This is a genomic window from Cysteiniphilum marinum, from assembly GCF_014857925.1.
Lineage (GTDB): Bacteria > Pseudomonadota > Gammaproteobacteria > Francisellales > Francisellaceae > Caedibacter > Caedibacter marinus.
Genome location: NZ_JACYVZ010000018.1, coordinates 1 through 55,685 on the forward strand (window position 1 = coordinate 1; position 55,685 = coordinate 55,685).

Genomic DNA, 55,685 nt, shown 5'->3' on the forward strand with positions numbered 1-55,685 from the left:
ATGTTTGCCTGACATAATTTTTGTTATCTTGTGAATGATATTTAACTATGCTGGTTACCATATTTCATTTACTCAAAACCGGCAAAGATAAATGTCGCCGACCGGCAAAGATAATTGTCGTTCAATAATAGATGGTATATTTGCTAGGGATATCTGCATTAACATAAATAAGCACACCACTGCGATTATCTGAGCCACTAATACCCCAGTTGGTCATTGGTGTGTAAGCAAGTGAGCTTGATGTTTGAATGTTGTAGCTAATGACAGATTTATCATGCTTTGATTGTGCCAAATTAAGCTGTTGTAATGAATTAAAATAACGATTGCTAGTACTTGCATATTGTGAATAGTATTGGGTATTACGATTCATCTCGCTACTAATGCCTAAATCATTGTGATAATCATTGCCTGTAAACTCTTTGCCAATATTGAGTTTAATGTTTTCCTCTCTTTGTACTTCTTTTTCACTTTGTTGACTTACTTGTCCTTCAAGACCTGCTGCCATATACCAGCCACTTTGCGTACCAAAGCTCCATGTTAATTGTAAGAAGGCGCTTTTGTTGCTTGCTGAATGATCTAAAGATAATGAAAGCGTTAAGTTATTGTTGTCTCCAAAGCTCAGCGTTTTAGCAATATCAAAACCAATATCATGTTGGAAGTTATTATCGACATAGGCATAGCTTAATGAAGTTGTGAAATTAATATCATGCCAATTAAAGGATAATGATGTGCCAATATTTGTGTTACTTGTTTGAGTGTCTTCAAAATACTGATTAATGTAGCTGCTACTATTTTCTTTAACCCAGATTTGTCGAAAGAAAGTATTTAATGTTACACCTGATACGTTACCTGCAACAGAGAAAGCAAGACCCAAATCACCAAAATTACTTACAGCAAATGAGTTATAAAAGCTTAAATGTGATAGCTCCATCATCAGCATAAATTCGCCAATGGCTTCTTGCTGGTTAAATACTGTTACGTGTTCACCAATACCAAAAGACTTGCTTAAGCGCTGTTTGGCTTCAAAAGTCAACACACTAAGATCGGTTAATGTAGGGAAAATAGTCCCAGAAACAAGCTCAGCCAAACGTCCATAGCTAATATAGTAATTTGGTAAAGTCAAAAGTGGCAGGGCATTGGTCTTAATAAAATAAACTTGTTTATTAGAGGTTTGATTGGTCAATGTGCGTGTCTCAAGGCGCAGCATATAAGCGCCTGATGGAAAGCTGCGTGTATCAAGAAAGTGATTTCCCGGTGGAAAGTATTGGGTATCGATTAAGGTATTACCACGATAAACATCAACATAACTAGGCACAATGATATTAACTTCAACCGGTGTGGCAATTTGCTCATTTAAGTTAGTCAGAAGCTCAAGATTAGTTTGCAAGCTGGCTCCGGCAATTTGCAAGCTTGGGATAATCATTGTGCCGACAGTGTCTTGTAAGCCAAGCGATAGGTGGTATTGCTTATGGCGCCAATTTAGATCAAAATCACGAAATTGAAACTGCTTAATTGGTGGCTGTCCTGGGGTGACGGAATAGGTGAAGTTATCCTTGTAGTCTAAATGCCAATTACCATAACCTAAGTAACCGTTGTGATTTAATGCCATTGAGTGATTTTGATCATTATTGCCTGAAACACCAAGTTGAAATAGATTAAGTGTGCCAAAGCCTGCCGTTGAATCTTGTAGAAATTTAGCAGGAACAGCATCTTGTGCTAGAAGGTACTTGGGATTAATAAAAAGTTGCGCGCGATAATTATTGCGATCAAAAATAACGCCCAATGTTTGTGGGCGAATAAAGCCGCAATTGGGACCATTGCTACAATTACGTTCGGCATTGGTTTTTTGTGGTGATGATATTTCCTCTAGTAGCAAATGTTGGGCAGTTTTCGCAATATACGGTTTAAGTTTTTGTAAAATAAGATCGGGCTCATCAAAGGTGATTTCATCATCGTTAAACGTTGCCGTGGTTTCTACTAATTTTTCCTTACCAAAGACAATGGTCACAAGACTCGTTTCATCATCTTCAATAAAGTCTTCAAAGCCAGGCGGTAAATCAGATGCAACAGCTATTTTGGGTGTCATGCCTATAACTAGACAATGGCTTAATAGCAGAGCTAGGTATATGGAAAAGCGTTTAATTTTCTTCTTTCTACAATAGGTCTGACAAGTAGCCATAATTTATCTGCTTTGCAGAATCAATGACAGCTGATAACGACCAGCTTTGGCATTTTGAATCCTATATTTAGAGAACTTAATGGCGATGCTTTCATAAAGTTGGCATTCATCAAAACTACGGTTATTTGTTTGAATACCTTGAATTTGATTATAGGGCATCACTACTTTATTAATTAGAATTTGATAGGAGAGATTACCTTGGTTATTTAATCCCTTAGCAATGAAGCCGCCTTCATTTGTGGTAATGCGCAAAGGAAATTGTTTATTACCTTTGTGATAAGCGCAGAAAGTGCCTAAAGGAATAACTTGATCCCGACCCTTAGTGATCATATCTGCACTGATAACAATTTTTTCATTAAGTGCGAGATTGCCAACCACAAAACGAGGTGTTTCTCGCTCTTTTTTAGCTGGACGCTCATAGTGTTTAGAGTTGTTTTTAAACTGATAGGCCGTTAGTGTTACAGGGATAAAAGCGAAGATAAGTAAAACAAAAGCAAGGTATCTGCTTACAGTTGTCATCTAACCTCCCGTAATTATTCTTGATTATTAGCTAATTGCAATGTTGGCAATATAATGGATGGAGCCTTGAACATCAATACCTGCTGCATCATCGGCAACTTCAGTTTTATCATCAGCTGATTTTTTATATTCGCTAATGACTAATTGTAGTTTCATTGGTTCAGTGATCTTACCTTTTGCGCGCACGGAAATACGCTTATTATTACCAGCGCCTAAATTACGAATTAATATCGGGCTAATAATAACAGGAAGTTTTTTTAGTTCACTGTTGCTGTAAGTAATAATGTGTTTAGGATCTGTCACGTTTTTGACTTGTACAATAAAAGTACCGCTTTCATTGCCGATATTGGTTAGTGGAATATAATCACGTTTTACTTTTTGGTTGATAACAATATCGGATTTAACAACATCAAGTACAGCACCCGCAAAGAGTGAAGATGTACTCATGATCAATAATAAAAGACTTGCGATTATGCGCGTTAATTTCATGACTTATTCCTTTTTACTAAGTTTATTGCAAGCGGTATATAAATAACAAAAGGGATACTCAAAAAGATATCCCTTATGCTTTTATTTATGTACTGAAAAATTTAATTGAATATGTGTTGTTAGGCAACACTTAAATTCAAAGAGGCATTATATGTCCCAGCCTTTGCATTGCGAATATCATCACCTTTAAATGTCATAGAAACAGCTTCTTTGGTTTTGCAGCCTGATGGTAAATCATTAGCATCAACAACTAATTCATTCTTACCATAATTTACCGCAGTCTTGTTAATAACAAGTGTGTAAGGTAGCTCGCCTTCACCTTTAGTGCCGACAACCGCAAATTTCTTCTCATTATTTGAAACATCAACGGTTACTTTGCCATCTTTATCATTGGTGTATGTGCAAAACTCTGCCAAGTCAAAAGTTTTGTCTTTGCCCGCAGCAACGTCAGCAGCTGAAATAACAATCTTCTGATTCATACTTAGATCACCAAGAACGCTTTTTGCTTCAACAACGACTTCAGATTTACCTGCCTCAGCAGCAAAAGCTGAAGTAGATAACAATGCGCCTACTGTAAATGCTGCAACTAAAACTTTCTTCATAAATTATGCTCCTTTATTTATTGATTACTTTCCTTTAAGGTTTTGGCTAAAAACCTAACTAGTTGCATCGAATTAATGATCACTCGTTGGTAGCAACGCGCTCATTATTACTTAGGTTTATTACTTTTGTAAAGTAATAACAAACAAAAAAACATCGATACTACGTTTGACAGTGCACGAAGCGCTGTGAAAAGCACGAGTAATCAGTTACACTGCTGTTGCTTTAGAAATTAAGTTAACAACAGGAAATATTGACAGTTATGTCAAACAAGATAAAAAGATCACTTTATCAGGAAAAAGATTATTATCGTGGTGTGTATGAGTCACATCCAAAAGCGCATTTTTCTGCCTTTCGTCGCGATTATGCACGTGTCATTCACTCAGCATCTTTTAGACGCTTACAAGGGAAAACACAGATTTTTCCTTGTTCTGAGAGTGAGTTTTTTAGAAATCGTTTAACGCATTCGCTGGAAGTGGCGCAAGTTGCCAAATCCATTGCAACAGGACTAAACTCACGCTTTAATTTGGATTTAGATACCGACTTAGTTGAAACAGCAGCCTTGTGTCATGATATTGGGCATCCACCTTTTGGGCATAATGGAGAGAAAGCATTACATGCTAAAATGCGCGAGTTTGGTGGTTTTGAGGGAAATGCGCAAACATTAAGGTTATTAGCAAAAACAGAGAAAAAAGTGTTTAAAGGCGAAGGTCCCATTCATTCAGGTAAAGATAATCGTTTTGGCTTGAATTTAACGCATCGCACCTTAGCAGCAACCCTTAAATATGACAAGGAGATTCCAAGTTATATTATCAGCTCAAGTGAGCGACCGATAAAAGGGTATTACGCTAGTGAAAAGGCGATGGTTGAGAAGATTAAACAACATGTGCTTTTTGGTTACCCTCCAGATGCCTTGCATGGGCGCAAGTTTAAAACGATAGAATGCTCAATTATGGACTTGGCAGATGATATTGCCTATTCGACCTATGATATTGAGGATGCGTTCAAAGGTGGTTTTTTAGATCCATTATCAATGGTTAATGCGGAAGAAAAAGTACTGATACAAGTACAGCAGCAAGCTGAGCTTGATGGACTTCATTTATCAATCGCAGAGATTAAAGCGATTTTAAAATCAATATTTGAGGGAATTATTGATTTTGATGCTAAGTTTGATGATGTTTATCAGCAGGCAAAGAAGCTAGCTAACTCAAGCTATTTACGTACAAAATTTACCTCTAATCTTGTACATTACTGTATTTCACACGTATCACTTAATTATGATGAAGTTTGTCCGGTATTATCTTCGGTTTCTCTGGAGTCAGACGTTTATAAACAAGTGGAGGTGTTGAAGCTTTTTGTCTATTTTACGGTGATTAGCTCACCTAAGATGAATGTTGTGCGTTATCAAGGGCGTGAAATTATCTCTTCATTATTTGATATCTTAATTAATTCACAGAGAGAGACATCCCTTTTACCTGAAGATGTCGGTGAGATTTTTTATGCTTTTGATTCGGATGATCAGGTGAATCGCGCGCGGGTGATCAGTGATTTTATTGCAAGTATGACCGATCGCTATGCAATTGAGCTACATAATCGCTTAACATCGTCATCTGTGCAAAGCATTTTTAAACCGGTTTAAGCTTTTCTCGTTTATGTATATCAGCGCACTTAATATCTTTCAGTTTCGTAATTTAGCCAATGCCTCATTAGCACTGCATCCGCGTGTAAATATGATTTGTGGGCAAAATGGTAGTGGCAAAACCTCTATTTTGGAGGCGATTTATTTTTTATCAATGGGACGCTCTTTTAGAAGCTCACAATTGGCTCGAATTATTGAGCATGAAAAAGATAATTTCCAACTGTTTGCTAAGTTCTATAGTGGATATGAATTAAGTGACTCAAAAGAAAAGACGCTTGCGAGCATGCGTGATAAACACAGTAAAAGTATCGTGAAATTAAATGGTGAGGACGCGCAATCACAAGCACAGTTAACGCGTGCACTTCCTGTGCAATTGTTTAACCCTGAGAGCTTTAGCTTAATCAATAGTGGCGCACAACAACGCTCAAAATTACTAGATTGGGGTGCTTTTTATCACAAACCTGAATTCTTAACGTTATGGCAGCAATCAAAGCGTTTGATTAAGCAACGTAATGCGGCACTAAAGCAAGGTTATCCATTGAGTTATATCGAGATTTTAGATCAAGAGCTTGTTGCTAAATCAGAAAGTTTAGATCAAGCACGGCTTGAATACTTTGAGATTTTAATGCCTAAAGTGATGACAATTCTTAAAGAGTTTAACAGTGATCTTGCTATTGATATGACATATTATCGTGGTTGGTCACAAGACAAAAGTTTGGCAGAGGTATTGACATCAAGTTATGTCAGTGATTCAAAAACAGGGGTCACAAGTCATGGTGTACATCGTGCGGATTTGCGCTTTAAAGTTAAAGGGCATCCAGCGCAAGATATTCTCTCACGTGGACAGCAGAAGATTTTAATATCAGCGTTGAAGTTAGCGCAAGGTGAGATTTTTTCAAAAGAACATCAAACCGGTTGTATTTATCTTGTAGATGATCTTCATTCAGAGCTAGATCAAGTGCATTTACAAAAAGTGCTAAATAAGCTGATGCATATTAATGCACAAATCATCATGACAGCAATTAAGCTTGAGCATTTACAAAGCTTATTAAACGGTATTGAGTTTGCGCATTTTCAGTTAAAAGATAATGTTTGTGAGAAAATGGATTAGCAAATAAATGCCAGTCTTTTGTTACTTATCTTCTATGCTATGGCATATAATTATTGCCAATAGAATATGCGACAAGATGTTAAAGAGGTCAAAGTGAATTACAAACGTTATCAACGTCATTTTCCAGTTATGGGGATTGAAGGGCAGCAAAAATTACAAAATGCGCGAGTTTGTATTATCGGTTGTGGTGGTATTGGTTCGCCAGTGTCGATGTATTTGGCTGCAGCTGGTGTAGGTACGCTTGGGCTTGTTGACTTTGATGTGGTTGAGTTATCTAATTTACAAAGACAAATATTATTTACCGAAAATGATTTAGGCGTTGCAAAATCAACAACGGCAGTAAAGCATTTATCTCAAATTAATAGCGATGTTGAGTTAATTGAATATAACGAGCGCTTAGATTTCAGGCGTGCTTGCGAGATTTTTGCCTCATATGATTTGATTATCGATGGCAGTGATAATTTTCAAACGCGTTATGCGGTAAATGATGCATGTTGTAAACTTGGCAAACCTTTTATTAGTGCCAGTGTGCTTAAATCACAAGCACAGTTAAGTTTCTTTGATCCTATAGAGTCTTGTTATCGTTGTTTATACCCATCACCTCCTCCGGCTCACTTAGTTCCAAATTGCTCAGAAGCAGGTGTGCTAGGTGCCAGTGTCGGTGTGGTTGGCACGATGGCAGCAAATATGGCAGTGAATTTCTTTTTAGGCAAAGAGATTAAGCAACATTTAATGATATTTGATAGTGATGCATTAACTTGGCAAAGTTATGGATTTAAACGCAATCCAAATTGTAAAGGCTGTGTTACCCATGATTTTGGTCTTGAGCAAAACAATAATACAGTAATCGAGGTGCAAAAGGCATATCAGCTTGATCCAGAAGCGCTGATTATCGATGTGCGCGAAGGGTGGGAGCTTGATATTGCTTCTTTAGATGTTAAAGTAGAGCACTTACCATTAGCACAAGTGATGCAAGACTCTGTATTAGAGAATGTGAATAAAGCGCAAAAGATCATTGTAATTTGCAAATTAGGCGTTAGAAGCCAAAAGGCCGCACAAAAGCTCATTGAGCTTGGCTTTGAAAACGTCTATAACTATGAAGGTGGCATTGCTCGTTACTTTGAAGAGCAGCAAAAAGAAATATGTTATTAGAGAGTAAACAGAATAATAATCACATAAAAGGAAGTTGATCTATGGAAAAAGATTACTATCAGCTGTTAGGGGTGGCAAAAACAGCCTCAGATGCAGAGATTAAAAAAGCCTATCGACGTTTAGCTAAGAAGTATCATCCTGATGTGAGTACAGAGGCGAATGCTGAAGAAAAATTCAAAGAAGTGCAAGATGCTTATGAAGTATTGAAAGACAATGAAAAACGTAAACTATATGATCAATATGGTGCCAATTGGCAGCATGCCAAAGCCGGTGGCTTTCATCAAGGCGGCAATACACATCAAGGACATAGCAATCGTCAACAGCATTTTTATCAAGATAGTGATTTCGGTGGCTATGAGGATATTTTTGGTGAGTTTTTCCGTCAGCAACATAGCGAGCGCCAAGGCCGTAAGCAAGGTTTTGCGATGAACGGTCAGGATTTACATACTAAGGTTGAAATTAGTGTAAATGATGCCTTAACTGGTACAGAACGAGAGTTGCATTTTGCCTATCAAACGGTTAATGAAGAAGGTCGTATTGTTGAAAAAACAAAACGTCTCAAAGTCAAAATCCCTAAAGCCGTCGGCAATCACCAGCAAATTCGCCTAAAAGGTCAAGGAGAAGCAGGTGTTGGCGGTGGTTTAAATGGTAATTTATATCTTGAGATCATCGTCCAATCTGATAAACAGTACAAAGTGGTGGGCAATGATATTTATAGTCATATTCCCATAGCACCTTGGGAGGCAGCTTTGGGTGCTGAGATTAATATACCAACACCGCATGGTCAGATGAAGCTCAAGGTGCCAGAGCATACTCAAAGTGGCAAAAAAATGCGTTTAAAAGGCAAAGGCTTGGCAGAGGGCGATTTTTATGTGGTTTTAGATGTTATCCTACCACCTGCGGTATCAGAAGCACAAAAGGCTTTTTATCAAAATATGGCCGCTGAAATGGCGTTTGATCCGCGCAAAGATTTACTAGGAGCATAAAATGACAGAGATGATTATAAAAAGTGACTATATTAGCATTGTTGAGTTATCTGAAATGTTATGTGTGCCACAAACCATTATTATCGAATGGATTGAGCATGATGTAGTGAATGCCAAAGTGCAAGCGGATAGTTATTACATTGCAGCATATGACATTGTGCGAGCTAAATCAGCGATGCGTTTGATGCGTGATTTAGGCGTTAATCCATCAGGCATTTCCATTATTTTAAGCTTAAGAGAAAAGATAAAAGAACTAGAGGCGGTCGTTTCTGTAAATATATACCGCTCGTAAATCATTTTGCGGTGTTAGATGTAGAAGAAGTTTTTGATGTTTTTGGGTGATGGAACTGCAGGCAATAGCTGAGACTATTGGCAAAATTGCATCACCCAAAAGGGCATAAAATTCAATGACAGAAATGCTGTAAAATGGTTTATGGGCGGTATAAGCTAATCTCAGGCTTGTTTAGCTAAAAAATACGTACTAAAATGTCGCCGAACAACAGGGGTGCATTTTGCTGAGAAGGTTTTACCTAACCCTTTGTACCTGAACTAGTTAATCCTAGCGTAGGAAGTTGATAAAGTGTACAGTGTACATCTGCATATGCTTTTTTGTCTTCCTATGCGTATAAAAGAAAGCCAAGGGGGAGATCAAAGCGTGATCGGTCATATTAGCATTAACATATCATTTGTTATTTATTGCATTTATTTTTTGCCGCAGATTATTCATAACCAATTCAAACGTCAAGCAGGACATATCAGTCATGGTACGCATTTGTTGATGGTCGTTGCTAATGTTTTGGATCTGATTTATGGCTTTGGCTTTGATTTGCAGTGGCAATATCGCGCAGTCACAATGTTGACTTTGGCGTGTTTGTTATTTCAACAATGGCAAATATATCGCGATAGTAAAAGTATCGATCAGCAAAAGAGCAGACATGCTCAAAGCTATAATTTTCACATTTTATGCCTACTTATTATTGCTGTAGGTATTGCTTTGGTAAGTTTGCATAACTTAAACAATACAATGTTAGAAAACATCGGCTTTATCAGTATGTTTTGCTATGCAGTATATTGGTTACCGCAAATTATTAAAAATATGAAAGACAAAAATGCCACAGCATTTAGCGTAATTTTTCTGGTACTAAATGTGCTCGCACTTGTCTGTGATGAAATATCAGCATTAAGCTTTGGTTGGCCATTGCCGAGTATTATCAGCCCTATTGTGATTTTGAGCTTACTATTTATTATGGTTGGGCAATACTATTATTATCAACGCCTGAGAATGATTATTGATTAGTACGAAATTAGTGCTATATCAATTATTTTGATATACAAATCAAGAAACTTCAGTATGCTAGGCACTATTAATGGATCTAGTATAAGATAGTTTAAATATGGCTGTTTCTGAAGTAGAGCGCTATCAAGCAAGTAAAAAAGTCACCATTGTTGGGATGTTTGTTAATACCATTCTGGCGTTATTAAAAATGTTAATTGGTCTAGTGGGGGGATCGCCTGCATTATTCGCCGATGGCGTACATTCATTTTCGGATTTATTAAGTGATATTATGGTGCTTTTCGCAGCCAAACACGCCAATAAAGGTGCTGATAGCAATCACCCGTATGGACATGAACGCATTGAGACTTTGGCAACGGTTATTCTGTCAATCATTTTAATTCTAGTGGCATTACTCATTACTTATCATGCTTTAGCGAATTGGTTTTCGGGCGAGTTAATGATTCCTGATCAGTGGACAATTTATGCGGCTATTTTTTCAATTTTGGCCAATGAAGGGCTTTTTCGCTATACGATGGTCACGGCTAATCGCATTGATTCTGATCTTTTGCGTGCTAATGCTTGGCATAGTCGATCTGATATGTGGTCATCTGTTGTCGTACTTGTAGGCTTAATCGGTAGTATGCTAGGCTTGATGTGGATGGATGCATTGGCAGCAATTGTCGTATCTATTATGATTGGCAAGATGGGCGTTAAATGGTGTTATAAAGCATTGTCTGAGTTGGTGGATACCGGTGTTGATAATGAATTATTGCATCAAATTGAAGAAATCATTAGAAATGTTGATGGTGTTAAACATCATCACTGCTTACGCACACGTCAAATGGCAGGACAAGTGGTGCTTGATGTGCATATTTTGGTTGATTCACACATCACCGCATCAGAAGGGCATTATATTGCAGAACATGTTCGCGGTGCGCTCACCTTAGCAATTGATAATATTAAAGATATTACAGTGCATGTTGATGTTGCTGAACATCCTGAGGAGATTGTTAATCCTGAAGATATGCCACCAGCACGTAAAGAGATCTTGCAACAATTAGCAAACTATATTAACAAAAAGCATCAAAACGTCGATTTATGTCAAATTGAGATGTTTGTTTATTACTATCCTAAACGGATTGAGCTATACTTACTGGCGCCGGCTAAGGAGCTGGAAATATTGCGGTTAATTGATGTGGAGCGTTTTCAGATCGATGGTGTTAGATCAACTAATGTGAAGCTGTTTGGTAATAATCAATAATAAAGATGCGTGTATGCACTAAAGTGTGTGAATAATTGCTTTAGGTCAATCGCTATTTTTTGTTTATCAGGCATCTTTATATAACGAGTAAAAAATAAGGATGATGTAGATATGCATAGCTTGGTATTTGTGTTCTTTTTAGTGTTTTTTGGCGCGTCAGTCTTTGCGACGTTAGCACTCTATACACGACAAGCTATTATTGTTGCTTATATTGCTTTAGGTGTCATTGTTGGTCCACATTGCTTAGGATTTATTGCGGATACCACGACGGTGCATGAGATATCAGACATCGGTATTATGTTTTTGTTGTTCTTATTGGGGCTTAACTTAGAAATCAAAAGCATGATCAAAATGCTTGGTAAGGCGATGTTTGTTTGTATCACAAGTAGTGTGGTATTTATTGCAGCTACTGTGTTGATTTGTCATTTTTTTGGTATTGGCGCACAAGGTTTTATTATTGGAGCGGCATTAATCTTCTCAAGTACAATCATTTGTTTAAAGTTGCTACCAACAACGGCATTACATCATAAACGCATTGGAGAGTTGGTGATTGCCATTTTACTTATTCAGGATTTAATCGCGATTCTGATGCTTACCTTTATCAGTTTATGGTCATCACAAACCGACAGTTTCCATTTATTTTCATTAATTAAATTACTATTGGCATTACCGGTTTTAGGTGGTGTGGGCTTTTTGGCACAACGTTATTTTTTATTTAAACTCTTCAGAAAATTTAGCCGCTTTCAAGAGTATATATTTCTATTATCTATTGGCTGGTGTCTTGGTATGGCACAATTAGCCATTGTCTTTGGCTTATCCAATGAGATTGGTGCATTTATCGCCGGTGTTACTGTCGCAAGCTCACCGATTGCCAAATATATTTATGAGAACTTAAAGCCACTACGTGATTTCTTTTTGATATTGTTTTTCTTTTCAGTTGGTGCAGGCTTCCAAATTGCGCTATTGCCTTCGGTATGGGGCGTGGTGTTAGCATTAACTGTTTTAATCTTGGTACTTAAGCCTATTGTTCATTTTGTCACACTATGGCTTGTGCGTGAGACACCAAAAGAGTCTTTTGAGATTGGTATGCGCTTGGGGCAAGGCAGTGAGTTCTCTTTGATGTTGATTGCATTGGCGAATACTGCAGGTATTGCTACCGTAAGCTCTGAGATTATTGTTGAAGCGGTGGCAATTCTAAGCTTTATTGTATCGTCGTATATTGTGGTGTTGAGTTATCCAAGCCCAATTGCGGTCTCAGATCGTTTAAGAAGAGATTGATTAAAAGTATTACTCCTCACCCGCGCAGCGAAAGCTGCACGAGCAATCCCACAAGGGGAGAGGTTATTTCACGTTGGCTGAGCGTCAGTCGAAGTCATATATTTAGTGGCAACCTGATTCTTTACTGTTAACTGTTACTGCACAGCCTTTGCTACATCCTTTGTTTAACTCAAGTTCAAATCGAAATTTCTGTGAGAAATATTTCATCGCAAGTACCAGTAGAATCATATAGATAATAACACCAATAATCCAACTCAGTGCATGAAGTGGCGTACTTGCTAGTTGTGCTAATTGATAGACAATAACCGCAGCAACATAGGCAATTGAAGTACTCCAAAGTACTGACATCCATGCCCAGCCACGCGTTGCCTCACGTGCCATCGCACCAATGACTGAGGCACACGGAACATATAAAAGAACAAACAACATATAGGCAAATGCCGCAGCTAATGAACCAAAGGCAACAACCATTGAGCCCATTGCGGTTTTATCCATATTGGCATCTGCTTCATTTGCGGCAAATGGATTGATAAATGCGCTTAAACTCATGTTTTTGAAGCTGTCAACAGTATCGTGCCAAGAAGTGGCAATGCCACCCCAAAAATCAAACTTCTCACTCGCAGCATCGGCTAAACTTTGTGGTTTTTCTTGTGTATAAAGTGTATTTAAAGTCCCTACAACAACCTCTTTAGCTAAAGTGCCGGTCAAAAGACCAACCGTTGCCTGCCAGTTGTCTTCAGTAACCCCCATAGGTTTTAATACGGGTGTAATCGTGCGTCCAGTTTGCGCAAGGATTGAATCAGGTGAACCACCGGCAACCACAACACCATTGGTTTGAATACTATTTAAAGTACCAACTAAAACACAAATCGGGACAATAACCTTACCTGCTCTAAAGATAAAACGCTTTAAACGGCTCCAACTATTTAAGCCGATCGTTTTAAAGTTAGGTAAATGATATACGGGTAGCTCCATAACAAACGGCGCGCTTTTACCGGTTAGTAACGCAAATTTCACGACATATCCAGTAATAATGGCGCCTAAAATACCTACAATATATAAACTAAATACGATCAAGGCACTGTTTTGCGGGAAAAAAGCTGCAGAAAATACAGCAAAGATTGCTAAACGTGCACCGCAAGACATAAATGGTGCCATCATGATGGTCATTAAGCGATCGCGTCGAGTTTCTAATGTTCTTGTTGCCATAACGGATGGCACATTACAACCAAAGCCAACAATCAGTGGCACAAAGGCTTTGCCTGGTAGTCCAATCGCTTGCATAAAACGATCCATAACATATGCCGCACGTGCCATATAGCCGGAGTCTTCCAAAAACGATAAGAATAAAAACATGCAGCCAATTTGAGGGATAAAGGTCAAAACGGTATTAATGCCTAAACCAACACCTTGGGCAATCACAGCAACAAGCCACAGTGGCAAGCCAAGGTAAACACCTAAATGTGTCATGCCTTCAACAAATATGACACTTGATGTATTATCAAATAATGGTTGCAGCGCACCACCAATGGTAATCGAGAATTCAAACATTAAATACATGACAAACAAAAATACCGGAATACCTAAGTATTTATTCATGCATAACTTATCGATCATTTCAGTTGCTTTATGCTGTGAAACCTGTTGTGTTTTAGTGCTTTTATTAACGATATCAGCGATAGCTTGGTAGCGTGCACTTGATAGAGTAATATCAGCTGTGTGGTCAAGTTTGAGTGTGAGTTTTAATGCTTGTAAGCGATTAAAGTCAGTTTCCAGCAGCAAATGTTTAAGTAGATAGTTATCTTCAGCAATTGAAGTGCTTAACCATAAGCTTGGATAACTATAATTCGCTTCGGTAATTTGGCTAGTCAGTTTATTAATTGCTTCAGGGTAGTAATGAGTTAGATCATAACTAGAGGCATTTTGAGGCTTGAATAATGTAGTCTTTAATTCACTGATACCTACTTTTTTGCGTCCAATAACAGGGATAACTGTGCAGCCTAGCGTTTGTTCCAGTTTATGATAATCAATAACAATACCTTTTTTGCTGGCAACATCAATCATGTTAATAACGAGAATCAATGGAATACCCGTTTCCATTAACTGTGTGGTGAGATATAAATTACGCTCAAGGTTTGAGGCATCAATGACATTAATAATCGCATCAGGCTTCTCTTCAACGATAAAGCGTGCGGCAATTTGCTCGTCAATAGATGACTCATCACTAGCGGTTAAGGTATAAATGCCAGGTAAATCAACAATTTCTATGCGTTGGTTATTTAAATCAACTTTACCAACTTTTTTATCAACGGTCACGCCACTCCAGTTACCAACCTTTTGTTTAAGACCGGTGAGTGCGTTAAAAAGTGTTGTTTTACCGCAGTTTGGATTGCCAATAATTGCATATTTCATAAGGCTTGTACCTGCATGTAAAGAATTTCTGATTTACGTAATGACACAGAGAAGTTTTTAATCGAAATGTGATAAGGATTACCAAAAAGTGCTTTTTTGGCGATATAAAAAGTCTCACCAGGAATAAAGCCTAATGACAATAGTTTCTGCATATAGTTGCGTGGACAATTATCATTAAACCCAAGAATTTTATAAGTTTGTTTCGTTTTGATATTCATAAAGGGTAGGTATATCAATCAAAGGATGCTTGATTATAAACAGGTGTTTTGTTTAAGTCAATCTAACTGAGAAGGGTTATCATTTTTGTTTGGCAATTTCAGCAACCCGTTTTCCTAAGGCTTTTGCTAAGATAATCTCATCTTGAGAAAGTGGTTTATCGGAATTGATACCATTGTAATGACTCAAACCATAGGGCGTGCCACCAGTTTGCGTATTTTGCAGCGAGGGCTCACTATAGGGAATACCAATGAGCATTGCGCCATGGTGTAAAAGTGGCAGCATCATCGAAAGTAAGGTAGTTTCCTGACCGCCATGCAAGCTTGCTGTGGAGGTGAAAACAGCTGCAGGTTTGTTGATTAATGCACCTTTAAACCATAAATCACTGGTCGTATCGATAAAGTATTTAAGCGGTGCCGCCATATTACCAAAGCGCGTAGGGCTTCCCATAATAATGCCTGAGCAATTAATAAGATCCTCTTTGGTTACGTAAATCGCGCCGCTATCAGGAATGTCACTTTCAGTTTTTTCGCAATTGGCTGATACATTTGGCACGGTTCTAAGCTTTGCTTCTAAGCCACCAAGTTCAACGCCTTGCGCAATTTTCTCCGCCATTGCTTTTGTTGAACCGCCTTGACTATAATAAAGGACTAAGATGTTTTGCATAAAAAGGATCCTTATGACTAAGTTAATACAAAGCTATAGTAAGCGATTTAGCCACTTCTGGGTATCAGTGTTTAGGGAATATTTGCAACAAAACTGTTTAACCAAGGCATCCAGTTTGGCTTTGACAAGTCTTTTTGCCTTGGTACCACTTCTTATGGTGTCAATTTCAATTTTAAGCATGCTGCCTGCATTTAAAAGCATTCAAGGCGATTTTCAACAGTTTATTTTGCACAATATGTTGCCAAGCTCAGGTGAGGCCGTAAATGAGTATTTGAAGCTTTTTATGAAGAATCGTGCGGGATTGCCGATTACTGCAGTTGTGGTGCTTTTTTTCATTAGTATTATGATGATGCGCTCGCTTGAAAAAGTATTAAATGATATCTGGCAGGTCAAAAAAGAACGTCCCTTATCACAGGCTTTTTTATTGTATTGGGCGGTATTGAGCTTGGGACCTTTACTTGTTGGGGCAAGCTTAGGCTTGAGCTCTTACTTATTATCATGGCATTGGTTAAATGATGGGTTTAGTCAGCTGATAAGTTTTCTGCAGGTTTTACCTTTTGTTTTTAACTTCATTGCATTTACGTTTATTTATCAAGTCGTGCCATATACGCGTGTTAAATTCAAGCATGCGCTATTAGGTGGTTTGATGATGGCAGTTGTGTTTGATTTAGCCAAAAAAGTATTTGCATGGTATGCGCTAAACTTACCAACCTATGAGATGCTTTATGGCACATTAGCGATTATTCCACTGTTTATTTTATGGATTGCGATTTCATGGCAATTATTTTTATTAGGTGCTATCGTTGTGCGGATGTTAAGTGTGCCACCGGTGTTACGCGTGAAGCAAAAAACACCGCAATTTAGCTTGGCTATTGATGTGTTGCGTCTTTTATATATCAAGCAAAAAAGCAAATGTGCGATTGATAAAGAGGTATGTGCAAAAGATTTGTCACATATTGATTTAAAGCTATTAGATGCTGTTTTGATCGCATTAGTAAAATATCAATATATCAGCATTACCCAAGAGCAAAAATATGTTTTAAGTTGTGATTTATCACAAGAAAAACTCAATGATTTTTATCAAAATATGCATAGCTTTTTGTCACTTCAAGATGATCGCAATCAGGCATTAAATGGCTTAAGAAAAACCATTTATCAGCAAATGGACAAGCCTTTAATTGATTTTATTTCGAATGATCACTGACATTCAACAGCAAAGGGATTACACTGTGGCAATTGATGGTAAGGAGTGAAAACTTCATGGCAAAAACTTTTCTTTTCTATGATTTGGAAACAACTGGAATCAATAAATGCTTTGATCAAATCATTCAATTTGCAGCAGTGCGCACCGATGAGATGCTAAATGAAATTGAGCGTTATGAGTTTTTAATCAAATTAAACCCAGATACGATACCCAATCCTGAGGCATCGATTACTCATCATATATCGATTGAACAAGCCAATACTGGGCTTTTTGAATATGAAGCGATTAAAAAGATCTATGCATTGTTCAACACCCCTGAAACGGTGAGCTTAGGCTATAACACTTTAAGCTTTGATGATGAATTTTTGCGTTTTGCTTTTTTTAAGAATTTATTTCCAGCATATGATCATCAATATAAAAATAATTGCTCACGCATGGATTTATATCCAATAGTTGCTTCCTTTTATTTATTTGCCAATGAGGTGCTTAGTTGGCCTATTAATGATGAGAATAAGGTGTCATTGAAGTTAGAAGACATCAATGCGCAAAACGCCTTGTATACTGAAGGGCGCGCGCATGATGCATTAACCGATGTGCTTGTTACTTTGGAATTGGCGCGTAAATTAAGATCACACCAACCTAAAATGTGGGCGTATTTAAGCGCACGTTTTAATAAAACTGAAGATCAAAAGATTTTGTCACAATTGGATATTGGTCTACATATTAATGGTGAGGATTATCAGCAAGCTTTAATGATTTCAGGGCGCTTTGGTTATAATGAGCGCTTTATGTTGCCAGTACTTAATTTCGGGCAGCATTGGCATTATAAAAATCAGTGGTGCTTTTTACGCCTTGATTATGCTGAGCTGACCGAAGTGAATATTGATAATTTATCAGAGCATTTCTTAACGGTGAACAAAAAATGGGGTGACTTGCCACTGGTATTGCCTGCGAAAAAGCGCTTTTTAGCGCATTTATCACCAGAGCGTATCGCACTGATTAAACGCAATAAAGAATTCTTAATTCAAAATCCGAGCTTATTTGTAGATATTAAAGAATCTGCTTTAGATTTTAAATATCCAGAGGTCGAACATATTGACGTTGATGCCTCACTTTATACAGCAGGGTTTATGAATTATGCTGAGCAGGCATTGTGTGAGCATTTTCATCAAAAAGCAGTTGGTGACAAGATTAAACTAATGCGTGAGATGAATCGTGGGCTGTATGAGCGTGCATTACGTGTTATCGGTAGAATGGCACCAGATAAGCTAACACCTGAAATGCAAGGTGAGTTTCAGGAATACTTAGAGAAGGTTGCTAGCTTTGACCCTCAAAATATGCCTGTTGATTTTAAAGGCGGGCGTAAAGTCTCGATTCCTGAAGTTTATGAGCGTATCCAGAAACTGCGTGAAAGCGAACTTACTGAAGAGCAGCTGTACTTACTTGATGAGTTAGAGGCGTATTTGTCTTTGTAAAAAAACAATAACGTAGGGGCGTATTGCATACGCCCAATTTTGAAAAGGTAGGTAATAAAAATGTTGCAGTTAGACGCCAGTGGCTGGCTAAATAAAGCCAAGATTATAAAATCACCCAATTATAATGCGCGGCCAGATGATACAAATGTTGATTTGTTGGTAATTCATTGTATTTCCTTGCCAGAAGGGCAGTACGATAACCATTATGTTGAATCACTCTTTCTAAATGATCTGGATTGTAACTTAGATCCAAGTTTTAAAGATCTTAAAAACCTTAAAGTCTCAAGTCATTTTTATATTACAAGGCAAGGTGAGATTATCCAATTTGTTGCAACTGAAGATCGAGCTTGGCATGCCGGAGTGAGTACTTATAAAGGCAAAAGCAATTGCAATGATTTCTCAATCGGTATTGAGCTGCAAGGCACTGATAAAACAGTTTTTACTTCAGCACAATACACAAGTTTAATTGAGCTGACAAAAGCAATTATTACAAGATATCCTGCAATTAAAGATAATATTGTTGGGCATAGTGATATTGCGCCAACGCGCAAAACAGATCCAGGCATTGGGTTTGATTGGGCATGTTTTCGGGAATATATCTAACGATGGGTAGGTTAAGAATGAAAAAATCAAGCTTGGGTAAATGAGGTATTTCTATATAAAAACTTCCCGCCCATTATTGAGTTTGTATTTATGCTGGTTAGAAAGTTATTAGGATCAAGCTTACCTAAGAAAAGAACAGATGTATTATTTGGTAGGTTCTTAAAGCTCAGCATGGCGGAAGTGTCTGTAGTATAATCGCTTTTGCTAATAGTGAAATATACTAGCTTGATTGTTTGATGTTGGTCATTAACATATTGAAGTGTTTTTTGTTGTAAAGGATGATTGCCTATAGATGCGGATATGTTGACGTCAGAACTACCCAAAACAACATAGTATTCGTTTGATCTGTAAATATAAGGTGAATTACTTTGAAATCCTGATTCAGTCGTATTTGCAAAAATAGGTGGATTGAATCCTTTGCCATTATTGGATATCGTCACAGCTGATGTGAAGGTCGTCTCATCAAATAGATGTGTGGTTGATAGTTCATTTTTGTCAGGATCAAGATAATTATCTATACTACCGCCAATAATGACCGCATGATCACTGGTGTTTTCAACTTGCAAATGACAAGGTGTAAAGCCTGATGACACATTAAGCTCTTGAGGGCAATTATGGTTACTAAGCGTAATGTTTTTGCTTGATAAATAATCATTGACTGAAGTCAGAAAACCATTAGTTGGAATGGTAGTATTATTGCCAATGTTAAAATTATTCTGATTATAACTTAAATCAACTTGATGGGAGGATGCACCTTTTGAGGTAAGAGCAATGGGAGTGTTAGCACTTATTTTTAATAAAACGCCTGTGTGGGCATTATCCGTGGTGGCGCTGCCGCCACCTCCGCCACAACCAGATAAAACAAATATACTTGACAGCATTAAATACTTGTATTTTGTATTGATGCTCATTGATTTCATAATTCTCCCCTTTATATGTTGATCGTTTATGTAAATAATCATATCTTGGATATGCTGTGATCAATTATGAGGGGATTATGTGTTTAAATTATGTAATTTAATCATTATTTTGTAGTTGTCGGCAGATTATCTTGAAGTAATAATGGATATCAAAAAAAGAAAAATATCCTACTGTTTCCTTTGTTAAGCGCTTCAGGTAGAATCTCATCCCATGATGGAAGGCTAAGACCTAATAACAATGAAAAAATCATTCTACAACATTCCTGCCACACGGCTTTTGCCAAGTAAGTGGGATATTTTCTCTTTATTTTTTGTACTTTCAATGGTGTTTGTTGTTGCTTGGGTGTGCAGCTCGCTAGGTGGTAATGTTGATTATCGTAACCTTACGAGTGTGACACAATACGAGCATATCTCAATGGATCTGTGGAATCTACCAAGATATGCAGCTGATACCACAGTGCGAATGTTTATTGCATTGTTTTGCTCATTTATATTTAGCTTTGTCATTGGTGCATGGGCTGCTAAAAGCAAACGTGCGGAGAGCGTGATTATCCCAATTATCGATATATTTCAATCGATTCCAATTTTGGGCTTTTTAGCTATAACTATCACCGGGTTTCTCGCGATCTTTCCGTATTCGTTATGGGGCGCGCAATTGGCAGTAATCTTTGGACTTTTTACTGCGCAAGCTTGGAATATGATGTTAAGTTTTTATCAATCACTTAAAACGATTCCTAAAGAGCTGCGTGAAGCGGCTGATATGTATCAATTATCAGGTTGGCAGCGTTTTTGGAAGCTTGAAGTGCCTTTTTCAATGCCTGGACTCATCTGGAATACAATGATGTCAATGTCAGCCAGCTGGTTTATGATTGTTGCATCTGAAAGTATTGTCGTTAATTTCTCAGCGACAACGTCAGCAGCTATTAATTTACCGGGGATTGGTACTTTTATCGATCAGGCAAATAATGAAAGAAATTTCACAGCAGTTATTGCGGCCATTGTCGTTATGCTTGTTGTGATTGTGCTTTATGATCAACTTATCTTTCGCCCAATTGTTAAATGGTCTGAGAAGTTTGTCGTCAGTGATATGCAACAAGAAACAGGTTCAAACTCATGGTTTTTAACGTTATTACAACGTTCAACTGTTTTGCAAAGCTTTAGTCATTTTATGGCAGTGCAAGCCAATCGATTGGTGAATATCTCCTATCTTAAAAAAGACCTAAGTAAAAACTATAATCAAATCGAGCATCAAAAAAATGAGCGTGAAAACTCTCGACTACAAGCCGCTATTTGGCAGCTGTGTGTTGCATTAAGTGTTGCTTTATTTTTGTATTTATCTTGGCAATTTATCTATGGTAATAAAGAAGATCCAATCACTTTTGCTGAGACTGCTAAAGTCTTTGGTTATGGTGCATTAACTGCTCTTAGGGTTCTTGTGCTTATTGTATTAGCTTCAATTATTTGGGTGCCCATTGGGATTTGGATTGGCTTAAGACCAAAAGTTGCTGAGAAAGTGCAGCCTTATGCGCAGATTTTTGCCGCTTTTCCTGTGAATGTGCTTTATGGGTTATTTGGTACAGTTGTTATCGCCTTTAATTTAAATTTTAATATCTGGTGCATTTTGCTTATGGCACTAGGTACACAGTGGTATATCTTATTTAATGTGATTGCAGGTGCCTCTGCTATTCCATATGAGTTAAAAATGGCAGCTAAAAACATGCAATTAAAAGGCATGGTTAAATGGTTTAAGTTTTTATTTCCTGCCGTGATGCCGTTTTATGTGACAGGTGCGATTACTGCCGCTGGTGGTGCTTGGAATGCTAGTATTGTTTGTGAGTATATTAACTGGGGAAAAGACTCGGTGATTACGGCCTCCGGTATTGGGGCTTATATTTCTGAGCAGTATAACGCACCAGGAGATCATACTGCTAATATAGCCCTTGGTGTGGTCGTGATGTGTATTCTAGTGGTACTGACCAATAAATTGTTCTGGCGCAGACTGTATAACTATGCTGAGAAGCGCTTTAGCATGAATATGTAACTCTAGTACGAATGAGCTAAGCAATTGAAAGTGTAAAAACTTAAAAGATAGAAAGATAAAAAGTAAAAAATAAAAAGTAAAAAGTAAAAAGTAAAAAGTAAAAACAACGGTGGGTAATTGTAATGGCAATTGAAGCAATCAGTAAGATAAAACCAACCACAAATAAAATCATTTTAAATGTTGGTAAAGTTTCTAAAGCATTTAAAAAGGCAGATCGCCAAGATTTGGTGGTATTGGATCACGTTGATTTTTCGATGAAAGAGGGTGAGATTGTCGCACTCTTGGGTAAATCAGGCTCAGGTAAGTCAACCCTTCTTAGAATTATTGCTGGATTAACAGCGCCAACAACTGGTGAGGTGGTATATCGCGAGAAAAAAGTCTCAGGACCCGTGCCAGATATCTCGATGGTCTTTCAAAGTTTTGCACTCATGCCATGGCTTACTGTGTTGCAAAATGTAGAGCTAGGTCTTGAAGCTCGCAATATAAATGCTAAAGAGCGCAAGGAAAAAGCGCTCAAAGCGATTGATATGATTGGTTTAGATGGATTTGAAAATGCGTATCCTAAAGAGCTTTCAGGTGGAATGCGTCAACGTGTTGGTTTTGCACGTGCTTTAGTGTTGCAACCTGATTTGTTATTAATGGATGAACCGTTTTCAGCACTTGATGTATTGACTGCTGAGAACTTGCGTGAAGATTTGCTTGAGCTGTGGGAAAAAAATGATGCGATGAAGGGCATTTTATATGTCACACATAACATTGAAGAGGCGGTATTAACAGCGGATAGAATTATTATTTTTGGTAGCAATCCTGGCTTTATTCGTGGTGAGTTGAAGGTTGAGTTACCACATCCTAGAAACTCAAATGATGAGGCGGTTGGAGATTTGATTGATGAAGTTTATCGAATGATGACAACGGCAGAAACACGTGAGTTAACAGAGCGTATGAATAAGCGTAAAGCACTTACTATCGGTTATCGCTTACCGGATGCTGAGGTCTCTGAATTAACAGGTCTTTTAACTGAGATGGATGATCTTCAAGCCAAAGGCTCAATCGACTTACCAGACTTGGCGGATCATGTACGTTTGGATATTGATGATTTATTCCCGATTATTGAAACATTATCCGTATTGCATTTGGCGAGTGTTTCTGACGGGGATATCACGATGACAGCATTAGGTAAGCAGTTTATGAATGCTGATATTGAAGAGCGTAAAGTGATATTCTCTAAATTGCTCGTGCAGCACATTCCATTAGCGCGCCATGTCGTTAAAGTGCTAAAAGAACGTCCAAATAAGAAAGCACCTGAATCACGCTTCTTATCAGAGCTTGAGGATCATTTGAGTGATGATGAAGCAGCACGTGTGTTTAACACCTTTATCGGTTGGGCGCGTTATGCTGAGATCATTGAATATGATGCCGCACTTGGCGTGTTAAGCCTTGATGAAACAAATACCTAACTTAGATCACTTTTAGCGAGTTCAGCATAATTAAAAAACAACAGAAAGTGATGATTACTGGCATTGGCTTTAGTTGTTTACGATCTTGAACCAGTACGATTACAAACCAGCTGACCATACCCCAAACAATACCTTCTGATATTGATAATGTCAGTGGCATAAGAATAATCGTCATAAAAGCAGGGATGGCTTGTGTTAAATCATCCGAATGAATCTGTTTAACAGAGCACAGCATAAAGCTACCAACAATCACGAGTGCAGGGGCGACAACAAAAATTGGCACCATCATAACTAAAGGTGCCAAGAATAAGAAAGGCAAAAATAATACGCCAACAACGACAGCGACTAATCCAGTGCGCCCACCTACAGAGATGCCTGTGATTGACTCAACATACACAGAGGTTGGTGAGCTACCTAAAAGACCAGAAGAGGCTGAAGCAAATGAGTCCACAATCAGTGATTTCTTAATACGAATCGGTTGACCGTCTTTATCAAACCAGTTGGATGCTTGCGCTAAGCCGATTAACGTTCCTGTGCTGTCAAAAATATTAATAAATAAGAAGGTGAAAACTGCTGGAATAATAGCAATCTTAAAGCTACCCAACCAATCAATTGAGAAGAATAGTGAAAAATCAGGCAGTGAGAAGATATGATCTGGTGTATGCATGATAATGTGATCACCAAAGAAGCGCCCAACAGGAAAGGAGATAATACATCCTAAAATAATCATCAGTAAAATAGCTGCTTTAAAGCGACAGGCTAAGAAAATAATAAGTGCAAAAAAGCAGATTAAGAATATGAGCGTTTCAGCGGTTAATGGCGCGATTTCCAATAAACCTGAAGGTGCTTGATGGATAAAGCCTGCATTATAAAAACCAACTAAGGCAATAAATATGCCAATACCTGCGCCAATGCCATGTTTAACCCCATCAGGGATCCCTGCAAGAATTTTGGTGCGGATATTGAAAATTGCCAATAGAGCAAATATAACCCCCGACCAGAACACTGCACCTAATGCCACTTGCCAAGGAATGCCCCATGCTTTAACAATGGTATAGGTGAAAAATACATTCATACCCATCGCAGGGGCAAGTGCATAAGGATTTCTCGCATAAATGCCCATAGCAATAGAGGCAAATGCTGAGATAATGACGGTACTTGTTACCAAAGCATTCTCAGGCATACCTGCTTGAGAAAGAATCTTGGCATTAACAACGATAATATATAGCATTGCTAGGAATGTCGTGACACCTGCAATAAGCTCGGTACGTAGGTTGGTGTTATATTTAGTAAACTCAAAATAGCGACGTAAAAAATGTAAAAAATTCATAATGGATTAAAGCTGGGTTCCCAAGCGCGCTATTGTAGCATGAAATAAAAAACATGCTATTGTAAAATCTCATTGATTCAATACGCGAATTGCTTCAAATAAAGCGTAAGTATTTTGCGATGCTTTAAGGTACAATCTCATTGATTATAGAGTTGTTATAAGGAGTATTGTTAAATGCATTTTCAAATTAATCCATCCATCTTGTCAGCAAACCTTGCGCATTTAGGTGATGATGTTAGAAAAGTATTAAAAGCGGGCGCTGATAATATTCATTTTGATGTGATGGATAATCATTATGTCCCTAACTTAACATTTGGTTCAATGGTCTTAAAGGCATTGCGAGATGATGGTATTAATGCTGGCATGGATGTGCATTTAATGGTTGAGCCTGTTGATGCGATGATTGAGAGCTTTGCTAAAGCGGGAGCGACGAGTATAGTCTTTCACCCTGAGGCATCAAAGCATATTGATAGAAGCCTTGGTTTGATCAAATCCTTTGGCATTGATGCCGGTCTTGCTTTAAATCCAGCAACGTCTGTCAATGTATGTGAACATGTGCTTGAGAGGATCGACAGACTTCTCATCATGACGGTAAACCCAGGGTTTGGCGGACAAAGTTTTATCGATGCGATGTATGATAAGATAAGCACAACAGCACAATGGATTAAAGAATATAAAAGCGATATTTTGTTAGAGGTTGATGGTGGGGTGAAAGTCGATAATATTGCCAAAATTGCAAACTGTGGCGCTCAGGCGTTTGTTGCAGGATCAGCAATTTTTAATGAGAGAGATTATAAAGAAATTATTGATAAAATGCGCCAACAATTAGGCTGAGTAACCAGCAATCAAAATGGCTGTATAAACAAACACAATAAAGCCAGTAATCACATTGAATAGAGAGTGTGAATAATCTTTTTATTTTTTTAGCAAAAAAAATTATTTACAGTGAAATAACTTGCTGTTACTTTATGCGAAATTTTTAGCAGTCTTGATTTTTAGCACTGATTCAAACATGAATTTAATGCTTAAAATCAAATACGTCTGATGAGGATCGGACATTGTTTAATTGGCACAAAACGGGAGTTTACATGGCCTTTAGTGAATAAATTGATGCATTGTGTGACTAATCACGCAATGACCCTCTGTTAATATGGCCTTTTGATCTATCAAAGGTTTTTCATAGAAGGAGATTTTCTATGAGCAATATATTTTCATTTAACACACGTAATACATTTCAGCCTTACTTCAGTTATGATCAAAACAATCAGCTATGTGTTCATTATGGTCAGAGTTTCACACAGTCGAAACCACTGACTGAAATCATTGACAAAGTGCTACAAAAAGGCGGCAGTAAGCCTTGTGTACTCAACTTTAAACACATCATTGAAGATAGGATGTTAAATCTCTACCAAAGTTTTGCTAAATCAATGGAGAATTACCGCTATCAAGGTGCTTATCAATTAGCGTATCCGATCAAAGTAAATCCTAATGCTGCGGTGATGGAAACCTTAAAAGAGTGTGCTCATAAATATGACTTACCTTTTAACTTTGAAGTGGGTAGTAAATCTGAGTTATTAAGCGTTTTAGCACTTGCTGCAAAAAAAAATAATATCATTTGTAATGGCTTTAAAGACAAGGCGTTTTACGAACTTGCGAACTTAGCTGCTAAGCTAGGTTATACGGTCATTATGGTGCTCGAAAATGTTGATGAATTAGCAGTTGTTAAATCTCTAAGCTATGAATCAGCCATTTGCTTTAAATTAGGCTATCGCACAAAGCCGTTTCATGAGGATTTGCATAGTGTTAAGTTTGGTCTTAGCTTAAAAGACATTCATTTTGTCAATAATGAACTAAAAGCACTTAATTTGAGTGATAAGGTGGTATTGCTGCATGGGCATATCGGTTCACAGCTTAAGCAATTAAGTCAGGTGGAGAAGCATATTAATATGATGGTTTGCTTATATGGCAACCTATTAAGTGATTGCACAAATCTCACAATGATTGATTTAGGTGGTGGCTTAGGTATTGATTATGAGGATACCCAAAATCCACGCTTTCAATTGCCATATTATGCTGAGACGATTGTTAGGACATTTAGCTATTTTGTCGATCTTTTTCAATTGCCTCACCCAAGCATTATTACTGAGTCAGGCAGAGCTGTGACAGCGATGTCAAGTGTGTTGATCGCTTCACCTCTTTATCAAAAATCAGAAAATGAAATCGTAACTCAAACAATCTACGATGAGGCTTTACAAGCAGGGTGGTTAAATGGTGAAATCAACTTAGTTGATTTGGTCAAAAGCTCAGGTGTTAGTTATTTGGGTGGCCACAATGCGCAAAAACTATGGGTTAATTTTTCACTGTTTCAATCTTTACCAGATCACTGGGGGATTGGGCAGCATTTCCCACTATTACCAGTAACACATTACTCAGAAGAAGAAAGTATCGATTGCCAGTTATTTGATATTTCATGTGATGCTGATGGTGTTTTTAAAGACAAAGAGGGCAATGATTATATTAATTTGCCATGCACTGAGATTAATGATCTTGCCTTTATGTTTGTCGGCGCTTATCAGGATATGCTCAGTAGCAAGCATAATATCATAGGACGTACGACTTCTGTTGAGGTGGATTTTGTAGCTTTTGATGAATGTATGTTGCATATTGAACAGGCTGAAGATTATCATGCACTATTGTATCAGTACGGACATAATCCGCTGCAATTAAGCTCAAGGCTGCAACGTTTGGCCTATTTTCACTTAACGGAAGAGTTAACAGATCGTGAGCAATTATTGTTGGATAATATTCTAAGTGGCAATCCATATTTGCAATTGGCAGATGCTGAACAAGTGGCTTATGATTTTAATCAACAAATACTAAATAACATTTAAACCAAAAAGACAGTAATAAGCAGATAAAAATACGATTGCTTTGGTTTTCATAAGCAATCTTTGTTATGATTTTGCCAGATAAAAAAGACTATACCCATCGTAAATGATTTTGCGGTGGCTATAAACTAAACCTAAGGTGTGCTTATGCGTGTTTTACTTAATTTACTGTTTGTTGTTGCAGTCATTGTTGCTGTTTTGTTCTTTTTCCCATTCTCAATGCTTGTGTTACTTGGCGTATTGTTATTGATGCTTTATTTTTTACCAAGCTATATTGCTTTTAAAAAGCAGCATCCAAGTGCGATTATCATCTTTATTGTTAACTTATTGTTGGGCTTTACGTTTATTGTTTGGTTGATCTGCTTAATTTTGGCAATTGCTTATCAACCACGTACGATTATCGTCGAAAAACACCACTACCATGGTGCTTAATGTGATGACCGTGATGTTAGATATGATCAAAACGCTAAATAAAGCGCAGCAAGAAGCTGTACTGTTAACGAATGAAAATGCATTGGTTCTAGCCGGAGCGGGTAGTGGTAAGACGCGTGTGTTAACGCATCGCATTGCTTACTTGTGTCAGGAGAGAAATGTTTCACCTTTGAATATATTGGCAGTGACCTTTACCAATAAAGCAGCACGCGAGATGCGCGGTAGGGTTGAGGCGCTTTTGGGCTTTTCAACAGTTGGCATGTGGATTGGTACATTTCATGGCATAGCACACAGGTTGTTGCGTCAACACGCACAAGAGATCGGTTTTGATCGACGCTTTAAAGTGCTCGACCAAGATGACCAATTACAAGTCGTTAAGAAAGTCATTCAAAGTTTAAACCTAGATGAGAAATATTACCCACCTAAGTATTTTCAAGGCTTTATTAATGGTAAAAAAGACGAAGGCATTCGTGCGATTGATCTGCCAACAGCCGAATTTGATAGTGAAGTGGTTAAAATATACCAAGCTTATGAAGCACGTTTAAAGGCGGATAACGCGTTAGATTTTGCTGATTTGCTACTATACGCTTATGAGTTATTTAAACACAATGAAGTGCTTCGTAGCTATTATCAAAAGCGCTTTCAATACGTATTGGTTGATGAGTTTCAAGATACCAATAGTGTGCAATATAAATGGTTGATGTGTCTAAAATCAGACAATAACACCTTTATGGCGGTGGGTGACGATGATCAATCTATTTATGGTTGGCGTGGTGCTAAGGTTGAAAATATTGAACATTACTTGGCGGATTTGTCTCCCGTAAAAGTCGTGCGTTTGGAGCAGAATTATCGCTCAACACAGCTTATTTTAGATGCGGCTAATGCGGTGATTGCCAATAACAGTAAACGCATGGGTAAGATGCTGTGGTCTGAAGCTGAAAAGGGTGAGCCAATAGCGCTTTATGAAGCATTTAATGAGCGCGATGAAGCGGATTATATTGCCGATAAAATTGATGATTTACATCATAATCAATCTATTTCCTTGGCTGATATTGCTATATTGTATCGCTCTAATGCGCAATCACGTGTGATTGAGGAAGCATTACTTAAACGCGGATTGTCTTATCGCATTTATGGGGGCTTACGTTTCTTTGATCGTGCGGAAATCAAAGATGCATTGGCTTATATGCGTTTGATTGCACTACGTGCCGATAACTTAGCTTTTGAGCGAGTAATTAATCTACCAACACGCGGCATTGGTAATAAAACTCTAGAAAGTATCCGTGAATATGCTGGAGCACATGATTTGTCATTGTGGCATGCGACATTACAGATGCTTGAAATAAAAGCTTTTAGTAGTCGTGCCTCTCAAGCACTGCAGCGATTTGTTGATTTGATCGAGGATATGTCTGCATTAAAAGATACATTGACTTTAGGGCAGTTAATGCATCATGTGCTTGATGCCAGTGGTTTAATGCTGATGTATCAGGAGTCAAAAGCTGAGAAAGCACAACAAAAGCATGAAAACTTAAAAGAGTTAGTTAATGCCGCCAATGAGTTTATTCCGCCCGTGGAGGATGTTGCTGATGAAGATTTATTGGTTGAGTTCTTAAGCTTTGCCGTGCTTGAATCAGGGGAGATGCAAGCTGAGGATAATATGGATGCCGTGCAATTGATGACACTTCATACAGCAAAAGGGCTTGAATTTCCTTATGTGTTTATGACAGGACTTGAAGATGGCTTATTTCCATCGTCGCGCTCGATTGAAGTGCGTGAAAAATTAGCTGAAGAAAGGCGGCTTTGTTATGTTGGTATCACGCGTGCAATGCGTTATCTCACCTTAAGTTTCAGTAAGGTTCGCCATCAATATGGGGATGTTAATTATCAGATTAAGTCGCGATTTTTAGATGAGATTCCGGATGAGTATATTCAATATGTGCGCCAGCAAGTGAAAAAAACACCATTGCCAAAAGCTAAGAAAGCAAGTTTTGGCATGTCGCCTTTTGAGTTTATGAAAATTCAAAGTGCGAATAGCAATGCATTTAAATCAGGTGATTGTGTTGTTCATCCAAAGTTTGGTATAGGCGTGGTTTTAAAAACCGAAGGGCAAAATGATGATCTTTGCTATCACATCGATTTTCAAGCCGGAGGTGGTAAGAAGGTGTTACTTGCTAATATGGCAAAGCTGACAAAATTATAATGCGCTAGTTTGTGCAATCAACCATGCTTTGATGTTCTCATCACTAATCATTGGCAATATTTCTTTTTCGACACGCAAGTGGTAACTGTTGATCTGTTTAATTTCATCATTGGTCAAAAGTGCAGTATCGATCAAGTTGCGCGCATAAGGCACAAGCGTGAGATCTTCAAAGCAATAAAAATCGCCAAAATCATGATGTGCCTGCTCGCGCATTGGTTTAACAAAGCATAAGTTCTCGATGCGAATGCCAAACTGATGAGGGAAATAAACACCAGGTTCATTACTGACAATCATGCCAGGCTCAAGCGATTGATTGCTAAAGGCCGGAGAAATGCGCTGTGGTCCCTCATGCACACATAGGAAGCTGCCAACGCCATGACCTGTACCATGACCGTAGTTTAACTGTTGTTGCCATAATGGCTGACGCGCTAGTGTATCTAGCTGCTCGCCACGTGTGCCTTTAGGAAAGCTCGCATTTTGAATGGCTAGATGCCCCTTAAGTACCAAAGTGTAATAGTATTTATGTTCTGATGTTGGGTTGCCCAGATGAAATACACGAGTGATATCTGTGGTACCTTCCAAATACTGTCCACCTGAATCTAGTAAGTAAAGGCTGCTGTTATCAATGACTTTTGAGGTCTTTTCAGATGAGCGGTAGTGGATAATTGCGCCATTTGAGGCAAAGCCGCTAATCGTATCAAAACTTGCACCTTTAAAGTTAGGTTGCTTTTGACGGAACTTCAATAGCATATCTTGCGCTTTAAGCTCATCAACACCTTCATGCCAATGGTTTTCAAGCCAATAAATGAACTCGATCATCGCAATAGCATCTTTTTTATGCGCATATTTACTGCCATCAATTTCAGTGATGTTTTTGCATGCTTTGGCAAGTGCGATAGGTGATGGCGCGAAATGATCATTACATTCAATATTTAAGTTTTGTAATATCGCATAATTTGCCGTATTAGGATCAATCCAGATTTTACCTTGAAGCTTTGATAATTTTGGGTAGAACGCATCATAACTTATGATGCTAACCCCTTGAGTATTCAGCGTGGCTTTAACCTCATCACTCAATTTAGACGCATCAACAAAAAACTCACAACGATCTTGATAGAGGATTACATAACTAATCACTAATGGGTTAAAGTTGATATCATTACCGCGAATATTAAGTAACCACGCAATTTCATCAAGCATGCTAACAATTAATGCATCTATTTTGTTCTTGTGCATTAGTGCACGCATCTCTTTAAGCTTTGTCGTGGTATCTTTGCCACTGAAATGATCTTTTTGTAAAAAAACATTGGCATGTGGTAATGCGCTTTGATCATTAAGTGTGGTACGTGCTTGATCAATCAAATTATCTTGATCAAAGATGCATTTTCCTTCGAGGGAGTGCATTAGCTCCTCAAGGTGCTCAGCGCGTTTAATCGATAGGGTGGTTGGATCAATCGCAATGGTTTTGCCATAGGCATTGTCTCTTAGCCAATGTTCTAACTCGGAAACAAAACCTTGCTGTTTTTGTAAGCTATAGATACTGCTATCAAGCTGCGCTTCAGCTTGCAAGAAATAACGTCCATCTGTCCAAAGAAAGGCATTGTTTTGAGCAATCAATGCCTCGCCAGCACTACCATCAAATGCACTTATCCAAGGGCGGCGTTGCCAAGCTTTAGGTAAATACTCGTTATTATGTGCATCTGTTGATGGTGCAAGATAAAAATCATATTGTTTTTGTTGCATTAATTGACGTAATGTTTGAATTTTTATAGCAGTGTCTAGCATGAAGTGCTCCCTATTGCTTTTCATAAACTAGTGGTATTTAATCGTAGATAGTTGCTATAGACAATAAAATTTAAATTTTTTCATTGAAAAAGCGCTAACAACACTCCCAGTCTGCTAAAAAGTTAACTATACTAACCACGGTTTGATTAAAAGGATTAGCTTCTTATTGTGAGGCTCCCGCAACGTCCTGTTATGGATAAACTATTTTTATAACCGAAAAAATGAGGAAGAAACATGAAGAAAAAAATCATTGTTGGTCTACTAGCGGCGGGTTTGTGTTCAGCAGCTTTTGCAGCAAATGATCATAGCAATCAATTATATGGACAGTTTGGCTTAGGCGGTTATGTTAATCACAGCTATTCTGAAAGTGGTCCTGCTGTATCGGGCACTGTTGGTTATGGATTTAACAAAAATCTTGCAGCACAAGCAAGTGTCAGCTACATGGGTAACAACCAAAAAACTTTTTTAGCAGAAGGTATTTGGAATTTTGCTAATAATACGAAATTCACACCATATGTTGCCATTGGTGGCGGTTACATGGATATGACAACCAATTCATTTGGTCTTGATGCAGGTCTAGGTGTTAAGTATGACTTTGCGCCAAATGCTTATGTATCAGCTGACTATCGTTACCTACAATCATTTGGTTCTAAGACACCAAATGGTAGTATGATTAGTGTTGGTCTTGGCTTGTACTTCGGTGGTGCGAATGATACATCTGCTTATGGCGCTATGGGTCCTGTAGCTGCAGATCAACAAGCGCGTGAAGATGAGTATCATGCAGCTTATGCGTTGCCAAAAAATGTGATGGAGTGTCAAGCAGGTACTTCGGCTATGACACGTGAATCTATCGGTTGCTATACGGTTGATGGTGATAAAGTGACAATGCACTTAGATGCAAAATTTGCTTATAGCAGCTATGCATTAAACGCAAAAGCTAAAGCGGCAATTGGCAACCTAATTAACTTTATGAATGAGTATGATATCAAGAAAGTGGTATTACAAGGCTTTGCTTCACAAGGTAAAAAAGGTCCAGCATTTGCACAATACAACCAGCAGTTATCAGTAAACCGTGCGCAAGCGGTTAAATCATACATGATTTCTAAAGGTGTTGACGCGAGCAATATCGAAGTGGTTGGTTATGGTTATACACGCCCATTAGTACCAAACACAACAAAAGCTAATCAATCCATTAACCAACGTGTTGAAGCAAGTATTCCAGTTCCTTTAAAGGTTCAGTAATTATTTTTGTCTAAATTGCAAGCAGCCTTGTTTTGTCAAGGTTGACTTGTTCTTAATTGTTATCTATTTCTTAAATTTTTTAGTTCGCATTCATTCGGAAATCGGATAGAATAGCTCGAAATTTCCATAAAGCGAAACTTCAAAATCCATGTCAAAAATTACACCTACTTTCATTAAAGAAGTCTTTGATGCTTCACGTGTTATTGTACCTCAGCAAACTTTAGAAGCATCATTTGAAAAAGTGGCAACTGAGATTACACAAAATCACATCAAAGATAATCCGATTGCTGTGTGCGTGATGAATGGTGGTTTGTTTATTACCTCAGAGATTGTTAAACGTTTGCGCTTTCCGTTGCAGGTTGATTATATTCATGCCAGTCGCTATGGCAATGAGTATACGGGGGCCAATATGCTAAATTGGGTTAAAACACCTAATATTAACCCACAAGGTCGAACGGTGATTTTATTTGATGACATCTTAGATGGTGGTTTAACCTTATCTGAAGTTAAGCGCTATTACGAAGATCGTGGTGCGTTGAATGTCTTAACGGCAGTGATGCTTGATAAAAAAGCACCAAGAGACAAAGGTGGATTGATCAAAGCAGATTACTCTGGTCTTGAAGTCGAAAATGAGTTTTTATTTGGTTTTGGTTTGGATTATCATGGTTATATGCGCAATGTACCAGAGATTCGTGCCGTAGACGCTAAACATATGATTTAATCATTTCTTTATTATTCTTCCTTATGATCATTGATTCTCATTGTCACCTTAACTATTTACAAAAAGAAGGGCAACCAACGCTTCAGGAGATTGTTGCTGAAGCCACATCGAAAGGTGTTGAAAAAATCATATCTATTGCGACTACGTTGGAAGATGTCGAAGCAATTAAATCCATTGCCTTAACATTTCCCGACGTTTATTACTCCGTCGGTGTCCATCCCAGTGAAGTTGAAGGTATTCAACCGCTTGATGCACAAACCATTATCGATCATATCGATCATGATAAATGTGTTGCGATTGGCGAGACAGGGCTTGATTATTATTACAATGATAAAGAGACACACTCACTACAACAGCAGAAGTTTATTGCCCATATTGAAGCGGCAAAAATACTACAACAGCCTGTAATTGTTCATACACGTGGTGCTAAAGAAGATACATTAGCTATTTTAAAAACACATGGCATTGACCAATGTGGTGGCGTGCTTCATTGCTTTACTGAAGATTGGGATATGGCAAAAAAAGCGCTAGACATGGGGATGTATATTTCAATCTCAGGCATTGTGACCTTTAAAAATGCACAAGATGTGCAGTCGATGGCGCGGAAAATTCCACTAGATCGGCTGCTTATTGAAACCGATGCACCGTACTTGACACCCGTTCCGTATCGCGGGAAACCCAATTATCCGGCATATGTTTATTATGTTGCTGAGTGCTTAGCAAAACTGCGTGGTGAGGATTTTGAGCGCTTTTGTCATGCAACAAAAGAAAATACTAAGCGCTTGTTTAATGGAATCAATGCATAAAAAGAACGTTTGAATCGATTGCTAAGCTTCAAAAAAATATTTCTCAGGCTATACTTTTGATAATCAGAGTTATGCATTTATAGAAAAACGATGATTTTACAAACACCCCGTCAGCCTACGGCTGCCACCCCTCTTGCAAAGAGGGGAATTGGGTACGGTGATTTTATATTCTCCTCTTTTCAAGAGGGGTACTAGAGCTTGCGAGGTGGGGTGTTGAGATAGAAAAAGTGTATAACTCCAGTTATTAAATTGATGATGAGCATGTATCATTGAGATAATTAAGGAAGGAGCCATGGTGTGTGATAGAAAATATAAAAAACATAAAATATGTACAAAGCTGATGCATAATAAACATCATTATCAATCACGCAAGCAAGCGGGCTTTGGTTTGATTGAATCTTTAATTGCACTGACTATATTGGTCTTTGTCTTTACCTCGTTTATGGCAGTGATGCTGCGCTCAGCCACTGTGGCAAGTCGTACAAATAACGAAGTTGCTATTGATATTCTATTGGATAATCGTATTGAAAATTCATGGATTACCGGAGATGCGATTGATACCGCACAAACTGGTAATATTGTCTTTACCCAAGGAACAACGGAATTAACTGGACGCAATACTTTATTAAATGTTGAGCAGCAGCGCACCTTTGCTGTGGTGACACCATAGGCTTAAGGAGGGTGAAGATGCATACTCAAAGGATTAAAACAAAAGAGCAAGGTGCAAGTTTAATTCAAGTACTTGTAGGTATTGCTGTTGCTGCTTTTGTTTTGGTGATGGCAGGTGAGATGTATTACACCGTGCGTCATAGCTACACGCGCACAGTCACTGAGCTAGTAGATAATACCGAGGCAAGCATTGTTGCCCAAACCTTTCGTAATCTTGTGGATCAATCAACTTCACCGTCGCTCTATGGTTTATGGCCATGGCAGCAGGTGGAGCTTAGGGTGCCAAGTTTAATTTATAACCCTTTATCTTATCCGCCTGTCTATGCCGCAAGTTCATTAAGTTTCTTTGCTCCAAGTAATCACGTCACGGGGACTGACTTTTTAATGTTGCAAGGGGTTATTTCCAGTGAACTATCGCCAGAGGCTATTGCAGCCAGCGATTTTCCGGTCAATATCACAACAGGGTTAAATATTGGTAATGATGACTATATATTGCTAGCGGACCAAACAGGTTATCAAGTGATGAAAGCAAATGCTAATGCAACGGTTTCAGATCCAGGGCCGCCTATAGAGTATAGCGTTCCTGTTGAGCAGGGGCCAGCGCGTAGCTATGCCACGGGCAGTTTCTTGGCGCAATATCATGTCTATATTCTCTATTTACGTGAGGTATCTGGAGTTAGAAGTCTTATGATTAATGTTGATGCAGATAATACGCAAGAGCTCATTGCTAATGTGGATGATTTACAAATTCGCTATTATGTCGACGGTGTTTGGAATAATGTCCAAGCAGATGGTGCAGCTAATTATCTTGAGCTTTGGTACAAAGCCGTCAAAGGCATAGAGATTCGTTATACCGTTTCAGGGCAAGTCTATACGATTTTAATCGCGTTAAAGGCAAATGTTTTGTAGGTAGGCTGTCTATACTTATATTGTCCACGAGTTTGAAAGCGCTTCGGTAAAGTACTCCCCATTGTCTAGACCACTTTGCAATAAAAATGGGATATTTTTCTACTGCAAATTCAACTCATCAACTATAGGCTTCAAACAAATGTTTTCATTTGGTTTTAAGCCGGATAATAGTTTCTCTTTAAATGCGTCAGCATCAGCATTTTTATAGCTAGTGTTAAAGTAAACCTCAGCTGGTTTTTTATACGCAAGACCTTGGTGATGTCTCTCATAATTGTAAAACTCAAAGTATCGTTTTAATGAGCGTTTGGCTTCTTGCATATCAGCATAATCTTTTATGTAAACCTCTTCATATTTAACGCTACGCCACAAGCGTTCTATAAAAATATTATCAAAGGCACGACCTCGACCGTCCATGCTAATCTTAATATCATTTGCTAAAAGAAGCCCTGTAAATTCAGTGCTGGTATACTGAGACCCTTGATCACTGTTAAAAATATCAGGCTTTCCGTAATGCAATAACGCATCTTCTAATGTGCCAACACAGAATGAGGCTTCCATGGAGTTGCTAAGTGACATTTATACTTTAAAATGCTATGTTAACTTTTAAATATTTTTAATATTCCTATTTAAATAGGAATGGCTATTATTTCTATTTTAATAGAAGGAATGGAAAAGAGTAAAAATATGAGAAAGTTAACTATTATTTCAGTATGTATGGCATTTGGAGGTTTATATGCTGGTGAATTGCCAAACTATCAAGCAATGCAGTCACAGATTACTGATTTGCAATCACAGATTGATATGCTCAAAGCTGACAAAGAATCTCAAGCTCAAGAAAATACTAAGCATCAAGATAAGCAAAGTATCAATGGTTTTCTTTTTTGGGATCAAGATTTATCAACACCTCTGGGTGCGGCAGATACCTCTGCTATTCCCTTAACTTTTTTAAAGCAGCGCGATGAGCGCCCACAATATAGTTTAACCGTTGCAGGGAAGTTAGAACTTGATGCAAGTCAATGGTGGGGAAGTAGCTTACATTTAGCTGGGAAAGATGCTGGCAATTATCAATCAGGAAGAGGGCTATATATAAACGAAGCTGATCTGTATATGGTGTCTAACTTAGGTAAGTATATTCAGGCTGATCTTACCTTAATGGACTCACAAGCAAGCACACCAGGAGTTAGGGATGCATTTTTAACCTTTGGTAATTTATCTGTCTCTCCAATTTATTTGACCATAGGTAAAAATCGTTTAACTTTTGGCCGCTTCTATGATGGGAACCCGTGGGCTTCTGGTTTAGTGCAAGGTTTGTTTAGACCTGGTTTTGATACCGTATCAATGAATTTAGGCTACTATAAAAATGGACTTAACTTAAACTTGGCCGCTTTTCAGGCTGATACACAATCATCTAACTTTATGCTAAGCGCGTTTTACGATGGGACTATGGGCAAGTTTAATTATGGCGCTAATGCGGGCTATATGTATAATTGGGTTGGCACAGGTATGGATGCGGCCAGTAACGTTAATAATGAAAATTATGGCAATGTAATCTATACAAATGGCACTAATGGGCAAATGATTGATGATAGTCGCAATGGTGTTGTTAATATCGAAGGGTATTTGGGCTATGATATCTACACACTTTATGGCGGTTGGGCTGGAACAACGCAAAAGAAATCTTATAGCAATAATGCCTATATAGGAGCATGGTATGCAAAGGCACAAGTCGCACCAGTTATTGCTGATCGATCAACACAATTTGCATTTAGCTATCAACAGGCGTACAACACGCAAAATGCACCATTTCCTATATCCGGTGATGCAGCAAATTCTCCAATGATATATGGCGTACAATCACAAGTAATGGCAAGCATCTCAAGGCCTGTTTTTTATAAAAGCAATATGGTGAGTATAGAGTATGCTTATTTGGAAACCTATACACGCCAACATAGTAGTGCGATAACTTTGGATATTACGACGTATTTTTAATTTCAATATTGAATTTAAATTTGAAAGGTCTTGAATTGTAAGCGTTCAGACCCTACCGCCAGAATATATTAAAAAATCCACATTTATTGATATATACTCAACGCCTTCCTGTTGATATTATAAGTTTATGTTATATGAGCTTGGCTTAAAATCGAATTGTCATGAGAAAACCAAAGCTATTAAAAAAGGAAGAGCTTAGCAAATTAAACTTTAAGCATTTTTCTTCTTTGGATTTATCTCAACAGCAATCATGTTACGAAGGTTTGCTGCATACCGCTAAAATAATTACTGATCGTTTAAATGTCGATAGCAAAAACAGCTCAATGCCACCTGGCTTTGATCTTGTTAACCAAGAATACAGAGATAATGATTCGGCTAACAAAGAGGATAGCTCTTAAAAGCAACAGTTTAAACAAAAAAACCTGCTTTAAGCATACCTAAATTCAAGTCATAGAAAATAAGGATTGTTTATGAATGAAGAAAATGAAAAACCAGACTCAAGATTTAAAACGCGTTTAAAAAAGTTCGAGCTTCCGCCATTACATTTAAAGGGTAGAGATGTGCAAAATTCTGCATATGTTTCTAATGAACTAGATGGCAATCCAGACCAGCTTGATAAAATTGGCAAAACAGGAATCTATATAGGCCCTTACCACGCCTTACCAGAAGCTTTACAGAAAGGTGTTAAGTATATAATTAATGTAGGCAATGTTAGTTATAGTGGGATAAATGGGGGTTATAGTAGATACAATAGTAATGTTGAAAATAGCGCAGAATTAATGGCAGGTGAAATAAATGGAGAAGTTAAAAGGGAAGTAGATGGAACGCAAATATTATACTGCCCTGCTTTTGATAACCCTAGTCAGTCTATTGAGAAGTATTTTCAAAGCACAAAACAATTTATTGATGATGCCAGAGCTAAGGGTAGTGAGGTGTTTGTCCATTGTCACCAAGGAATTAGTCGCTCCTCTAGTATCGTTGTAGCCTATTTAATGCAAAGTGATCTCTACCCGGATTGTAGAACAGTGGATGGTACACTAGCGTTTATAAGGCAGCATCGTCCATGTGTGGCTCCAAATATAGGGTTTTATATGGAGCTTACGAGGTTTGAGAAAATGTATACAAGTCTGGATGATATAAGGATTGCAGATTATGTCGAAGCTAAATGTCCTATTACTTCAAAAGATGTTGTCGAATTTAATAAAACTATGAATAAAAGGGATGAGCTTCGTAAAAGTTTACAAAATACCAGAGAAATGCTTAAAGGGAGCATTAAAAATATAGATCAATTAAATCAAGGTGACAAAGAGACTCTATTTGATTTTTATAAATTTACTCACCATAAATCACCTTTATCTAAAAAGGAAAATATAAATTTACATCGTAGTGAGAGTAAATTTCAGGAGCTTTCGCCATTGAAGTCCGTAGATTATTCTAGTAGCTATCATAGATAATATACTTGATTATGAATTGAATATTTACATTATGTGAATACACATGGAATCAAAGTGCTAAGGCACAAGCTTTAGCAAAAGAATTCTTAAACGACTGGGATGCGATTTTCAGGGTATTGTTGCACCCAGAATATCCTATAACCAACAATGAAACTTAACACTTAAAAGGATAGGAAATAAAAAAATGAGACTCCACTATGCTACACCTGAAAAAAAAATGGTTATCCTCGATTTAGCAAATACAGATCCCTGCTCAAATATAAATGACTTAAAACGTAATAACAAACTTGCATTTGCTACTGTTAGATCATATTACGGCAAGAAAAATCCTGAGCTTTTTTCTTATGGGGTTAATTCAGATACAGATGTAAAAGATATAGAGTTAGAAGAACATGATAATTTTACCTACTTTTCTGGCACGGAAGAAAAAGTTAAGAGCATGGAAAACCATATAAAAAATGCTGACATTATTGCAATATGCGCACATGGATTTAAGGATGACACGAATAAAATACACCCTGCTGATAGGGATGATGAACATTCATTGACATTAGATGATTTAGTGCAAACTTTGAAAGGCGCACTATCTGAAAATCCTAATAAAAAAATTGAAATTGATTTAAATGTATGTTTTGGTGGAAGATCTGCGAATTATAAAAAAAATCATTCCGAAGAGATTTTAGATCATGACGATATTTATTCAAGTTTATCTGCAAAATTTGCGATGAAATTAAGTCTGGAGACAGGAAAGGAGATAATATGTAAAGGATATTTTAATCAACTTAATTTTGATATCCCATCGGGAATGCCAACGCTAGAAAATGAAAGTTTATGTACTGAGGATGTAACGTTTCGCAGAGAAAAAATTAAATTAGAAAGGGCTTACAAACAAACATTGCCAAAGATCACCCATGATAATTTAGATGAAATTAATATGAAAGTCGCTAAAAAGAGATATGAATTAGGAATAGGTCAGGAAAAAGGGAATAAATTCTCAATTATCAGCGCTGATAAAGGAGAAATAACAAGTGTAAAAATATTTAGTAATGAGAGATCTTATGAGATAGAATTTCAGAGAAAGGAGCTTGAACTAAATGACTCATCTCAACAAACTTCATTAGGTAATTCTTGCAAAGTGTCACCAGATGGCTATCGTCAAAAATTTAGTAATAATGATAGCTGTGATTTAAATAAAAGCCCAGTCTTTGAAAAACTTAGTCAGGATTTTTCACAGTTAAAATCATCAGAAGAACTGACTGGTTTTGAGGTGCCTTCACCTGAAGCTAGTGATTTTGATATGTCAGCTCCTGACACTAGTGATTTTGATATGTCAGCTCCTGACACTAGTAATTTTGATATGTCAGCTCCTGACACTAGTAATTTTGATATGTCAACTTCTCCTCTAGGAGTATTTGAAGCACAACGCCTACGTAGCTCTGCTCAAAGACAGAAAGTTTTAGGTTATGATTAGTTTCAGGTTTAAATTAAGTTACAGAAAAGAGGAAGGGTAAACATGCCTTATTCAAAATTTAAAAAAATACCTTCTAATAGATGTAAAGCAAATACTATACTTTTGAATTTTTCAGAAAAGAAGGACGATTTTATTCCAAGTGTATTCTTAGATAATATAATGCGTGAGCTAGAGGACGAAGAGAAAAGTGAGTCAGATCTTGAGTGTATTATGGGTGCTTTTAATACTTATCAGGCTATATCTAAGATGTGTTTAAGAAATGGAGAAATTCTTCCTGAATTTCAAAAAATAAAAGAATCTTTAGACGGACTCACCAACTTAGATTGTGTTATTGAAGATCCTGATTTGAGAGAGGAAGCTCAGCTTTACTTGTTTTTTAGTCAATTAGAAAGTGAAGCAGTAGCTTTAAAGAAGGATAACTTTAAGAGTCTTCAGTTATCTTATTATGAAATGCCATTAGAAGTTAGAAATTTCTACTTACAGTGTGCAATGAATTTTACAGCTCAAGGTTGGGCGCCTTCAAGTTCAAATAACAAAATGGAAAACTATCAATCAATATGCACATACCTAATAGATTCAAGTCAGAATAATTTGAGTTCTACTATAAGACAGCTGAAGGAGGCCTATCAGAATAGTTGGGGCGATGCTCTAAAACAGATGGATGATATCAGAAAAAATCTTTCTAGCCTGCCATCGAATGAATCTGGCTTTAGTGCTCCTGATGCTCTATCAAGACAAAGCGCTAGGTTAAACATGCAAAAAACCTCTGTTTGTTTTCCAAATAAATATGATGTTAAGATGGTTGAGTCTCTAGCAGAAATTAGTGGAGCTAAAGCAAGCGTGATTTATGTGACAGAGGGAGGTCAATATGCACTTTTGGACTCTAATAACACTATGAAAGGTGGTTATTTATCAAAAGAAAGGTTTGACCTAAGTCAATTAAAGCCAGCTTTAGAAAATCATGCTAGTAAAGAATATGATGAGTTTAGAGATGACATAGTAAGAGAGGCGGTAATAAGCGGGCACATCAAAGAAAGCAGGTTGACTTCTTTTGCTAAAACAGAAAAATTAATAAATGCGTATTTTGATAGCAAAACCATAGAGGAAAAATTTTCAACTCAAGGTCTATACTTTGAAACAACGTCTACATCTATTGAACAGTTTATAAGGGGTAGTATAAAAGAAGATGTGAAGTTTGTTGTTAGGCCTTGGTGTTACCAATGTGATAGGGAAAATGGAGAAGATTATACTGAGCAATGTGCAAACAATATTTGTAATCGTATAGTTGAAAAAGTTAATGGAGATATTAATCAGCTGACTGGCTCTGGAGTTGTTGACATCACAAATCATGGGATAAGTGATTTCATTACAGACTTGCAAACGAAAGAAGGTGTTAAATTAAGTAATAATGAAATAGATATTTTGAAATATGACATAACTCAACAGATTGCTCCTCGTTTAGTAGATATTCGAGAACGGTTTCTAAGTCTTGCTGAGGTAAGTGTTGAAAAATATAAACAAGAGTTAGCAAAATCTTTAATTCTTAAAAAAAATGCTCTAACTAGAGAAACATATCAAGAAAAGGCTAAGGAATATAAACATTTGATAGCATTGCATGAAGAAAAAAAACAGCTAGAGAAAGAAGACTTCTCAGCTAAAGCAAAAGAAGATGATAGTCAACGTAAAACACGAAGATTTATCGAAATTAAAGAAAAAATAGCACAGTACAATGATCAGCATATGAAGGATGAGATCCAATCTCATAGAAAATTAACAGCACAAGAATCATTGGTCTGTAGATATCAAGATTTTAAAGAACAGTTTTACCCTGTTTATCAGCATTTAGAAAAAATAAGTCAGCTTCATGGTAGTGAGCTTACAAAGGAAATGAACCAAATAATTGATGATTGTAGAGAAAGAGAAGTTAAAGAAAATCAAGCTAAAATAAATAAAGATAAGCAAGAATTATACCTCAAAGAGATTAAAAGTCGCCCAGAGGACTTGTCTAAAGATAAGCATTCTCGTATATGGAGTGCTATTTCTAATAATAGGAGCAATGCGTATAAATCTATAGCATCTAAGTATGGTAGACTCAAATTGCATTTAGAATATATTGATGATCAAAGCGTAATTCCAAAGGTTTCGCAGGTTGATAAAAAACTTTACATGTCATTACCGATAAAAAAAGATGTGCAACGATCTTACCAAGATAGTCTTCATTTTAAAAAATATGGTGAAGCAGGAAACAAATTTCTCCAAGAAAATGATGCTATTGACTCTGGAAATGTTGTAACATTAAATGCGCAGGTCAACTTGAGTGAAGCAAGTATTACTGCCTCAGATTCTAGTGTAGAATTACTTTCTATAGCTGAAGACACTCTAAACCCGGAAGATACCACTATGCTAGCCCTCGAAGATCAATCAACTTCAAATTTCCTGCCCTCTGGTGATTTAGCTTTTATGTCCAACCGTATAAAGCAAAGTAACTCTTCCTCAACTCCTATGCAAGCTTTGTAATATAAGAAATTAACTGAGGTTTTATATATTTGTAAAACAATTTAAAATGTGAAATTATTGTCTAGACAAAGGGGCACTTTAGTTAAGTCAGTCAGAATAGTGCCAATGATTATAGTGATTACACGCTCACTACCGTGTTTTCCCATTCTCAAGCTTGTATAAGTTTTGATTACTGTTTAGCTGGTATTGATATAAGAAATCTCCATCGTTAGTCACTTTGTTTAGCACAACTATGCGTACATAATCAGTTAAACTATTTGCTATAGACAAACCGCCACGTAATCTGGCTTGACGTAGAAAGTCTCCATCATTAATTACTCTATTCAAGATGATGCAGCGTATGTAATCGGTTAAGCTATTTTCTATAGATAACCCGCCTAGTAATCTGGCTTGGCGTAAAAAATCACCATCATTTATTACTTGATTTAGCACGACATGACGCACATAGTCTATGATCTGCTGGTCATCAGTACAATCAGTGTAGGATTTTATTTGTGTCAGGAAGGCTTGATCGTTAAGTAAAGCCTTTAATAGAATGTTTTTAATCGTATCTTTGCTTACAAGTTGCTTGTTTTGTTCTATTGTTCTATTGTTCTTTTGAACTAAATAAGTAGCACGGGCTAATTCTTTAGCAGTAGACTTTGAGAGTATTGCATGTTGGTTAGCATTTGGCTGAAAGAGTTGATGAAAAGCACGAAATATGTTGGCAAAAAAACGCAATAAATAAGTTTGTTGTGTGAAAACGACAATTTTTGAAATTTCTGTGCATAAGCATATTAACGCATGGATTGCTTCTTCTTTAATTGTATCTTTGATAGACAAAACTGTTTTTTTAGCTTTGTTAATGTATTGATGCATTAAATGTGCATTTAGTTTAGGTACTAATTCTTTGGCACCTTGACTTTGAGAGTCATCATCTTTTCTCTTATCACGCTTTAGTAACATAAAGGTGTCATTATTTTGACTAAGTGGTGTAGAAAGATGTGGTGCTTTTTGTTTTGTATCTTGATCGGATATATAGCTTATTGCATTAATATTTATCTGGCTTAGCAAGGTGTTTGCCACTAAACAACTCTGCTGAAAATCGTCATTATGCAAATGCTTGAGATTGTTCTTTTGAATACTTTGTATGGCATTTTGTGTATTTGAAATATGATAACGTAAGGTATTAAAATTATTGTTATAATTGCTCAATTCATTACTCCTTTAATTAATCCTTCCTTAATCTGTTAGATAGTGCAATAGGGCTTGGGTATTTTAATACTACATAGTATGAGGAGATAATAAAACTTAATATGGTGACAGCGCCAACAATAGTTACGCTTTGTATGCTTGCAAACCCTGCTGAACCAGCAATGCCAATTAATAATAATGAAAATTCACTACCTTGTCCTAAACGTACAGCAGTCTCCATGTCTTCTTTTTTATTGGTCTCGCCGGCCAAGCGCAGCGTGATATAGTGCAAAAAAGGTTTGGCTATTAGTAGGATTATCGTCAGTATAATAACCTCGCGCCAAACATCGGCAACTAAGGTAATATTAAAGCTAGCGCCTATTGTGAAAAAGAACAAGATTAAAAAAAAGTCCCTTAATGGCTTTAAGTTTTCATAAATAAATTTAGCGATAGGTGAGCTAGCTAAAGTCACACCAGCTATGAATGCACCAATTTCACCTGATAAACCTAGCATTAAGGAGACATTAACCATGAGTAAACACCAGGCGATGCCAAGTAGAAAAATATATTCTTTAAAGCGACTGTATTTTGTGAAAAGTTTAAACAGAAGGAACTTATAAGCATAGAGTGAAAGGGCAATTAAGCAGGGTAGGGCTATTAATAATTTAAGTAATAACCAAAGATCAAAAGTTTGTACTTGGGAGGAGAACAAGGTGAATAAAGTTAACATGATAATAGCAATAAAGTCTTGGATTAATAAAATTCCTATGACGAGCTCTCCAATGTGTTTATGATGTAAGGTTGTTGTGGGTAGTAGCTTTAAAGAGACGATGGTGCTAGAGAAAATAAGTACACTAGCAATCATAAATGCTTGGCTGTAGGTGGTGAAGTATGACATAGTGAAGGCGACGATTGCAATAAAGGAGAGACTACTAGCTAAACACACAAATACAGCCTTTCCTAGCATTTTAAGCAAGCGATTAATATCTAGGTTTAGACCAAGTAGAAATAATAAAAAGATAATGCCTATTTCAGAAACCTCATGAATCAAGCTGATATTAGAAACAAAACTTAGTCCGTGTGGCCCAACTAAAATACCAAAAATAATGTAAGCCACAATAATTGATTGACGAGTATATAAAGCAAGTGTTGCGCAAATAGAGGCACCAAAAAAAATAGTAAAAAATATATTAAGCATATGTATAGTAATTTAAAACCTTGTTTGTATATAAGAGTGTAGGTTGAATTGAAGGAAAAAAGCTATATTAAAAAAATCACATTTCTTGATGTATACTTAATACCTTTCTTTTTATATCATAAGTTTATGTTATTACCTTAGATGCAGAAATAGTCAAAGTGCTAAGGCACAAGCTTTAGCAGAAGAATTTTTAATTCCGAGAGTCAAAAGGAGAATGTATGCTAGACCTTTATAAATTATACAGTACCACTAGATTAAGTCTTGAATATAATATGAATTTATCAATAGATCACCGCACGAGCCTTTCTCATATGATAGGTGACATATATACATTATTATCCGAACAAATTGAAAAAATGACCTATCTTAACAATAGTCAGATTTCAGAAAAGAAGCTGAATGATTGCGTCAAACTATTTGAAAGTATAGTACAAGAATTAAGACCTCTCGTTAACAAAGGCAAAGAGCTAAGTTTTGAGGAGGTTAATCAATTCATATTCAGTAGTAAACAAAGCATCACATCTCAGCTTAATTCTTATCAAAAAAGATCACACCAGCAGAGTGGTGATAATGCTAAAAAACCACGTTTAGAAGCAAAAGAAACTAATATAGCACCTAAGAGAAAACCCACACTCGATGATGAAGTCCTTGCCAAGGTTGCTCGTCTAAAAATTTCTGGTGATAATGATAGTTCAATCAAACCAGCTCTTCAAAGAAAACAATATCCCTTTGAGTTAAACCACCAGCAGAAGGAAGCAAATCCTGCACATAAATTAGAGCAAGGAGCTTCCCGTGAGTATGAAATGTAGCTGTAGCATCAATTTGCCAAGGTTCTGAATACCTAGTATAGACTTACAAAAAATCAAAAAAGCCTATCTTTTCTAATTGATTTAGATCTTCTTGAGACTTAAAATTCTTAAGGTAAAGTTTTTCTTTTAATAAGGTCGTATATATATAAACTGTATTGATGCTGATATTGAACAATGAAGCAATATTTTTAGCGCTCAGTCGATAAAATACTTTAACGTATAATAGTTTGAATTCTACTTCTGTGATTTTTAATTTGAGTGCAGCTCCTTTACTGTCTATTAAATCAAATTCATGTGGGTTAATTTTATCTATGCGTCCAATTTGAATATGATTTATGATTGCTTCAACTCTATTATCTTTTGATAAAATTGGTAACTTCTGGCACATCCATGCATATTTTATTGACTCGGAGTTATAAATGCCGGAAATTTGTATTTTTTTAGTGTGACCAGCAAAAATAAGTTCATTTGCTTGATAAATGTTTTCCCATCTTTTTAAGTCATTTTGCCATAACTGTTCTGGTTTGCTGCTCCTCATTTCAATTTCAGAGCGATTTAATATTTTTAAAAAGTTTTCATCGGTGTATATGAAGCAATGACTTCTATCTGTGACATACGTGCAGAAGTGCTGCTCATCTCTTAGTACTTTGATGTTTTGTGTTTTCGTATTATCTAACTGTCTCGTCATAGTGTTTAAAAACCAATTAATTATTGTATTTAATTAAGTTGCTATTTTTTCTTTATGAAATATATATAAATATTTTCTACATTTTTATATATTGACTAATTTCATTTGCTAAGATAAGGAACTTTGAAATGTTAAGAGTGTAAACTTGCAAAATATATGGATATTTTCAGCATATTTATACCACTCATAAACCATTTTAGAGAATCTCTTGCTTTGCCTTTTGCATAATTTTATCAAACTGAATTTTGGCAATAGAGCTTGCTATTACCTGCAATTCAGCTTGGCAAAATTTTCACAAAATGCTTAGCAATTAAGCCTGATCCACTCAAGGTGTCTTGCCAAGTAATTTTTGAGTGGTCAGGTAAATACCGCAAAATGATTTGTGAGTGGTATAAAATGGGACTTTTAGCCGGAATATTAATTTTTTTTATAAATTGATATATTTAAAGATCAGTCAAAGTTTTACCATATATCAATCGTAAACCACTTTATGAGTGGTATATATTGCAGGCCACCACGCCTGAGAAAATGGCGGCTTTGTTATTTAATTGATAGCTGTACTTATTATTAATGGGGAAAAACTTGAAAAGAACAGTAAAATTAACGATTTCTTATGCTAAAAAAAGCAAGCTTATTGCCGTAAGTTGCTTATGTTTTTTTCTGCTACCAGTGACTGTATTAGCAAAAAAGGCAAATACAGTTGATAATCAGGCTTTTGACAATGTCGTTAAGCAATCCTTTCCAATGACGCCTGAGCAAATTAGTGCGGTAAGATCTAGCGTTGCTCAACAAAAGCAAGCAGCATCAGCCTTACCTGGCAGCAGTGATAAGCCTGGCAAGTCCCGAACCTTGTTGGTTGATTTATCCCCATCTTCAAAGTTCTCTCCGCCTGTTATTCGGCTGAACTTAGGCATGATTACCTCTGTTATTTTCACAGATGATAAGGGGAATATTTGGCCAATTACCTCATATACAATAGGGAATACTGAAAATTTTGATGTTGTGTGGCAAAAAGCATCAGGTGTGCTTATGCTTCAAGGTAAAAAAGCCTATGCACAAACAAATATGGCTGTGATGCTAAAGAATTTGCAAACCCCAGTTATGCTAACCATTCTTAGCAGCCAACACAGTTGGGATTATATGGATTATGTGCGTATAAAAGGAGTTGCGTTATATGGTAAGTCATTAGATACAGCTTCTGTCAGTGATGCGCCAGACTATTTGACAGGACTGCTTTATGGGACGCCGCCGCCCTCGGCCAAATCACTAAATGTGTTGGGTGGGGCTGATGCCAAGTTGTGGCAATATAATGGTCATTATTTATTGCTGACATCGGCAACATTAATCTCTCCGGCTTGGATTGCAAAAGCACAAAATAATGGTGTGAAAACAATGAATGCCTACGAGCTTGCTATGACGCCAAATATTGTACTAAGCGATAATGATAAGGTTAAGCAACTGACGATTGAGATAAACTAAATAAGGTCTTGGTAATATGCTAAATAAAATAATAAAAACTCCAAAAGCACGAATTTTATTTTTTGCTATTATTGTGATTGTTGGTGGGTTAATTGCTTTATCTTTGTACTTACAAAATACTTCTGAGAGTTATTTGCAGTCTAAAGTTTCCAAGGCGCCAGAGAACCTCTCAAAGAAAGCCTATCTTAATGATGAGTATTATCAGAAACTGCATAAACAACAGCAGTCTCAAGAAATTAAGCAGGCGAAAGAAAATGGTTTAAGCTATGTTAATATAGACAATAGCAAACAAAGCGAGCAGCCGGAACCATTAGCAAAAGCGATTAACCCAAGGCAGTTTCATGAGTCTTTGCAGCAAACTAATCGAGCTCCTGCTCAAAAAACAACGGGTTATCGACAGTTTGGAAACAATGTTAATCAACTTGACTCTCCGGTAAATGACACAGCTATACAACAGAAAATTGCAGATAAAGAAAGTGCATTACAAAAAAGCATGCAAGACTTAATGAAAAGCTGGCAACATGAACCTATGATGGTGCATACTGAGTTACCAGCGCCTGAAAATGGCTCATCATCTACTGCTAGCAACAATGGTGGTAGTGTATTAATTAAAGCTGGTGAGATTGTTTTTGCCGTAATTGACACAGCAGTCAATAGTGACCAGGCAGGTACCCCAGTAATGGCTAGTATAGTAAGTGGGTCATTAAATGGTGCAAAACTACTAGGCTCATTTAAGTTAGTTAATGATAGATTAGTTATTGAGTTTAGTCGTCTTTCAATTCCTCAGTATCAACGCTCTATAACTATTCAATCTTATGCAATTGATGCGAAAACGGCACAAACTGCGTTAGCTAGTGATGTTGATCATCATTATTTAACACGTTATGCATCCTTGTTTGCATCAGGTTTTCTACAAGGTTTTGGTCAATACTACAGTAGCTATTATGACAATGGTTATGGGAATGATTGGCAGAGTTTTTGGCTTGATAATGGTTATCGTCCACCGCCATCTACTCGTGATGCAGCTTATTCAGGCTTGGGTGAAATTGGTTTAAGAATGGCTGATAATGCGCAAACCTATTTTAACCGTCCACCAACAGTGACATTGGATCAAGGAACTGGGGTTGGTATTTTATTTACCTCAGATGTGACAACAAACACTCAGTACAATAATCAACAATTTAAGCAATATAAACAAGCAATAAGCCCACAACAGAATAGTGGAAGTGAAATAACACAACAGAGCAATGTACAGCAAAATAATAAAGTCAAGCCAGGTGAAAGTAATGGAAAAATATGATTTTGAAAATGACGAAGTGCTAAAAGAGCAAGATCCAGTAATGTCACAAGAGCAAAGTAGCGAGGAACTACAGCCTGAAGACGAGTTTGATGATATGGAGCCTAAGAAACGTATGGCATTTCAGCCGATATATATAGGCTATATCGCAGGTTTTTTGGTTATGTTGATTGGTGTCTATATGCTTTTTTTTGCAGATGCCCCTGGAAAACCAAACGCACCTGCGCCCAAGACAACATCACAAAATGCTTCGGTAGCAGCTAAGTTAAATCCAGTAACAACCCCTTCTAAACCATTAGCTATTAATCAAAGTCAAAATATACCTTTAAATAGCAAAGTGTCAAAGCAAATACTAGCTCAAATGGCAGATATGCAAGAAGCGTTGCAGCACGACTCCAGTGTGATTAATAAGCTACAGCAACAGCAATTGTCGATGCTTGATAGGCAAAAAACGATCTATCAAGCGTTTATTAATTTTTCTAGTGAGTTAAAAAACATTGATACTTCTATTCAACAAGTTAAAGGCAATTTAGTTCAGTTAAGTGATCTAAAAGTGCAACTAAAGCGTGTTACAAATGCATTAGATGCTTTGCAGGTTCAGAAGTTTAATGAAGCAGATAAGCTAGCACTTAATGCAATTGTCGATGGCAAAGCGTGGCTTCAAGATAGTAAGGGCCATACGATTGTCGTATCAGTAGGTGATGATATTGATCATTATGGCGAAGTTGAAAAAATTGATGCTAAAACTTATAAAGTTTATATGAGCTCAGGTATGATCTTTAAGTGAGAGTATAATGGGGATAATTAACGCATCGTATAATTTTTTTGAAGAGTTGATCGCATTATTAAGCACTTTTTCAAAGCAAACCATTTATAATTACTGCGAATTGGAATCGGCATATGATAAAGTAACTTTAATTGCTAAGGATGGCTCGTTAGTCACGCTTTTGCAAGTTGATGGTTACTCAGGTGTGCTATCTCCATCTGATTTTAAAGTATTAGCAAGGGATGTAGCTAATATTTTGACACCGTTATATCAAGGGCCAGGACACAGTTGCCAGTTTTTCTTTGCTTATGATCCTGAACTCTTTGCAAGTGAAATAAAGGAGCATTTGCAGCAACAGAAGACTTTGGCTAAGCGAATTGGATTAGATCTGTCTGACATGTTTGAAGCTCGAGAGCAAATAATGACGCAGTTTTGCGGAGCTGAGAAATGTTTTTTTGTTATTTGGACGCTGCCAAGTGTTTTAGATAAGCGTACGGTTGCTCAGGGCGTTAAGTTAAAGCATAAAAGGATTGTTCAAAGTAAATTGCCCAAATCTAAATATGGGCAAAAAATATTTAACACATTGCCAGAGGCAATCAATATTCATCAATCACTTATTCAAGGCTTAGTTGAGGATTTTAAATTTAAGGGGGTTTATGTTTCAACTGTAAGCGCACATGAAGCAGTCTATCATGTACGTCATCAGCTTGCTGCACAGTTAACCTCTCAACAATGGCGTCCTTTTTTGCCAGGGGATCGCTTACCTTTAAAACAGGGTAAATTGCTATATAATGACATATCTGAATGGGTGTGGCCAAGCTTAAGTGAGCAGATTTTTCCCTGTGATGCAAAAATAATTAAGTATAAAGATTGTCAGTTGGCCGGTAGAACGTATAGCAGTATATCCATTACGCTTTTTCCAAAAGATGTTATGCGCTTTGATTACTTATTTAGGAAATTGAAAAACGCGCACATGCCTTGGCGTATTTCATATCGTATCTCTCCCAATGGCATGAGTGTTGTTAAAAGTAAAACCATGCTAGCTAAATTCTTAGCATTTAGTAACTCAGAAAATCAGTTAATTTTAGATGCTGCAGATTTGTTAAAAAATTTAGATAATAAAAGTGATGATCCGATTATTAAGCTAAGCATCATTTTAACAACTTGGGCACCTTTGAATGATCCTCAGCTACTTGCTCAAAGAAAATCTCGAATGATGACTGTTGTGCAAAGCTGGGGAGGATGTGAGGTATCTGATCAATTTGGTGATGCATTTATGGCGGTAACGAATGGTGCCTTAGCGATGTCAAAGGATCAGGTGACAACGGCAACTGCTGCACCATTATCTGAAGTTTGTATGATGCTACCATTGTCGCGTCCAGCCTCTCCTTGGAGTAAAGGCAGTATGTTGTTTCGTAGTATTGATGGTAAGCTTTGGCCGTATCAGCCAGGTTCATCTGAGCAAATCAGTTGGGTTGACTTGATTTATGCGCGTTCAGGTTCTGGTAAATCTGTCTTATTAAATGCAATAAATTTAGCAGTATGCTTATCTTCAGGCTTGGATGTCTTACCTTATATCTCTATTATAGATGTGGGTCCCTCTAGCTGCGGCTTTATCTCATTATTGCAAGAAGCACTGCCCAACGATAGGAAAAATGAAGCGGTCTATCACCGTTTAAAAATGGACCATACGGATGTTATAAACCCCTTTGATACCATTTTGGGTGCGCGTAGACCTACGCATTTACATCGCGTATTTTTATTGAATTTTTTAAGTTTATTATTGGTTGATAAGCCTTCTGATTCTTTGCCTCAGGGTATGATGGCAATGCTTGGTATGATTATTGATGAACTTTATACCTATTTTTCTGATCAAATGTCAGCAAAGCCTTATGTTGCAGGTCATGATCCTCAAATTGATCAGGCTTTAGTAGATCATAACCCTCAATCGCTTGATAGCTGGTGGGCTGTGGTTGATGTGCTTTTTAAATCAGGACAAACACAATTAGCCATCATTGCGCAAAGCTATGCTATGCCTAATCTGTCTGACACGATTACAGTAACTCATCAACATGGAATTAGGGATTTGTATTCATCCGTTATCAGTGCTACAGGTGAGGACTATATTAGCTATTTTTGTCGGGTGATTGCTGGGGTTATCCGCAATTACCCGTCATTAACGGCAACAACTCGATTGAGATTTACAGGTGCGCGTGTCATGGCGATGGATTTAAATGATGTTGCGCAAGGTGGTTCAGATGCGGCAGCTCAACAGGCTTCTATTGCCTATATGTTATCTCGCTATGTATTAGCGCAAAATTACTTTATGGGTTCAACGGATATTGCAAATTTACCAGTATATTATAAGAAATATCACCATGATTGTATTGAAAAACTTTCTGGAGAACCTAAGCGGCTTGTGTTTGATGAATTTCACCGAACATCAGGAGGTCATGCTGTGCGCCAACAAGTATTAAGAGATATGCGTGAAGGTAGAAAGTGGAATATTCAAATGGCATTATCTTCCCAGTCATTATCTGATTTTGATCCGCTAATGCTTGAGTTTGCAACTTCAACTTTTATTATGGCGGCAGGGACGCAACAGGCATTGGAAAAAACCGCAGATACCTTTGGGCTAAGTGAAAGTGAGTCGCAAGTATTGCGCAATTATGCCCATGGTCCAAGCTCAAAGGGTGTTGCTTTCTTGGCTCAATTTGCAACTAAACGTGGCCTAAACACTCAACTGTTGAACGCAACCTTTAGTTCAGTTGAGTTATGGGCATTAACAACGACTTCGGAAGATGTTCATATTCGAGCGCAATTATATAATGTTATGTCACCTAAAAAGGCACGCCAAGCCCTTGCAAAGTTTTTCCCCTCAGGAAGTGCAGTTGAATACATTGATGTGATGATAAAATCTAACCCAGAATTAGATAAAAAAAGCATCTGTGAGCAGATTATACAAAGCATTGTGAAAAAAGTGATGAACGAAGAGCATTTTGAATTATTAAGGGAAAAGCAGATATGATTGGGAAGGAGAGCGATAATGGATAAAACATTTTCTGAGCAAATTTTAGCTTATTGGCAGCAACGCCAAGATGGTATAGCAAATAATATTTTAATCAATATTGAGCTGATAGAAAAAGATAAGTACATTGAGCCTAATGAGAAGGAGCAGTTAGCCTTAAGTGCGCTGCTGGATAAGCTGCTAGGGCTTAAGAGCGTATCTCAGCAGCAGGCAGATAGTCTTTCTGAAATTCTGGATAGTTTGCCATTTGCTTATCTGCATTATTTTTTACACGTTGTCACTGAGAAAAATAATACACTGTTTAATGAATATGGGAAAATAATGCATCAGGCAAAAGAAGACAGTGTACATAAGTCAGTATTAGCACGCTGTGAAATGTTTGAGAAGGTGCGAATGGTTGCAATGTGTTTCAGGATTCCCTTATTAGATTCAGTCATTAAGTCAGTAAAAAATACGGCATAATTTATGAGGCTACTATGAGTAAACTAATACTAAAGCGAGTGATAGAAAAATCACAGTTTTATCAAAATAATTTTAGATTGTTGTTGGCGGTTATTTTGTTTTTAATCATTGCTAATTTACTATTAGCAGTAGGTTTTTTTTATAGCTTATCAAAAACGAATGAGTCTAGGTATTTTGCTGTGACGGCTAATGGTAAGCTGGTGCAAATGCATGCCTCTGGTAAGGCGCCTATTAATAATCAAACCGTAATTACGTGGGTATCAGAAGTTTTACCGCAAATATATGAGGTTGATTTTTTAAATTACCGACGCCAAATGACACGAGTGAGTGATTATTTTACCGATTACGGTTGGCGGGCGTTTAGTGATGCTTTTGCAGAAACTTTAGCGAAAATAAAAGACAAAAAAATGGTAATGAAGGCCGTGTTGCAAGGGGTTCCTGTGATTGTCGCTAAGGGTACGGTTGATGGTGATCCTGTATGGGAAGTACAAGTCCCTTTGCTGATTACTTATAGTAATAATAAAAATATGGAAAGTCAGAAGTATACTATTAGCATAAGAATAAAGCAAAAAGCAAGCAATACAGTCGGAAGCTTATTTGGTATTATGCAGTTGATTCAAGCGCCAGAGGGTTAAGTAGCGACTCAAAAATAAATGTAAGCGTTCAGACCCTTATGCCATAATATATTAAAAAACCCAGATTTATCGATATATACTCAACACACTTCTGTTGATATTATAACTTTATGTTATAGGAACTAACCTGAAATCAAATGGACATGAGAAAACCAAAGCTGTTAAAAAAGGAAGAGCTTAGCACATTAAGCCTTAAGAATTTTTCTTCTTTGGATTTATCTCAACAACAATTAAGTTACGAAGATTTGCTACA

The 55,685-nt window shown here is 37.2% G+C and carries 47 protein-coding genes, 1 pseudogene and 1 riboswitch; of the genes and pseudogenes, 34 read left to right on the forward strand and 14 right to left on the reverse strand.

Translation table 11 applies throughout. The features are described from left to right. Positions 1-121: 121 nt before the first annotated feature. The 4 genes from IE867_RS08915 to IE867_RS08930 all read right to left on the reverse strand — a co-directional run bounded on the left by IE867_RS08915 (position 122) and on the right by IE867_RS08930 (position 3,789). Positions 122-2,086 carry a TcfC E-set like domain-containing protein gene (locus IE867_RS08915; RefSeq protein WP_192484375.1) on the reverse strand — a complete coding sequence of 655 codons (1,965 nt, stop codon included), beginning with the start codon at positions 2,084-2,086 and terminating at the stop codon, positions 122-124. A gap of 96 nt (positions 2,087-2,182) precedes the next feature. Beyond that, positions 2,183-2,698 carry a hypothetical protein gene (locus tag IE867_RS08920; RefSeq protein WP_192484376.1) on the reverse strand — a complete coding sequence of 172 codons (516 nt, stop codon included), beginning with the start codon at positions 2,696-2,698 and terminating at the stop codon, positions 2,183-2,185. 27 nt (positions 2,699-2,725) lie between these two features. Further along, complete coding sequence (locus tag IE867_RS08925; RefSeq protein ID WP_192484377.1) at positions 2,726-3,187, reverse strand: hypothetical protein; 462 nt, start codon at positions 3,185-3,187, stop codon at positions 2,726-2,728. A 119-nt stretch (positions 3,188-3,306) separates the two neighbouring features. Further along, positions 3,307-3,789 carry a hypothetical protein gene (locus IE867_RS08930; protein ID WP_192484378.1) on the reverse strand — a complete coding sequence of 161 codons (483 nt, stop codon included), beginning with the start codon at positions 3,787-3,789 and terminating at the stop codon, positions 3,307-3,309. A 272-nt stretch (positions 3,790-4,061) separates the two neighbouring features. Here IE867_RS08930 and dgt point away from each other — a divergent pair, with 272 nt between their 5' ends. The 8 genes from dgt (at position 4,062) to IE867_RS08970 (ending at position 12,490) form a co-directional block, all read left to right on the forward strand. Further along, positions 4,062-5,426 carry a dGTP triphosphohydrolase gene (dgt, locus tag IE867_RS08935; RefSeq protein ID WP_192484420.1) on the forward strand — a complete coding sequence of 455 codons (1,365 nt, stop codon included), beginning with the start codon at positions 4,062-4,064 and terminating at the stop codon, positions 5,424-5,426. A 13-nt stretch (positions 5,427-5,439) separates the two neighbouring features. Beyond that, positions 5,440-6,537, forward strand: a complete 1,098-nt coding sequence (recF, locus tag IE867_RS08940) for a DNA replication/repair protein RecF (protein ID WP_192484379.1) — start codon at positions 5,440-5,442, stop codon at positions 6,535-6,537. Positions 6,538-6,630: 93 nt separating this feature from the next. Continuing rightward, positions 6,631-7,689, forward strand: coding sequence for a ThiF family adenylyltransferase (locus IE867_RS08945; RefSeq protein ID WP_192484380.1), 1,059 nt, complete (start codon positions 6,631-6,633; stop codon positions 7,687-7,689). Positions 7,690-7,730: 41 nt separating this feature from the next. Beyond that, positions 7,731-8,675, forward strand: coding sequence for a DnaJ C-terminal domain-containing protein (locus IE867_RS08950; protein WP_192484381.1), 945 nt, complete (start codon positions 7,731-7,733; stop codon positions 8,673-8,675). 1 nt (position 8,676) lies between these two features. After that, complete coding sequence (locus tag IE867_RS08955; protein ID WP_192484382.1) at positions 8,677-8,967, forward strand: chaperone modulator CbpM; 291 nt, start codon at positions 8,677-8,679, stop codon at positions 8,965-8,967. A gap of 199 nt (positions 8,968-9,166) precedes the next feature. Continuing rightward, a riboswitch (TPP riboswitch) is annotated at positions 9,167-9,263 on the forward strand. 31 nt (positions 9,264-9,294) lie between these two features. Continuing rightward, complete coding sequence (locus IE867_RS08960) at positions 9,295-9,972, forward strand: PQ-loop repeat-containing protein (protein WP_192484383.1); 678 nt, start codon at positions 9,295-9,297, stop codon at positions 9,970-9,972. Positions 9,973-10,069: 97 nt separating this feature from the next. Next, positions 10,070-11,212, forward strand: coding sequence for a cation diffusion facilitator family transporter (locus IE867_RS08965; RefSeq protein WP_192484384.1), 1,143 nt, complete (start codon positions 10,070-10,072; stop codon positions 11,210-11,212). A 111-nt stretch (positions 11,213-11,323) separates the two neighbouring features. Then, complete coding sequence (locus IE867_RS08970; protein WP_192484385.1) at positions 11,324-12,490, forward strand: cation:proton antiporter domain-containing protein; 1,167 nt, start codon at positions 11,324-11,326, stop codon at positions 12,488-12,490. A gap of 102 nt (positions 12,491-12,592) precedes the next feature. Here the strand turns inward: IE867_RS08970 and feoB are convergent, their stop codons facing one another. From feoB to wrbA, 3 genes are all read right to left on the reverse strand, one after another. Further along, positions 12,593-14,902: a Fe(2+) transporter permease subunit FeoB gene (gene feoB / locus IE867_RS08975; RefSeq protein ID WP_192484386.1), complete on the reverse strand. Its 2,310-nt coding sequence runs from the start codon at positions 14,900-14,902 to the stop codon at positions 12,593-12,595. Beyond that, a complete protein-coding gene (locus IE867_RS08980; protein WP_192484387.1) occupies positions 14,899-15,120 on the reverse strand; it encodes a FeoA domain-containing protein in 222 nt (73 codons plus the stop codon). Before IE867_RS08980 ends, feoB begins: the two co-directional genes overlap by 4 nt. Before the next feature lie 79 nt (positions 15,121-15,199). Beyond that, positions 15,200-15,784, reverse strand: a complete 585-nt coding sequence (wrbA, locus tag IE867_RS08985; RefSeq protein WP_192484388.1) for an NAD(P)H:quinone oxidoreductase — start codon at positions 15,782-15,784, stop codon at positions 15,200-15,202. Positions 15,785-15,797: 13 nt separating this feature from the next. Here wrbA and IE867_RS08990 point away from each other — a divergent pair, with 13 nt between their 5' ends. The 3 genes from IE867_RS08990 to ampD are packed head-to-tail and all read left to right on the forward strand — an operon-like array spanning position 15,798 to position 19,066. After that, positions 15,798-16,988 (forward strand): YihY family inner membrane protein, encoded by a 1,191-nt coding sequence (locus tag IE867_RS08990; protein WP_192484389.1) that lies wholly within the window; start codon positions 15,798-15,800, stop codon positions 16,986-16,988. A 56-nt stretch (positions 16,989-17,044) separates the two neighbouring features. Further along, entirely contained in the window at positions 17,045-18,463 is a 1,419-nt protein-coding gene (locus IE867_RS08995; protein WP_192484390.1) for an exodeoxyribonuclease I, read from the forward strand. Between the two features lie 60 nt (positions 18,464-18,523). Next, positions 18,524-19,066, forward strand: a complete 543-nt coding sequence (ampD, locus tag IE867_RS09000) for a 1,6-anhydro-N-acetylmuramyl-L-alanine amidase AmpD (RefSeq protein ID WP_192484391.1) — start codon at positions 18,524-18,526, stop codon at positions 19,064-19,066. A 26-nt stretch (positions 19,067-19,092) separates the two neighbouring features. Here the strand turns inward: ampD and IE867_RS09005 are convergent, their stop codons facing one another. Continuing rightward, on the reverse strand, positions 19,093-19,986 hold the full coding sequence (locus tag IE867_RS09005; protein WP_192484392.1) for a hypothetical protein: 894 nt from the start codon (positions 19,984-19,986) through the stop codon (positions 19,093-19,095). Between the two features lie 238 nt (positions 19,987-20,224). On the opposite strand from IE867_RS09005, the gene IE867_RS09010 reads away from it, so the two are divergent. After that, positions 20,225-22,027, forward strand: coding sequence for an ABC transporter permease (locus IE867_RS09010; RefSeq protein ID WP_192484393.1), 1,803 nt, complete (start codon positions 20,225-20,227; stop codon positions 22,025-22,027). Between the two features lie 122 nt (positions 22,028-22,149). Continuing rightward, positions 22,150-23,484: an ABC transporter ATP-binding protein gene (locus IE867_RS09015; RefSeq protein ID WP_192484394.1), complete on the forward strand. Its 1,335-nt coding sequence runs from the start codon at positions 22,150-22,152 to the stop codon at positions 23,482-23,484. Between the two features lies 1 nt (position 23,485). Here IE867_RS09015 and IE867_RS09020 read toward each other — a convergent pair whose 3' ends face one another. Then, positions 23,486-24,814, reverse strand: a complete 1,329-nt coding sequence (locus IE867_RS09020) for an NCS2 family permease (protein WP_192484395.1) — start codon at positions 24,812-24,814, stop codon at positions 23,486-23,488. Between the two features lie 174 nt (positions 24,815-24,988). Here IE867_RS09020 and rpe point away from each other — a divergent pair, with 174 nt between their 5' ends. From rpe to IE867_RS09040, 4 genes are all read left to right on the forward strand, one after another. Beyond that, positions 24,989-25,648 carry a ribulose-phosphate 3-epimerase gene (gene rpe / locus IE867_RS09025; RefSeq protein ID WP_192484396.1) on the forward strand — a complete coding sequence of 220 codons (660 nt, stop codon included), beginning with the start codon at positions 24,989-24,991 and terminating at the stop codon, positions 25,646-25,648. A 362-nt stretch (positions 25,649-26,010) separates the two neighbouring features. After that, the gene (locus IE867_RS09030; RefSeq protein WP_192484397.1) at positions 26,011-27,705 is read left to right on the forward strand and encodes a type III PLP-dependent enzyme domain-containing protein; all 1,695 of its coding nucleotides are present in this window, start codon (positions 26,011-26,013) and stop codon (positions 27,703-27,705) included. A 144-nt stretch (positions 27,706-27,849) separates the two neighbouring features. Then, a complete protein-coding gene (locus IE867_RS09035) occupies positions 27,850-28,134 on the forward strand; it encodes a superinfection immunity protein (protein WP_192484398.1) in 285 nt (94 codons plus the stop codon). Between the two features lie 4 nt (positions 28,135-28,138). Next, a complete protein-coding gene (locus IE867_RS09040) occupies positions 28,139-30,334 on the forward strand; it encodes a UvrD-helicase domain-containing protein (RefSeq protein WP_203250302.1) in 2,196 nt (731 codons plus the stop codon). Here IE867_RS09040 and IE867_RS09045 read toward each other — a convergent pair. Beyond that, complete coding sequence (locus IE867_RS09045; RefSeq protein ID WP_192484399.1) at positions 30,329-32,119, reverse strand: aminopeptidase P family protein; 1,791 nt, start codon at positions 32,117-32,119, stop codon at positions 30,329-30,331. The two genes, IE867_RS09040 and IE867_RS09045, sit on opposite strands and share 6 nt — an antisense overlap. A 234-nt stretch (positions 32,120-32,353) precedes the next feature. On the opposite strand from IE867_RS09045, the gene IE867_RS09050 reads away from it, so the two are divergent. From IE867_RS09050 to IE867_RS09070, 5 genes are all read left to right on the forward strand, one after another. Further along, positions 32,354-33,361: an OmpA family protein gene (locus tag IE867_RS09050; RefSeq protein WP_192484400.1), complete on the forward strand. Its 1,008-nt coding sequence runs from the start codon at positions 32,354-32,356 to the stop codon at positions 33,359-33,361. A 148-nt stretch (positions 33,362-33,509) separates the two neighbouring features. After that, positions 33,510-34,082 carry a hypoxanthine-guanine phosphoribosyltransferase gene (locus IE867_RS09055; protein ID WP_192484401.1) on the forward strand — a complete coding sequence of 191 codons (573 nt, stop codon included), beginning with the start codon at positions 33,510-33,512 and terminating at the stop codon, positions 34,080-34,082. A gap of 23 nt (positions 34,083-34,105) precedes the next feature. After that, the gene (locus IE867_RS09060; protein WP_192484402.1) at positions 34,106-34,888 is read left to right on the forward strand and encodes a TatD family hydrolase; all 783 of its coding nucleotides are present in this window, start codon (positions 34,106-34,108) and stop codon (positions 34,886-34,888) included. A 340-nt stretch (positions 34,889-35,228) separates the two neighbouring features. Next, complete coding sequence (locus IE867_RS09065; protein WP_192484403.1) at positions 35,229-35,558, forward strand: type IV pilus modification PilV family protein; 330 nt, start codon at positions 35,229-35,231, stop codon at positions 35,556-35,558. Between the two features lie 17 nt (positions 35,559-35,575). Next, positions 35,576-36,466: a PulJ/GspJ family protein gene (locus tag IE867_RS09070; protein WP_192484404.1), complete on the forward strand. Its 891-nt coding sequence runs from the start codon at positions 35,576-35,578 to the stop codon at positions 36,464-36,466. A gap of 99 nt (positions 36,467-36,565) precedes the next feature. Here the strand turns inward: IE867_RS09070 and IE867_RS09075 are convergent. Beyond that, a pseudogene (locus tag IE867_RS09075) lies at positions 36,566-37,036 on the reverse strand (transposase); the annotation flags it as partial. Between the two features lie 114 nt (positions 37,037-37,150). Between IE867_RS09075 and IE867_RS09080 the strand changes: the two are divergent. The 5 genes from IE867_RS09080 (at position 37,151) to IE867_RS09100 (ending at position 43,897) form a co-directional block, all read left to right on the forward strand. Then, entirely contained in the window at positions 37,151-38,455 is a 1,305-nt protein-coding gene (locus IE867_RS09080) for a DUF3573 domain-containing protein (protein ID WP_192484406.1), read from the forward strand. A 161-nt stretch (positions 38,456-38,616) separates the two neighbouring features. After that, on the forward strand, positions 38,617-38,853 hold the full coding sequence (locus tag IE867_RS09085; protein WP_192484407.1) for a hypothetical protein: 237 nt from the start codon (positions 38,617-38,619) through the stop codon (positions 38,851-38,853). 72 nt (positions 38,854-38,925) lie between these two features. Further along, the gene (locus tag IE867_RS09090) at positions 38,926-39,909 is read left to right on the forward strand and encodes a dual specificity protein phosphatase family protein (RefSeq protein WP_192484408.1); all 984 of its coding nucleotides are present in this window, start codon (positions 38,926-38,928) and stop codon (positions 39,907-39,909) included. Between the two features lie 184 nt (positions 39,910-40,093). Continuing rightward, positions 40,094-41,380: a hypothetical protein gene (locus tag IE867_RS09095; RefSeq protein WP_192484409.1), complete on the forward strand. Its 1,287-nt coding sequence runs from the start codon at positions 40,094-40,096 to the stop codon at positions 41,378-41,380. A gap of 42 nt (positions 41,381-41,422) precedes the next feature. Beyond that, a complete protein-coding gene (locus tag IE867_RS09100; RefSeq protein ID WP_192484410.1) occupies positions 41,423-43,897 on the forward strand; it encodes a hypothetical protein in 2,475 nt (824 codons plus the stop codon). Positions 43,898-44,026: 129 nt separating this feature from the next. Here IE867_RS09100 and IE867_RS09105 read toward each other — a convergent pair whose 3' ends face one another. Both IE867_RS09105 and IE867_RS09110 read right to left on the reverse strand, forming a co-directional pair. Further along, the gene (locus IE867_RS09105; RefSeq protein WP_192484411.1) at positions 44,027-45,091 is read right to left on the reverse strand and encodes a hypothetical protein; all 1,065 of its coding nucleotides are present in this window, start codon (positions 45,089-45,091) and stop codon (positions 44,027-44,029) included. Between the two features lie 16 nt (positions 45,092-45,107). Beyond that, positions 45,108-46,268 (reverse strand): cation:proton antiporter domain-containing protein, encoded by a 1,161-nt coding sequence (locus IE867_RS09110; protein ID WP_225630016.1) that lies wholly within the window; start codon positions 46,266-46,268, stop codon positions 45,108-45,110. A 218-nt stretch (positions 46,269-46,486) separates the two neighbouring features. On the opposite strand from IE867_RS09110, the gene IE867_RS09115 reads away from it, so the two are divergent. After that, a complete protein-coding gene (locus IE867_RS09115; protein ID WP_192484412.1) occupies positions 46,487-47,077 on the forward strand; it encodes a hypothetical protein in 591 nt (196 codons plus the stop codon). A 43-nt stretch (positions 47,078-47,120) separates the two neighbouring features. Here the strand turns inward: IE867_RS09115 and IE867_RS09120 are convergent, their stop codons facing one another. Next, complete coding sequence (locus tag IE867_RS09120; protein WP_192484413.1) at positions 47,121-47,765, reverse strand: hypothetical protein; 645 nt, start codon at positions 47,763-47,765, stop codon at positions 47,121-47,123. Between the two features lie 582 nt (positions 47,766-48,347). On the opposite strand from IE867_RS09120, the gene IE867_RS09125 reads away from it, so the two are divergent. Genes IE867_RS09125 through IE867_RS09150 form a run of 6 tightly spaced genes read left to right on the forward strand, consistent with a single transcriptional unit; the run spans position 48,348 to position 55,432 of the window. Then, positions 48,348-49,244: a DotH/IcmK family type IV secretion protein gene (locus IE867_RS09125; RefSeq protein WP_192484414.1), complete on the forward strand. Its 897-nt coding sequence runs from the start codon at positions 48,348-48,350 to the stop codon at positions 49,242-49,244. A 16-nt stretch (positions 49,245-49,260) separates the two neighbouring features. After that, positions 49,261-50,544 (forward strand): DotG/IcmE/VirB10 family protein, encoded by a 1,284-nt coding sequence (locus IE867_RS09130; RefSeq protein WP_192484415.1) that lies wholly within the window; start codon positions 49,261-49,263, stop codon positions 50,542-50,544. Beyond that, complete coding sequence (locus IE867_RS09135) at positions 50,531-51,328, forward strand: hypothetical protein (RefSeq protein ID WP_192484416.1); 798 nt, start codon at positions 50,531-50,533, stop codon at positions 51,326-51,328. Before IE867_RS09130 ends, IE867_RS09135 begins: the two co-directional genes overlap by 14 nt. Before the next feature lie 7 nt (positions 51,329-51,335). Further along, the gene (locus IE867_RS09140) at positions 51,336-54,335 is read left to right on the forward strand and encodes an AAA family ATPase (RefSeq protein WP_192484417.1); all 3,000 of its coding nucleotides are present in this window, start codon (positions 51,336-51,338) and stop codon (positions 54,333-54,335) included. Between the two features lie 18 nt (positions 54,336-54,353). Continuing rightward, entirely contained in the window at positions 54,354-54,797 is a 444-nt protein-coding gene (locus tag IE867_RS09145) for a type IVB secretion system protein IcmW (RefSeq protein ID WP_192484418.1), read from the forward strand. A 14-nt stretch (positions 54,798-54,811) separates the two neighbouring features. Then, positions 54,812-55,432, forward strand: coding sequence for a DotI/IcmL/TraM family protein (locus IE867_RS09150; protein ID WP_192484419.1), 621 nt, complete (start codon positions 54,812-54,814; stop codon positions 55,430-55,432). Positions 55,433-55,685 lie beyond the last annotated feature (253 nt).

Bases quoted from the DNA above. Each gene is read 5' to 3' on its own strand.
- IE867_RS08915 (WP_192484375.1), bottom strand. From the start codon at position 2,086: ATGACACCCAAAATAGCTGTTGCATCTGATTTACCGCCTGGCTTTGAA.
- IE867_RS08920 (WP_192484376.1), bottom strand. From the start codon at position 2,698: ATGACAACTGTAAGCAGATACCTTGCTTTTGTTTTACTTATCTTCGCT.
- IE867_RS08925 (WP_192484377.1), bottom strand. From the start codon at position 3,187: ATGAAATTAACGCGCATAATCGCAAGTCTTTTATTATTGATCATGAGT.
- IE867_RS08930 (WP_192484378.1), bottom strand. From the start codon at position 3,789: ATGAAGAAAGTTTTAGTTGCAGCATTTACAGTAGGCGCATTGTTATCT.
- recF (WP_192484379.1), top strand. From the start codon at position 5,440: ATGTATATCAGCGCACTTAATATCTTTCAGTTTCGTAATTTAGCCAAT.
- IE867_RS08950 (WP_192484381.1), top strand. From the start codon at position 7,731: ATGGAAAAAGATTACTATCAGCTGTTAGGGGTGGCAAAAACAGCCTCA.
- IE867_RS08955 (WP_192484382.1), top strand. From the start codon at position 8,677: ATGACAGAGATGATTATAAAAAGTGACTATATTAGCATTGTTGAGTTA.
- IE867_RS08960 (WP_192484383.1), top strand. From the start codon at position 9,295: ATGCGTATAAAAGAAAGCCAAGGGGGAGATCAAAGCGTGATCGGTCAT.
- IE867_RS08965 (WP_192484384.1), top strand. From the start codon at position 10,070: ATGGCTGTTTCTGAAGTAGAGCGCTATCAAGCAAGTAAAAAAGTCACC.
- IE867_RS08970 (WP_192484385.1), top strand. From the start codon at position 11,324: ATGCATAGCTTGGTATTTGTGTTCTTTTTAGTGTTTTTTGGCGCGTCA.
- feoB (WP_192484386.1), bottom strand. From the start codon at position 14,902: ATGAAATATGCAATTATTGGCAATCCAAACTGCGGTAAAACAACACTT.
- IE867_RS08980 (WP_192484387.1), bottom strand. From the start codon at position 15,120: ATGAATATCAAAACGAAACAAACTTATAAAATTCTTGGGTTTAATGAT.
- wrbA (WP_192484388.1), bottom strand. From the start codon at position 15,784: ATGCAAAACATCTTAGTCCTTTATTATAGTCAAGGCGGTTCAACAAAA.
- IE867_RS08990 (WP_192484389.1), top strand. From the start codon at position 15,798: ATGACTAAGTTAATACAAAGCTATAGTAAGCGATTTAGCCACTTCTGG.
- IE867_RS08995 (WP_192484390.1), top strand. From the start codon at position 17,045: ATGGCAAAAACTTTTCTTTTCTATGATTTGGAAACAACTGGAATCAAT.
- ampD (WP_192484391.1), top strand. From the start codon at position 18,524: ATGTTGCAGTTAGACGCCAGTGGCTGGCTAAATAAAGCCAAGATTATA.
- IE867_RS09005 (WP_192484392.1), bottom strand. From the start codon at position 19,986: ATGAAATCAATGAGCATCAATACAAAATACAAGTATTTAATGCTGTCA.
- IE867_RS09010 (WP_192484393.1), top strand. From the start codon at position 20,225: ATGAAAAAATCATTCTACAACATTCCTGCCACACGGCTTTTGCCAAGT.
- IE867_RS09015 (WP_192484394.1), top strand. From the start codon at position 22,150: ATGGCAATTGAAGCAATCAGTAAGATAAAACCAACCACAAATAAAATC.
- IE867_RS09020 (WP_192484395.1), bottom strand. From the start codon at position 24,814: ATGAATTTTTTACATTTTTTACGTCGCTATTTTGAGTTTACTAAATAT.
- rpe (WP_192484396.1), top strand. From the start codon at position 24,989: ATGCATTTTCAAATTAATCCATCCATCTTGTCAGCAAACCTTGCGCAT.
- IE867_RS09030 (WP_192484397.1), top strand. From the start codon at position 26,011: ATGAGCAATATATTTTCATTTAACACACGTAATACATTTCAGCCTTAC.
- IE867_RS09035 (WP_192484398.1), top strand. From the start codon at position 27,850: ATGCGTGTTTTACTTAATTTACTGTTTGTTGTTGCAGTCATTGTTGCT.
- IE867_RS09040 (WP_203250302.1), top strand. From the start codon at position 28,139: ATGACCGTGATGTTAGATATGATCAAAACGCTAAATAAAGCGCAGCAA.
- IE867_RS09045 (WP_192484399.1), bottom strand. From the start codon at position 32,119: ATGCTAGACACTGCTATAAAAATTCAAACATTACGTCAATTAATGCAA.
- IE867_RS09050 (WP_192484400.1), top strand. From the start codon at position 32,354: ATGAAGAAAAAAATCATTGTTGGTCTACTAGCGGCGGGTTTGTGTTCA.
- IE867_RS09055 (WP_192484401.1), top strand. From the start codon at position 33,510: ATGTCAAAAATTACACCTACTTTCATTAAAGAAGTCTTTGATGCTTCA.
- IE867_RS09060 (WP_192484402.1), top strand. From the start codon at position 34,106: ATGATCATTGATTCTCATTGTCACCTTAACTATTTACAAAAAGAAGGG.
- IE867_RS09065 (WP_192484403.1), top strand. From the start codon at position 35,229: ATGCATAATAAACATCATTATCAATCACGCAAGCAAGCGGGCTTTGGT.
- IE867_RS09070 (WP_192484404.1), top strand. From the start codon at position 35,576: ATGCATACTCAAAGGATTAAAACAAAAGAGCAAGGTGCAAGTTTAATT.
- IE867_RS09080 (WP_192484406.1), top strand. From the start codon at position 37,151: ATGAGAAAGTTAACTATTATTTCAGTATGTATGGCATTTGGAGGTTTA.
- IE867_RS09085 (WP_192484407.1), top strand. From the start codon at position 38,617: ATGAGAAAACCAAAGCTATTAAAAAAGGAAGAGCTTAGCAAATTAAAC.
- IE867_RS09090 (WP_192484408.1), top strand. From the start codon at position 38,926: ATGAATGAAGAAAATGAAAAACCAGACTCAAGATTTAAAACGCGTTTA.
- IE867_RS09095 (WP_192484409.1), top strand. From the start codon at position 40,094: ATGAGACTCCACTATGCTACACCTGAAAAAAAAATGGTTATCCTCGAT.
- IE867_RS09100 (WP_192484410.1), top strand. From the start codon at position 41,423: ATGCCTTATTCAAAATTTAAAAAAATACCTTCTAATAGATGTAAAGCA.
- IE867_RS09110 (WP_225630016.1), bottom strand. From the start codon at position 46,268: ATGCTTAATATATTTTTTACTATTTTTTTTGGTGCCTCTATTTGCGCA.
- IE867_RS09115 (WP_192484412.1), top strand. From the start codon at position 46,487: ATGCTAGACCTTTATAAATTATACAGTACCACTAGATTAAGTCTTGAA.
- IE867_RS09120 (WP_192484413.1), bottom strand. From the start codon at position 47,765: ATGACGAGACAGTTAGATAATACGAAAACACAAAACATCAAAGTACTA.
- IE867_RS09130 (WP_192484415.1), top strand. From the start codon at position 49,261: ATGCTAAATAAAATAATAAAAACTCCAAAAGCACGAATTTTATTTTTT.
- IE867_RS09135 (WP_192484416.1), top strand. From the start codon at position 50,531: ATGGAAAAATATGATTTTGAAAATGACGAAGTGCTAAAAGAGCAAGAT.
- IE867_RS09140 (WP_192484417.1), top strand. From the start codon at position 51,336: ATGGGGATAATTAACGCATCGTATAATTTTTTTGAAGAGTTGATCGCA.
- IE867_RS09145 (WP_192484418.1), top strand. From the start codon at position 54,354: ATGGATAAAACATTTTCTGAGCAAATTTTAGCTTATTGGCAGCAACGC.
- IE867_RS09150 (WP_192484419.1), top strand. From the start codon at position 54,812: ATGAGTAAACTAATACTAAAGCGAGTGATAGAAAAATCACAGTTTTAT.